Below are 47,026 nucleotides of genomic sequence, written 5' to 3' on the forward strand. Positions count from 1 at the left end.
GGGCCTCATTTTAAGGCTTGGAGGTGTCTACGAAACTAGGGGCGATTCACACCTCTAACTTCACTGCTGCCTTTCGCAGAGAAATAAATGCCAGAGACCGCTCTGGGCTAACTGCCAGAGTCCAAGTTCTTAACCCTAAGTCAGAGCGGCAATTTGGCGCTGATGCCTGCATCATTTTTGAGAACCGAACAGAATTCAAAATAGCTTTCTTCGAAGCGAAATGGCCAAGACTCAAAACGCAGGTTAATGCATGGGACTCGGTTCAAAAATCTACTGGAGGGTCACACTTTCATTCGCAGTTGGTCAGGCAGCATCCCCATGCCGGCTATGCAGCTATATGGGAGATGTTTTATTGTGAGTACCAGTTTCATGAACAACCCCGCAGTTTTCCGGTTTTTGGGTCAGCTTGCGTTTGGCACCAAGACGCTTACGCAGCGTCTTTAAGTCGGGGAATAGTCACTCAACCATGGGAGGACAGCGACCTTTTGAGCTTACTGTGCTCCTCCGGCACTGATATTCGCAATATCATCTCTCAGATATGCGAATGCCACGCAGGCCGCCCACTGCCTAAAGATAAGTTCGGCTATAAATTCCCTGATGGTGCTGCTCCACATGAAGCGCTTGTGATTACCTATGACGGAGATTCTATCCACAAAAATCGCTTGTTCGATTGAGGAGTCAAGAGGGGGCTCATCTCCGTGTGGCAGGGTCCTCTCCTCCTGGACATTACATAAAGCCAGCATTGCCTAGTTTCAATCGACGCCATGTGGGCCTAACCATCTACTCCGCCTATACGTTAGCTAAACATTACAATGGTCCATAGCCTTGAGTCATGTAGCCCTCCGAACTCTAAAAAACCCTATAATACGTATAAAATTAGAGGCATAATACATATAACACCAGCGTGAAACACTATCCCCACAACCTGTAGTAGCCTCATCGCAACGACAACTTACTACAAATTTCATTCACTTTTTAACCACTACCTGGTGGACCACAGCGCTCATTTGCAATGCTATATTTTGAGAAACAATAGTAGAGATGACGTCGAGTAGTGGCTTGAATCCTGAAAAATCGATAGAGCCTTGCTTTTTCTTAATCACATATTCCGCGAAGTAATGCTTACCATACTCGTCAGCCTTTAAATCCTCATTTTCAGCTTTGAATTTTTTACCATCTAGGGTTTCACTCAATGTTGCCACCGGAAAAAAATCTTCAATTTTGCTTTCTAAAGCGCCATTCAGTTTTGGAGTCGGAACCACATAAAGACCTTGAGCAATATGGTAGTACGGCATACTTCCATCAATTTTCTCAGTGGTCCTCGTCGTTGCTTTAATGGTCGAAAATATCTCTCTCGCGCCCTTGTCATTATCAATTAAAACAATAACGGGAAACGGAGACCTTCTACTTTTGTATTTAGCAGCAGCTTTAGAAAAATCCGTAATAAATGTTCGGAGATGGGGAGATCCACCATTAATTCCAAGTAGCTGCGAGTTAAGCTTAGAATATTTAAACAATGAAATATTTAGTCTGACTTTATCTGGAGCCTCAACAGTTACAAGTGAAGGATACTGCTTGGCCAGACTGCGTATTGCGCACCTTAAATATACGTTATCCGTCTTACCTTCGCATATTATCATCGGCATTGGATTGGCATAAAAGCTTTTGTAAAAAATCAGATCCCGATGCACTTTTTCAATAGATGTTAGCTCCCCCCTTAAGTCTTTTATGCCCGCCCGAATAGCGACGTCATTGTTATACTGAGAAACCATTGCGATGTGGCTGAACATCCCAGAAAGCTCCTCCACACTTCCTGCTCTTGTTTCGGAAACAGCCCTGCCGTCATCTTTAATAGAGAGTTTCTCTACCTGAAAGCTTCCAGACTCAAACAGTCGGTGCGCCATTGCTCTGGCCCGTCGCCTGTATTGCGCGGGTACGTTTACTTTTTCATTTACTACCAAGCCGGTCACGTCCTGACGAGAATCTCGATACTGCAAGCGAGTTTTTCGACTATTAACTTGGAAGCCACATTTCTGAATGACTCTTTCCAGCCTCTCTCCAACTACCCAGTCATGGGGAGAATTCCCTGGAGAAACCAGTTCCAACGGAAACTGCTGCTTGTTCGTTGAAAACGTCAGATCATCAGCATACCTTGAATAAGTACACTTCATCTCTGATGCTATCTTAGCAAGCTTAATGTCGAGCAAATGACCAATAAGGTTAGAGACTACCGGAGAGCAAGGGCTGCCCTGTGGAATGCTATTCTCGTAGCAGATTATCTGCGCCAACACAGTTGCAACGCTTGGTTGCAATGAAAAATTTTTATTGGTGATAAAAAAGCCACGTACACGACCAAAATTAATGGCTCCAAAAAAATCCTCCAAGTCAACATTCAATACTAGACGTCGCTTTTTGTGCACGCTCGCATTTGTGACTATTGAATAGCCTCGCTTGAACCCATGCGATAGCGTATGAGTAATTTTTTTAGACTCATTAATTTCGTCAATGCAGTCTTGAAGATATTTCGAAACACAGCTTTGGAGGTTCTTTAACTCCGGGCACGGTGCACGAATTGTTCTAATCGAACCGGATTTTTTTGGAATTGTAAAACTTGTATAAAGCCGATCTTTAGAATATTTGTATACTATAAAAGAAACAGCTTTCGGTTGAAAACCAAGAATAATGGAAAGATCACGGAGCGACTTAGCGCTTTGAAGCAGCTTTAGCTTTATCATATAAATTAAGTAGGCTTATAGATACTCTTATGCGAAACTCCAAGTAACCCTGAAGTGCCAAACAGCTTGCTAAATTGTAGGAGCAATGTACTCCGACATTAGGTATCACAGATCGCGAAACACGACCAAAAATCTATCTATAAGCCTTGCTTGATGGTAGCACACCTCCAGTGAGGCATTGCAACCAAAGAATCATTCAAGCCACATTGCACATTCCAGAATCTTTTGCGCTGAGCGCTGACGCGATGGCAGGCCATCGAATTTCAATTGTCAGAACGGTATGTCGCTGTCGAAGGGGTCTTTTATATTCCGGAGAGGCAGCGCATTCTTTGGCAAAGGTAGATTCGTGACGATGAACAGATTGAGAATGTCATGCCTATCCATAAACATGATCTGAGAACGCTTCGTGGCATCCAGCTTGTTTCCTAGCCAGTTCCGAGCCTGCTTAGTTATCTCACCACCTGCGACGATAAACGCGTGGTCAACCAGCACTCGTCTATTCAATTCCGAATCAAAAATCTCGTGCCCGAGCATCATGTTAACCTGATTGTGAATCTCGGCGACGTTTGCTGAACCAGGCTTGCCGACACCAGCTGAATCCAGCTTGCCTTTTTTAGCTTGTATACCGAAGTAGAGAACATGGAGGGTCGGCAGGGTGTATTTCATCCACACGTCCTTGCCATACTCCAACGCTTTGTCTTTATGACCCGCCGCCGTGATGCGATGGAAGCCAAGCTGACGGAACAGCGGCAGCAGTACCTCCTCGATAAGCTCATCTTCGGAGCAGTTGTCGAGGTACTTGTTGAGTTGCCCTCGGCGCTCCACCTCCGCTGGACTTAGCGGGCGATGTGGGTTCGCCATCTGCGCAATTGTGTTTGTGGCATTGTGGCGCAACTGGCCGACGCCGTGCTCGTCGTAGAAAGCTTCCCAACCTTCCCGCACCAACACAGCATTAAGCGCAGCAATTGCTTTGTTCCTGTCGGGATCACCTTCCTGTGCGTCGCCCTTGTCGAGAGTTGCGCGGATGATCCGGATGAAAGCATCAGGCGGAACCGAAGGACTTGGGTGCGGTAGAGCCAATACCTCTTCCAGCCTGCTAGAAACCCACGACCATCGGGTCGAACCGTCGTGGGTGTAATCTAGGTCACAGTCTTGAAAGAACTCAGTAATGTAACTGCTTGAACGATACCGAAAGTGCTCTGGATCGCCACAAACAATGTGGGCGAGTTCTCTAAGATTCCTGCTCTTCCATTTCATTTTCGTTTCTAGACCAAGCTGAGTGAGGCTGAAGCGGCAGTAGCCGATATACCACATTTAGCCGACAACCACCGAACGCTTTAGATCGATTTAGGCCTTCGTAATACGCTGGATCATGCTCAGTCCTCAAAAAAGGAAGCGATGAGCGCTGGAGGGGTTTCGAATTGCCTTCCCTTAGCGGCAAGTTGATCGGTGAATCCCTAGTCAATTTGACGGCGCAGCTCATGCCATTCTGATATCGTTTGAGAATATGGCGTAGATCGTCGCTACCGAAAACGCAAAGGAATGTGCCTATGCATCTCTCAAAAGTTACCTTGGTAAACTATCGAAATTTCGAGAGGGAAAGTTTTTTATTTGAAAAAGGAATAAACACTATAATTGGTGAAAATGGCGCTGGGAAAAGTAATCTCTTTCGCGCCATTAGGCTCTTGCTGGACTCAAATATATATCGATCTGCATATGCACTAGACGAAAATGATTTCTTCAGAATGAAAGGGTCTTGGAAGGGCCACTGGATAATAATAAGCCTAGAGTTCGATGAGATAGATCATAATGAAGCAGTGCAATCGCTATTCCTACATCGGGGTGCAACGATTGATGGGAGTAGAGTTGGAAGGGCGACATATAATCTAATATTTCGTCCAAATCAGTCCACGCGTGCCCCTCTCTCACAATTAGAGTTTGGAGACGTTGAAGGTTTAAAGAATCTACAGGAACAAATCACTATAAGTGACTACGAACCGTATTTCACGGGGCGAAGCGTTGCTGACTTCAAAGATCCGGAGATTTACCGGACCGTAGTTGGTGACTTTAAGGCAGTAAAATTTCCAGCAGTAACGTCTCACCTCGTGGGGTCGCCTATACCAAATCAACTTTCAGTGGCAAGGGAAGTTTCTTTTACGTTCATTAAGGCACTAAGAGATGTAGTTTCAGATTTTTCTGGGAATAGGCAGAATCCACTGCTGAATCTTTTAAAACGTAAAAGCGAAGAAATTGATCATGAAAGGTATCGACCAATTACGGACAAGGTAAAGGCGCTTAATAATGATATCGAGGTGCTTTCAGACGTTCAGGAGGTCCGCTTCGATATACTTGATACGATAGCCGAAACTGCTGGCGAGGCTTATTCACCGGCGGGCCTACATATAAAATCAGATTTACCTAGCGAGGCGGACAAACTTTTCCAATCACTAAAGCTTTTTGTTGGGGAAAATGACGAGAATTATGCGGGGGATATTTCAGAGTTAAGCCTTGGTGGCGCAAATTTAATTTACTTGACACTGAAGCTTCTCGAATTTAAGTATCAGAAGCAACGAGAGACAGTCGCCAACTTTCTCATAATAGAAGAGCCGGAAGCTCATATCCACACACATATCCAAAAAACACTTTTTGGAAACATCAAATTCGACAATACCCAGATCATTTATTCTACGCATTCGACCCATATTTCAGAAGCTAGTAACGTAGAGAAAGTGAACGTCCTAGCTCGGAAAGGTTTACGCTGCGAATCTTATCAACCAGCTACGGGTTTGAGCGTATCAGAAATTCGTCATTTACAGCGATATCTAGATGCGACAAGGAGTAGTCTCCTGTTTGCCAAGGGTGTGATGTTAATCGAGGGAGATGCTGAAGAAATAATGATCCCCGCGCTTGTGAAAGAAGTACTTGGCATTAGCCTTGACGAATTGGGAGTTAGCCTTATCAATATTCGAAGTACTGGGTTTGAAAATGTTGCCTGCGTATTTCATAAAACCCGAATTAAACGATATTGCAGCATTATAACTGATTTGGATGCGGCAATCGCAGAAACGGAACCACTAGTAGGTGATAAACCTGCGATGATTAAGTATAAACGTAAAATGGCCGCTTCTGAAAAAGCAGGGTTGTCGCGCAAAGTCCGATTGGACAATTTTTGTCGCGGTAATAGATACATGAGCGTTCACTACGCAGATCACACCTTTGAAGTAGATTTCGTCAAGTGTGGAAACGAGGAAGAGGTAGCGGATGTAGTTGATACTGTGTACGAAGATGAATCAACAAAGATTTTAGCTAAAAAAGAGATTAATTCAGGTGAAATAGCGGCCTATGGAAAGCGAGTGCTAACTATGGCCACAAATGCTGGAAAGGGCTGGTTTGCCATTCAACTTGCGGAAAAAGTAGGGCCTTGCTCAACAATTCCAAACTACATTCTAAACGCAGTATTTAATGCTCAGCCGGAAATATCAGACAGTTTGCGTCTTCGAATTATCAAATACAGAATCAAAACCTTGAAACATTTTGCATATTTTGAAGATTATGCGATGGCGGTTTCTGAGGCAGAGGAACAGATACGAGCTTTAGAAGATAATATCATAGACTATGAGAACGTCATGAATGCCCTTGAATTGATCTTTCCCGAGGATCATGTCATACAAAAAATAGTAGGAGTATAAAATGGATATGTTAGAACTGGCTGGGCTGAATGACGAGCAGATAAATGCAATAGATTATCCCGGTAGTGTATTTCTGACGGCATGTCCAGGCAGTGGCAAAACGAGAACTCTCACATACAAAATTGCGAGTGAACTGAAAAAGCTGACAACGCATAGGGAATTTATCGTCGCTATAACGTATACACACAGAGCGGCAGATGAAATTCTGGAACGTGTCGAAAGTTTTGGATTAAACACAGAACAACTATGGATAGGAACTATTCACTCTTTTTGCATGGAGTGGATTCTTAGGCCGTACGCAATATATGTGCCTCGATTGCAATCCGGCTTCAGTATAATCAACCAGCCTGATGCCGACGCAATGCTTGACGAAATTTGCGGAGATCTTGGCGGGCCGACTATCAATTCTTTCGACTGTGGTTATTTTTTTAAAGATGACAAGCCGACTCCACTTAGCGGCGAAAAAAACAAGCATGAAAATATACTTGCGGCACTGAAAATTTATTTTCGAGCTTTAAAAGAAGCACGTAAAATAGATTTTGAACTAATATTATACTTCGCGAGCAAATTACTGAAGCAACATCCAGCGATAGCTACTAACCTTGCAAACTTATTCAAATACATACTTATAGATGAGTATCAGGACACTAAAGAAATACAATATCAAATAGTATGTGCAATTTTCAAGGCGAGCGAAGGTCGAACCAAGGCTTTTATTGTGGGGGATCCTAATCAAGCGATTTTTAAAACTTTGGGCGGCTACCCGATAGAGCTGCAACAATTTCGCGAACTGTCTAGACTCAATGTTGCAGAGCTTTCGCTATCACGGAACTATCGTTCATCTACCAAAATTGTTAATTATTTTGCTAATTTCAGTCTAAGTGAAGCGGAAGTTATTCCTTCGTCTAGCTCAAGGGATTACCCAAGCATTATTACTTACAATATGACAGTTCATGCAAGAAGCGTAGAGGATGAGATTGTAAGGCTTATTAACTATAGTATGAACGATCTGAAGATTGACCAGAGTCAGATATGTGTTATAGGTCCCCAGTGGCAATCGCTTGCTCCGTTGACGCGTCGGTTAATGAGTCGTCTTCCTGGATGCGATTTTGATGGCCCAGGAATGGTTCCATTTGGTCGAGAATTAGATAATTTTTGGTACAAGCTGAGTAAAATCTGTTTATCGGAGCCTGCACCTGAAATGTACATAAGGCGTCTCCGCTGGTCTGCGGAAATTTTAAGTGCACTGAGTAACGAAGGAATCAAGTGCATCCTATCTAAAGGCCAACTGTTAAAAGAGATGAATCAAATTCAAGTGGGAGAAACTAAAGGTATGACATTTCTGAAAGTTTTTTTCGACGAGTTCTTGCGAATGTTAAATGTGAAGATAGAACACTTCCCCGGTCTGAAAAGTCACTACGATTCGTTTTTTGATCATGCCAATCGAAAAATAGAAAGAGCCAAGAAAGAAGGAAATGAATTGCTAGAGGGAATAGAAAGTTTTAGGCGAGTATTCCGGCCGCGTACCGGTATAACGATCTCTACAATACATGGGGTTAAAGGAGCTGAGTTCGATAACGTCATCGCATATTCTCTATTACAGGGGACAGTTCCTCATTATAAAGACCCGGAGCAACTACAAAGTGCTAAAAAATTGCTCTATGTTGTATTGTCTAGGGCGCGGAAGAATATTTTCCTTATTTCGGAAGCGGGGAGAAGAAACCCTCCGACGACTATACTGAAGAACTACAAATACGACTACTCTAAGCCATTTTAGCATTGGGGAAGCCGACTTAATAATTATAAAGTTTGGATAACTCATCCATCCTGAATGGTACAGCGTTAAACTGAACGCTTGAGCCGGCGCATTCTAATCAATAAGCAGTCGTAGTTTTAATTTTACCACCAAGTAAGTCATCAAAAAAATTGTCCGCTTTCCTACTCGAATTAATGCTCCGTCCAGCTTCCCAATGCTACTGCCTACGCCTATTTTAAAAAACCGACCCCGTCATTGAAACTACTAAGTGGGCAGTTGCTGGGTGCTCTGAGTGCAATTCTACTCACTTTCAACGCGTAGATTGCCGATTGCATCGGAGAGTTCGAGCGAGGATTGGTAATTTCGTAATGAAATTTTACTATTCGGTAAGCCCGTTTAAATAGGTTTTGGCTATCAAAAATGTTTAAGTGATTGACATATAATGTCAATGTTATTGTCATTCCCCGTAAATCAATGAGTTAGAACTGCCCTCGTATATATAATTAAAAATTAATGATCGAGGCGTTTTTCAACGCGCTACATTGCCATCATAACTTCGGTATTGCGCTCCCTGGTTCCGGCATATAGGTTTTGCGCTGAACTTTTACGGGGGTCGAGATGATTGTACCTAAGGTGGCCGGCTATTTTCCTCTTTTGCCTGATGCAAGTATTATCCTAGATTCGTGCCAGAACGACGGTAATGACGAGCGTAAAAAATATGGCACAGCAATTAATGTCTTTAACTGCTACCTGGATATAACTGATCAACGATGTCTCGAACTGCCTGATGATAAATTGAATTTACTTCTGCAACGGTACTATGGATTTTTAGTTGTAGAGACAAGTGCTATCGATCAAAATCGCTACACGTTATTCAATAGAGTGGAGCGTCTTTTAAAGACCAGATTTAATCGAGTTTTGAGTACAGACGTCAGTACGTTGTGCGAAACGCAATATATGCAAGAAGGTGTAAGGCAGTACAGAGGGCTTAGAAAAAGCGTAAGGAAACTAAAAGCTTATCATGGAGACTTTGTCAGTGTTCGCAACGGGAAACCAATATTTATAAACCTAATTAATTTTAGACAGAAATTCCCTGAAATTACTGATGATGTGTTCGAATCGATATCTGTATATCTAGGTAGGTTTCCTAGAAATTCCGCTATCACAGAGCTTAGTCGTGTGAATCGCGTCTTAGAACTCTTCTGTCGAACTCTGAAGGGAGATCAAGATTTCAGGCTTTTAAAGAACTCTGAACACGTAAGTAGGTTTTTTGAACACTACCATGTATTAGAGCGGAAGCAAGTGGAGCACGAGGGAGGAAATGTAAAAGTCTTTTCCGTAACTTGGAACTGCTGTATGAGAATAGTAGAGCAGATCTTCATACACGATGGGATTATTGCACAGTCAAGTTCTCCCCTGCCGAGAAGTTTTTATAAGGCCCGCGCAGATGAACCTAGGGCGGATGGCCATCCGGACAAGCTTTTTGCAGGCCTAACCGAAATCTCTATTGCTATTAAGGATGAAGAAGCGGCCGAGCTTGTATTGGATAGAATTGAAACTGATATAGATTGGGTCGTGCGTTGGTCCGAACAGGCGCGCGCTCTAACAATGCAAAGGCTGAAGCGTAGAAGATTTCTCGCTAGATCTTATAAAAGCGGGCAGCCTATTGTGTCTGAAGACGTAGAGCGGCGTTTTCCTGAATTAGCAGGAGTTGCTGACTACAATTTGTTCTCTTCCAGATGTGCGGCTTGGGACGAAAACGCTTTCATGTTGACAGAGGGGCAACTCAAAGTTTTGTTTGGTAATCAAAGGCGTTGGTGGGTTGAGGAATTAGGGTTGTTGACAACTACAACTCTAATGCCTTTTCTTCTTTTACTAGTTCACGAGCATCCCGCTATAACTCCCTCGTGGTTCGAAGGGTTCACGTTGTACAACAAGCACGGTATTCGAAGCGGGATCCGTAGAGTAAAAAAACTTTGGGTAGCTGTAGGGAAAAAACCACGAAAAGGTAGCGGAAGAGCAATCCAGGCTATAACGCTCAATAAGCGATCACGAAAATTGTTTGTCGAAATACTGATGTTAACCCGTGAAGCTAGGTTACATCTGAAGGCCGCGGACAACCAAGATTACCGCTATCTTCTTATCGGAGGGCAGAGTGGTTTTAAAAAACCAAAGCGACATACGCTGAGTAAACCTTCCACAACTAGATATGATAATTCGTCAATAACCACAACGATTATGAATTCTGTTGAGTCCGCTAATGATTCGGAACATTTAATCGAGCTATTTGAAAGGCTAAGCCTTCGCGAATTAAGAACTAGTCGTGCTATTCAAATTTTTCTCAAGACTCGGAGCTTAAGGAAAGCATCTCAAGCACTTGGTCATGAGGAATTTACTCAATCGCAGATGGATCGATATGTCCCAAAAAGATTTAGCGAGTTCATGGTTGATAGGTGGGTAAGAATATTTATTGAAGGGATGATATTTGAGGCGATGAAAGACAGTGATTATTTGCACGAGGCAGTATCCTTTACGGATGTTGCAGATATTGATCGCTTCTTAACCAATCATCAATGGAAGCCTTTGCCGTCGGTAATTATTAAGGGGTATGGAGTTGGTTACAGCGACGCGATTAAAACGCTAAGTTCGGAAAAGATCTACCTCCCGTTCTCAGCCGAAGTATGCACTGTTTTACTGTCTATTGGAGTGGCTTTAGACAGTGTCGTTAGAGCACATCAGCCTGTCCCAAAACATCTCAAACTATGGCATGGGACAGCTAACTTCATTGCTGCCGTAAAAAATGAAGCTAATGAGCATCCTGAGCTGCCTATTACGCCCGCAGCTCTAGCTGTCATACGCAACAGCGAAGCGGACCCAGATTTGATACACCGTCTAAAAAAGGAGCTGCCGTATGCGTAGAGCACCTAATATTAGCCCGACCCCATTATTTATCGATGAGCTACCTCATTTACTCGCTCGGCGGTTTTGCACATCGGCTATTGATCATCTCTTTATCGATGGAACATCTTATGAGGGCCTTATTTGGAAGCTTAGGTTCTCTGAAAATTCGGCTGTGCCTAACAAAGTAATTGACTTTAGGGTTCTCATTTATAACGGCAGCTTATTAACAAGCGATGAGAATATTGACTTGCTTCAAATATTTAAAGGCCTAATCGCCTGTCAGTTGTTGCCAAGATTCAATGGCGGCCAGCCGTTAGTTGGAGCCACGCTATATTATAAAGTGCTGCGTACTTTAAGTTTTATAGATTGGCTGCTTATTAACGGACTGAATTTCGAAATAGCGACTAGCCACTTTGCATTAATTTCAAAACGCCACATACAAAAATTTCTAGCAGCAGTTTCAACCATGAAAATTTGGGATGGGGCGTATGAATATACCGGAAAGTTAAAAGAGTGGTTGTTGCTCAACGTCTCATGTTTGAGTGATGTTGACTACGCAAATGTTCTAAGTGCTCAACCACTGTTAGGTACTTTAATCCCAGAAGAGGATTGGGCGCTTGGTCTAAAGAAAGAGGAACTTCTCCGTGCGCGGGCTTGGCTATACAGCGCGGGATATTACAAGCGTAAAGAGGGTAGATTGTTTTTTCATGCTTCCAGTTTTATTTCAAAAACCTATGCTGGTACGTTACATGGTCATTCAATCTCACCATTTGTAATTCCTGAGTTGGTACTTGAAGATAGTTATTCTAGAGAGTGTTTGGGTGTCTCTGTTCGGAGATCTTTCGAGGAGGGGTTTAGTAGGGTTGCTGAATCGAAATACTCCGATGTTATTTCAATGATTGGAGTCATAAACGCTGAAATATGCGATTCCGGTATGTCGTTAGATGTTGCGTTATCGAAAATACCGGATATTGAATTCTTGGATTTTACGGAAAAAAGCCGAGATGGAAGATACCGGTCTGTTCCAGCGCCCGTTCTTCTCGGAACATTAAGGAAAGCAATTGAGTTTTATTTGAAGTCCTCAAATGAGATTTTTACCGCCATTAGATCGTGCGCTTCAAATGCACCTAAACAGTTTGATCGAGTGATCATGGATAACCGGGTCAGCTTACATACATTCGCGAAGTCACTGCGATTGTCAGGGTGGACACAAAAAAACACCCTCGGTCTTCCTTTTGATTACAATCAATTTAGAGAGTCACCGTGCCTTTGTGAACTGTACAACGTCCTAGTAGGGGTCTCGTCATACGTTGTAGGCATGATAATGGCGCGTCGCCAGGGCGAACTTATTAGCCTTAGAGATGATAATTGTCTAGAACCTAATATCAACCCATATTTGCCTAGCAGTGTAGGAACTCACTACTATATGGTTTTCGATTTGATGAAGTCGGGGGCCGGAGATAAGCGCGAAAGAGTTAGAAGAGCGATACCTCTAATTGTAGCTAAAATTTTATGGGATCATAAAGAATTCAAGCGCAGCCTCAAAGACGCAAAGCTATTACGTATTGAAACTGACAGGCAGCTTTTTCAAGTCGCAAACGCTTTTTCCGTTAGCTTTACTGCTTTATCCTCCACTAGGCATAACGAAAGTCTAGATCAAATGCACGATTTCCTTGAAGTTGACACTGTCACTGATGAGTGCGGCATTCAACGGCGTTATTATATTCGGCAGCATCAGCTAAGGAGATTCTGGGCCCAAGTGTTTTTCTGGATAAATGGGCGGGATGGACTTGATACTCTTTCTATGTTTCTAGGGCATACGGATCCGGAGATGCTATACCGATATATATTGGAAGAGATTCCTGGATCCATGCTCCTAGATGCTAAACATGAGAGGGTAATGGATGCCATTCGGGAGGATGACAGAAGCGTCCGTGGCTTGGACCAGCTATTAAGCATATTGCATGAAAAATTTGAGACCATGCACCTTCATTTTAAAACCGTCTCAGATATTGAGCGAGATATTGGTTATTCCGTCAACCATGGATTAGTAAATACAGTCCCAACCTTTGAAGACTTTTGTTCAAGTGCAAAAGCTTCGAATATCATTGGTAATCTCCTAGCGGCAAAAACTGTGGACATCTATCCCGAATTTATAAGCTTCGATGCTGGGGATGGCATGGCGAGAACTCGGGTTGAACTTTGTCTGAGGGTTAATAAATAATGGCTAGGCCAGCGCGACTCCATATTTCCGTAGAGGCCTTGTATTCGTACCTTCTACTGTTTATTAGCGGTGAATTGGATGAAAAGTCTGATGAATTTATAAATAGTCTTTCTACCCAATCTAGCGTAGCTAAATTTTCTCATTCGGACAGGGGAATATTTGGATGTTCCCTCAACGCTCAAAAATTAGTGGCTGATCAGTGCATCGATGGCGGATATAAACGGCTCAATGAACTGCGCATGCGAGCAGTTGAGGTTTCAAGAGCGCGAAAGGCGCCAGGTAGAAACTCTAAATCGGAGCTAATTGAGCGCGTTCAAGATTTGAAGGTGCAGTTACATTTAGCCCATCAGGAGAACAGCAGGTTGGTTATCGCATTAGATGAGCTGATAGATCTTGCTGTTCGAATGGCGGGGTCGGAGGGTGTCAAGCAAAAAATTGTTGAGCGCGAAATAGGAGAAGTCACGTTGAGATTTGGAATATGAATTGCCGACAACTTATTTTGATAAATGACAATGTTAAGATTCCTGTATTAACTATCGACGATAAAGTTAAATACATTACAGTTCCCTGCTTTCCTTTTGCTCGGTGGCCTGACCTCGCACCATGCCTACCAGTAAACAGCTTCTTGCTTAATTTATTCGTCAACAAGTCGGGTCGACTTTCCCTATTAAATAAAGGTGGCACGTTTACAACCTATGCTAAGGAATTGACACACATCATTCGATATTGCCACTCTAATAAATTAAGAATGGCTGGTTTGAGTGATCGGCGCTTTGTGGCTTTTAAAAATTATTTAGAGGCTGAAGTTGACCCTATGACTGGGCGTTCAAAGCGTAGTTCTAATCATGTGGCGAGAATTCTTCGAAGAACGTTGGATTTATTAGAATACTTGCATGCTAAACACGCTCGCAACATACCCTGGTGCATAAAAGCTTCTAAGAAAGAAATATCCGCAAGAGATGGAAGCAAATACATGATCTGGACACACCCTTGTATTCCAGTTGAGGAGTCCGGAGATCCGCGTTTGCCTATAGGAGATGCTGTAATAAAACGACTTAAAGTAGGCATACGAGAGCTTTGGCCGGATACGCAGGGGGATAAAAGTTACCTTCTTCAAAGGAGGAAATTGACATTGATTTCTGTTTTGGAAAAGTTGGGTTGCAGAAGAGCCGAAGCTGCTCGAATTTTAACAACAGATATATATGATGCCTTCAACTCCCCGTTCAAAAGGCCGTTGCTTAAGATACCTAGTGTTAAAGGTGTTAGGAAGTATAGATATGTGCCGGTTAGTAAAGTAGTGTTAAGTTCATGGATTGATTATATTGAGACCTGTCGACTCACCATCATGCATAGTTATAAAATGATTGATCAGCATGATTTTCTTTTTGTAAGTGTGAATAGCGGAGAGCCTCTTGCTATTGACTATATCACCACCGAGATCAACGAACTTAGACGTAGCCTTAATATTAGCGATCCTTGTCATGCTCATCTCTTTCGGCACCATTTTGTAACAGAGGTTGTGAAGATGCTAGCGGTGCAGTATAGAGCTGCCAGCGCCGATTCTTTTACCCAGATGCTAATTAATGACGCTAGCCTTTTAAAAGAACTGCGAGAGTGGGTTGGACATAGATCTGTCAAGTCGCTGACGACATATATCGATCTTGCTTACAGAGAGCTTGCCGATGTGCCCAAGGCCTACGAAGAGGTGAGAGTACGGATGGCCATAGATGATTGCGCAGCAGCGCTGGATGACTTGGAGGCACGCCTCACGGCAGGCGAGCTAAACGACGTCGAATATGCCTATCTTGCAAGACAGGTCCTGGAGGTCAGTCGTTCGGAGATTGGTCCTACGCCAATCTAACGCCCAATTAGCGTGTTGTCAGTAACTTCACTCCATATTTGTATCTCAAGCTATTGATTATCATGGACTTGTATTTATGACATTCCGTAGCAAATAGGGAAAGTTGCAGTTCGTCGAGAAACAGCACGCCATGATGGGCGAGGGTGATTTCGCCGGGTTGCGGCTTCGATCCGCCACCCACCAATGCAGGACCGGAAGCCGAGTGATGGGGCTGGCGGAATGGTCGTTGCGGCCAGTGACTCAAGGGCACGCAACTGGTGACGGATTGAATGGCGGCGACTTCCAGCGCCTCGTTTTCGGCGAGCGGTGGAAGCAAACCCGGCAAACGGCTCGCCAACAGCGTTTTACCAGTCCCGGGCGGTCCGCTAAACAGCAGGTTATGCAAAGTTACAAAACACCGAGGTGTTCACGCCGGACGAATTGGAACCATTCAAGGAACGGCGTCGGCGCAGCCTGTATCGCTCGTGCCGCCCAAGCCGGAAGGATAACTGGAAGCCGTCTGTCGCTCAGTTCAAAATATATCTTGCATTTGCTACGCGTCTATGCTTGACAAATCAATACTTCCATGGTAAGATAGTATACGAATTAAAGAATTTTCCTACGCGCTTCACCCAACCGGACAGCCGCCAAGCTGAATTCCGGTAAAGTCGTTTCCAGAATCACCCGCGCCGAACCAAGCATGAACTTGAGTCTGGTGTAGTTGTAGGCCAAGGGTTTAACAGGATCCTCAGAAGTCGTTAGCAAGGCGATGGCCGTAACTTGCTAGACCAGACTGAAATGTCACGGAACTGCCTGACAGGGGCGGTGGTTGAACTCTGTCACTACTTCAAATTGCCGGTGAACTTGCTCAGCTCCTGACCTTTGGGAGTCCATCGCCATAGACAGACCTGATTACTCTGTCGATGTTGCCGCCTACAACATCAACCGGGAAACCGGATAGGCACTAATACTTAATGGTGTTGCATGTTCTGGCCAGAGCCTAAAAATTCTGGCCATTTTTTCGTGCCCCATTATCTGCGTCACAACATGAATTCAGCAACTAAGTTCGAGGAGCCACTATGGCATCAAGAGTCATCTATCAGCCTTGTGCTGTGTGTAGTACCAAGTTTCCCGTAAGACCCCAAGCACCACATGCGAAGTTCTGTTCCGGTAAGTGCCGGATGCAGTTTCATCGCCAAGAAAAGCAAAACGCAACACAGCCCACCATAAAAACAGAGGTAAACACCATGCAAGACATACAACCACAAACACCAATGCAATTTGCATTCAGCGAATCGGAATACCGCTCACGCTGTCAGAACGCCAAAGGCTTCTACGAATCACGAATCGAAAATCCAAGCACAGGTATCGTTGGTGCAATTGTCGAGTTCAACCCCGGCACACTTGTAGAAGCTCTTGAGCTGTATCACCAATACCGTGCAGCCGGATGGCTTCCACTTGAACCAGCGGGAGGTCTACCAACTGCAATGCTACTGGAAAGCCCGCTTGTTTCGTTCATTACGCTGTATTTGAAAAAGCCAGCGCGAGATCAGGAGCGCGACCTTGTTAAAGTTTGCAAGCAAGTGCGAGCAGACTACGAAGCAGAGCTTGAAGCAGCGTTGAATGCTGAGATTGACCGTCAAGTGGCACTCGCTCTACTCAAGGATGAACGTGATCGCCTACATACCGAAGAACAACAACGCTTAAACCGTGAGCAAGAAGTGCGTGATGACCTCGATGCGTCACGTGCCAAGCTTCGCGATGAACTTATTAAATCTGGCCGACTGACTGCCGAAGGTAACGCACAATGACCGATAAAATCGATCCAAGCACACTAACTGGTACAGAGTTGATTCTACGTCAGCGTCACCTTCCAGACACACTTGCAAGCCCCTCAGAGGCCGTTACAGCAACGGTATTTAAAGAGGCCTCGCCGGTAGACGAAGTGGCGTCCGAAGAGGATGTAATAGCCTTCAAGAGAGCCTTGGAGCTACTTGAATTAAAGGCTCGTGCTGCCGAGATTATTAAGATGGCTAAACAAGCAAAATTGAACAAAGGAAAACAATGACAGAAAGTGCTACACCGAAGGGACTGAAAAAAATCCCACAACACCACTCGCTAACAAAAATGACCGGCCACTCAAAGATCAGAATGTTTACCTGTGCAATGGGTCAATGGCTTCGTAAGTGCCACGGCTTCGATGTCGATTACTCCTACCGTTGGGTTGAGACCCAAGATGGATCTATTTACTTCGCCCTGTCAGGTTCCCGTAGTGTGCAAACTGTATTCGCCGATTACTTGGTTAACAACAATGGCGATTACTTCACTGATGCAACCGTAACCCGTTACGGACGCAACACAGCAGCATTCAATCGTGCATTCGCCACCATCTTGAAACTGAAACACGGTCGCGGCGCTTATGGTGAAAGAGCATGAGTAAACACAGCGAGATCATTGCTCAGTTAGTTGGTGTTCTTAAGTTCCAAGTTGATGCATCCGGCTTGCAACGTTTCACCGCAATGATGAAGACGGCTGAAACACAAATGACTCAGCTTGGCAGACAGGCTGAGGCGCTACAGAAGAAGTTGAGCATGAAGCTCGGTATCACTTCCACAAGTGCGGATAGAGCCAAGCTTGAGGGTGCCGTGGAAAAGGCTTTGCAGAAAGAGTTGGTTACCAAGCAAAAGTTAGCCCGTTTACAACACGCCCAAAACACCGCTGCAATCAGCGAAAGAAAAATTGTAGCGACTGGGCAGCGTGAAGATGCACTCCTACAAAGTGCATCCCTCAAACAGCAAGTGACACAAGCCGTACTCGCTGCCAAACAACAGAAAGCGCAGCAAGAACTACTTAAAACAAAGTTGGGTGAGTCAAGACTTCGAGCCGCATCGGAACAATCAAAGATCCGTGAAGCTCGTCTCCAAGACATCTTGCTAAAACGTCAGGCTGCAAGAGTTCGATTACAGGAGCAGTCCGCACTTCACCAAACTAAATACGCGCGTGCTGAGGCTGCGTTAGTGGCAGCCAGAGCCTCAGGCATTCGACAGGCAGAGCGCTACAGGGATTCGAAGCTGGCAGCCGCTGCTCGTGAAGCTCGTGCTCAAGTGCGACAGGACCAACAACGGTCCCGCTTTGATTTTGCGAGCGAGCGACACGAGGCGTGGAAGCGCAAACAGGCCGAGCCGCAAAGCTCTGGTTTGGGTGGGTTGAGTGTGGGGCTGGGCGCCGCTGGCGCAGCGCTATACGGCTTGGTATCTGCCGTTAGCTACTTGAACGAACGTATTCAGCAGCGTCAGGAAACAGCTTCTGACACGCAACAATTCGACAATACGTTACTTGCGGCTGGCAACAATGATGTAGAGCGAGCACGAATCAGAGAGGCTTACATTTCTAACTCGCAAGAGTTTGGCATGAAGATCGATAAAGAATCCGCTGTTGCATATTCCAATATGGTTCAAGGTTTCCGGGCTCAAGGTAAGACTTTGGAAGAAGCAATCCAGTTGCAGAAAGACCAAGCCGCCGTGTTCCGTATCGGTAACTTGAATGCAATGCAACAGTATTCTGCTCGCACTCAGTTGAATCAGGGGTATTCAAAAGATCGCTTCATGGGGGCTGATTTACGGCCACTTACCGATGCCCTCGGAACTCGTTTAACAACAATTCTATACCAGGCCATCGGCAAAGCTCTCGGGTATAAAGGCGATAAGAAAAAGTTGGCTGGCTTTGTATTGGAAGCTCAACACGATGGCAAAGTTAACGGTGCGATGATTCAGCAGGGCATGAGGGACATTGTTGCTCAGTCTCCTGAACTTCTTGAGCGTCATAAGCACTCGTTGGATGCTCAAATTGCAAGAGTTGAAAATGACCGGTATTTGCGAAGTGATGAAATCAACAAAGATCCTGAGTTGATTGAAGCATTGGGTCAGCGATTGGATGCCGAAAGACAATTGATCGCCAGCGCAACAACATTGCAAGAGAGCTTGAAGAATCTCGATATGGGACTGGTCAAAATGCAAACTGGTATGCTTCGCTTGCTCGCTGGTAAGAACGCCGATGATTCGGTAATGACTTCAGGCGAAAAAGCTGAACAAGTTGCAGCGGCTGGATTCCCTGAGGGTTTGGCTATCGATCCAACTGTAATTCTCGGTGGGCCTAAACCATCTACTGGCGAGAAAGTGAAAGACCCAATCAGCATGTTGTATCGCTGGCTCACTAACACACCGAATTATGAAGAAGGACCTGCAAAGGATGCTCTTTCTTATGACGCGGTGAGTGTAGCCGGTCTTAAGTTTCCGCCTCTGGATATGTCCAAATTTGGTGTGGATCCTGAGAACGTCGCAGATGGTCGTTACAGACAGTTTAGATTGCCATCTGAATATACAGCCGCTGATATCATGGAAGGCGCAAAGGAACAACAGCGTGCTAAAGAACCAGTGCAGCCTTCTTGGCTCGCTCCCGGTGACCTCAACACGGCCACTATTAACAAACCAGCGGGCAATGTTGACAGTTCAATGCACAATGATGTGCGAGTGGAAATTCAGATCGATGCGCGGGGGCTAACTCAAGACCAAGTGCAACAAAGCTCGGCGGAAGGATTCCGAGCTGCGTTTGATGCTGAGCTGTTGAAACTCCGTGCGTCTCAGCAGGAGGTGGAATAATGAAGTCTGTAATTCAGGCAATCATGTTCGCCTGTGTATTGCAAATCTTGGCAGGCGGTGTGTTCACCACATATATGTTGGATCGTGCAAACGTTGTTTCGCAGAACTACACCGACAATGCATTACGACTGCAATATAACCAGCTGCAAGTCCAGTTCTCGGACGAGCGCAGTTCGATGAAGGACTACGTAAAGAAAATTGTTGCTCTACGAATCAACCAATCAAGAGGCACCAAACAATGAATCAACTTTACACAAGTGCAACGGGGGCGGCGAAAGCCGCTCACTACTTCTCTCATCTTCTACGACGCCCCGTAATGCGCTACATGGCCTTTAGTAAGTATGGAGCGCCACTCTGGGTTGTCTCTTTAGATAGCGCCTCCCAAAACGCACTACAGGAGCTTACAGTATGAGTCGCGGACTACGTAACCAAAGAACTTGTCATTGTCGTAATTGCGGTGTTGGTTTTCTAACTTTCAAAGCCACAGCATTCTGTGGTTCTGATTGCCGACATTCATACATTGCCATTCATGGCACCAACAAACCAGAAACAGGAGCGTACCTAGATGGCGCTAGCACTACCGGCAACAAAACCCAATAAGAAAGACCTACGCAAAACCTGCACCGTCTGCAAAACCAAGTTTCTACCATCGCACCACAGTACATTGACGTGTAGTGATGAATGCAAGCGTATTAGACGCAACAAATCCACTAAAGTTGTACACCGCAAGAGGCGCAAGCCCAAGGCGTTCCCCATCAGTAACATCTTCGTTCAATTGCTGATCCGTCACGCCAAGCAAGCAGGCACGGTGCAGATTGTTCAATACATCACTGTTGAAGAGTTGCTAGAGCTTCGTGAAATGCAAAAGGTGCAATTAGCCACCAATAACTTGTCCGGGAGAGCATTTGCAGACTACCACTTCTGCCATATCTACCCAGCTAATGGGATGAGTCACATTGGCAAGTTCAACCCACAGAACCTTGTCCTTGGTAACGGGATGTTGAACAGAACACATGGAAGTCGTTACTTCGGTGGCGGTGACTTCATCAGTCCAGCGCACCAGACTAATCGCTTTGATGTTGAACGCCGGATGTCTGACAGGGATGTCATGGAGCTGATGATTAAGTGCATCGGTCGGGATGTGTGGGATGCCTTCGACAAGGTGGCCAAGCTTCAACCGAGTACGAAGCAATCTTACATTGATTTGCTGGCTACGCTGCTGGATCGCCACAACCCGGCTCACCGTCAATACCTGAAAGTGGTTGATGATCCGCGCTCAACAGCTAAAGAGCTGCGTCTAGTGCTGGAGTCACTGACCGACAAGAAGGTGTACATGTTCGGTAGCAGTCGTTACATGTCGCCTATGGGCTTGATGATTGCTGAATTCGCTCGTGTGGCGAAGTATCGCCCGGACCTGACCCCTGTGCTGAAAGCACTGGAACAGATTGAGCAGACATCGCGGTATTTCACCTACGACAGTTTTGACTTGAGTGAGGTGGAAGGCTTCTTCTTCAATCTCTTGCACGGTGTTGAGGTGAGCGACACGGTGCTAGCAGAGCTTGCGGATATCGTTGTGAGTGCGCTCACTACGTCAACCGCCAAGATGAAACCCTTCGATAGGGCTGCTGGGTATGATTGCTTTGAACCTGAACAAGTGGAAGCTCGACGTGCACGGATGGCCGCGTAACCTAAGCCCTGCCAGTGATGGTAGGGCTTTCCTTTGCGCGGGAAAAGTCCACACACCACGCCTATTGCTCATGTTTTGTATGTCGTCAAAAGTTGATCCCATTCACCCAGAACCGTTGAGTTAGACGCTCGCAAGAGGTCAGAAATCTGGGTAGTAATCACCGCCCCCAAGCTAACACCATGAGCACTGTTTTGCGCCATAGCGTAGCTATAGTGTCTGGTCTGCTACAGTGGTGAAGCCAACGAGCTACCCACGCTGAGGTGCTACGGATGTCCAAGAAGAAAGACGGCCCTAAAGTTCCACGAGACCACTACGTAGTTGGTCACGGTGTGGAGGGAGTGCTGGTCGAGACGCTGACATTCACCGTAGACCCCCTCACAGGCATTCCCAGCGTCCTAGAGCTAGACCCAACATCCTTACGCAGCCAGATATCCTACGCCCGTGGGAAATCAGACAAGGTGCTCACTTCATCGCCCGTTGATAGCTTTGCCGCTCTGGATAAAAGCTTCATTGATCGTATGCGTGAGCAGTTTGATTACCTGATTGCCGTAGACACGAACACCGAGCTTGAACGCATCGATGGTTACAAAGTGAGTGCGTGTTGCATCTGCTGCATCGTTGACCCATTGGCAGTAGTTACCGAGCCAATAAAATACGAACACCTTGCCGCCTACCTAATCCTTGATTCTGGCGACGAAGGAAACGCTGAGCTACTAGGATGGCACTTGGTAGCAACGGTGCACATCAACACTCCATTCCTCCGTACACAGCGTGTTGGCGTAATCGTTGATAGTGAGCTGGGTGATCATGTTGCAATCAACGCCAGAACGAAGCCCTACTACAAAAATCACATGTTGCCCGCCAACATGACATTGGTTTACGCGTCCGATGCTGCTACAGAGACATTCATCAACGCCATGATCAAACTGAATGACAAGAACGCTAACGGACTGATCAAAGCAGTGAAGCGACGACCGTTGTCCACATTGCAGCTAAACGATGGTGTGAAGCTTGGCACTGCTACATGCCATTGCATCGTGCCCAAGGCTCCCAGCAGCCCGAGTAAATAACCTCTGGAAACTACCCGGAAACCATGTGGAAACCCTCACCCGGTGCGCCCGGTTAGAACGTGAGTTCTAGAGTCGCTGCCTTGAGAGCCAGTGTTTACGCGGGGTCTGGTATGAAGTGGCTAACATCGATTCGGTGAGAACGCTTCAAATCGTGATTTCTGCACCAAAATCGCCATTTGGTCCCCGAATCGCCGATTTGTGCAAAAGAACGCTTCATCTACCTCCCCCTTGCGGAAAGGCCTTCCTCGACTAGCTTTGATGGTGTCGCTAGCGTGGCGACGTGCCATTAAGGAGCTGACATGGCAACGAGATACCGTGACGCGGTCACCGGTGAATACGTGACGAAGGAAGAGGCAGAGAAAAGACCTAGGGAGACGGTGAAAGAGAAGGACAAGCCTCCACCAAAGAAGCCGCCTAGCGGCCCGAAGAAGAAGTAGCGTTTCTGTGAGGGAAGTCGCTAGTCTCCCTCACACCTCAAGGAAGACACCTATGCCAAACAACTCAGACGCCAATATCGCCACAGCAGACGTGCTGACCCTCCTGTTGCACAACCAACATGCCTTGGCCGCTGCTATAGAAGAGGTGGCCCTTTGGGCTAAGGCTGGAGGATCGCCCTACACGCATGACGACGCCGTCACGGCGCTGCAAACCCTCGATACGAATGCATCCGCCATCACCGAAGCGATCAACAGATTGCGACAGATCTAGGGTAGGTAACCGTTCAATTGCAGGTATTTACAAATCTAGGATCACCGACCAAGAAATGTAGACTTGCTTGTCCAAGAAATGTAAACTGGCCCTACACACAAATGGAGGGCTGGACGATGAAGACCGTAAACATAGTTTCCTACCTGCGAGTTTCGACGTCGGGCCAAGGTGATAGTGGTCTGGGTCTTGAAGCTCAGCGCCAATACATCGAACAAGCTGCCCTCCAGAATGGCTGGACAATCATCGGAGAGTTCATCGATACAGTGTCGGGTAGTATCGCCATTGAAGACCGCCCAGAAGGCGCTAAAGCCATTCAGATGTGCAAGGCTTCATCAGCTCAACTGTGTGCTGCCAAGCTCGACCGTATCAGCCGTTCGGTTGCTCACATCTGCGCCTTGATGGAACGGGTAGAGTTCAAGGTAGCCACCATGCCCAGTGCTGACGCCTTCCAATTGCACATCTACGCAGCTTTAGCAGAGCAGGAAAGAAAGTTCATCGGCCAACGTACAAGGGAGGCCCTAGCATCGCTCAAGGCTCGCGCTGAGTCTGGTGATGTAGTGTCGATTCAGAAGATAGCCAACCGCACACAGGCCCTCACACATGGCCGCACACAGGCCAACCGTGACAAAGCTGCAAAGGCTGTTGCTGATCGTGTATCCGCATTCGACACGGCTATCAGTGCCGAGATTGAAGCGTGTCTGTACAGAGGCTTACGCACCTTGGTAAAGGTCGCTGATTGCTTGAACAAGAAAGGTGTAACCACTGCCAAGGGTGGCTCGTGGTCTGCTACTCAAGTAAGCCGTGTCATGAGTCGTCTTAGCCTGACGTTCGAAGCTGCAAACGCCTGAGGGCCATAGCTTTATTTCTAAATTTCCAGCGATTAGGCATGCCCTCATCGCACACTGTTAAGCAGCGCGGCGGTTTCTCTGGGATTCTCGCCATGGGTTACTTTTCCGCAGTGATTCTCAGGTGCCCTTAAAGGTGCTCAGCTTTTTCGGCGGGAAAAAATGGGATTGGCCAATATCGCCTCATTTAACTTTTTGAAGGGATGTAGATTGGACTCTTTGAGCTGTTCGCATCGGTGCATGTAGACTCGAATATGACATTAAGTCTCGCTTTGCCTGCTTCGTATTCAGTGATGCGTCCTGCCATGGCGTCGTCATAAATCTGAATCAACCTGTCCTTGGTTATCCACATACTGCCAATTGAAGTCTCGGCCGCATTGCCTTTCAACTCTGCCCGGAAAGAGTTGTAGCCGGTATATCCGCCGAACCCATTCTTGGCATTCAGCTCTCCACAGATGTGCTGCTGTTGCCAGTCGAGCACCAAGCCTTTGAATTGCACCGCGTCTGGGTCTTTGTACCGTGCGGCAATGCTTTTCTTTGCTGCATCGGCGAGAGTGATCAGGCGTTTTTCTTCTGAGTCTTGGCATCCTGTGATTGCCAGTAGGCAGGCTGCGAGCGTGACAACCGTTTTCATAGACGCGTTCCTGTGCGAATTGGTGACGGCATACTACTCAGTCAAATAGCTCGGTGCCATTACGTCACAAGATGTACCTAGCCCTCACGCTTTATCATTCGGATGCGGGTTTTTCTCACTCACCGGAACACCCGGTTGAAGCGCTTCCGCGACTGCTGTCACCAGACCCTCAAGCGTCCACGGTTTGGGAAGGAAGTTGCTGTTCTCGGGGAGTCCGATAAAAGAGTCAGTCCAGCCACTTGTGATAACTATCGGTATCTTGGGCCATTTGCCCCGGACAAGCTCTGCTAACTCCGCACCCTGTACCTGTCCCGGTAGCCCGTGGTCGGCAATGATCAGGGCGCATTGAGTGCCGGATTGAAGCATGTAAATCAACGCATCATCGCCAGTGCCAAATGCAATACAGTGCCCTCCCACTTCAGTAAGGATTTCTTGCATTAAGTGACGTAGAAGAGGGTCGTCCTCCACCACGATGATTGCGCCGTCTATAGGCTGTAGCCGAAAGTTCACATCCATGGCGATGTTGTGCGCCTTCCTGTAGGGGATTCTAAGTCTTTCACCTTCGGGGAGGCGGGTCTACGTTTACGGCTGGCGTGACGAAGCGTGATGCTAATGCACGAATCGTCTATAAATTCAGGTTTTAATGCATTGGTGTAATAGCGCAGCAATATAAAGGGCGAAGCTCAGCTCTTGATTTTGCCTGTCACGTTGTCAGCGGAGCTGACGGGTAGTTCCTTCGACCTACGGTCGTGAGTGTCTGCACCTCACCTCAAGGGCAAGGGCAAGGGCAAGGGCAAGAGCTTGATTTGTGCTGAGGTGTATTTGTTCGGGGAACACCTCGACGGTGCGGGTGTTCCCCTTGCTGGGTTAGTCGTGACCTTCGTCTGCAGGCGTATGCACGGGTAAGGCCGTGGCGCTCACTTGGTGGGAATATCGATATCCAGCTTCGCCATCACATCCGCCACAAGCCCATCCAGTAGCGCGGGATCAAGTACAAATCCCTTGCGGGCTTTCTCGGTAATCTCGCCCTGTGCCACCTGTAAATCGAGGATGCGTGAATCGAAAGATCCCACTTTGATTTCATCCCCATGATGGAAGACCATGAATGTCGCCAGACTCTCACTGTTGACTACATACCACTGCTCCGAGGTGCTGAGACAGGCGACATCGATGGTCACATGTAGCCTCTTTAACAGGCTATTGACCGCGTGCCGTCCCTCGAATGAATCCAAGTCCAGCCGCTCGAAAAAGTCCTCCTTGGACACTACCTGACTCGTTGCCAAGGTCTCTTTCAGTCGCTCCCGTTCCAGCTTCAAAGCCTCCTGTTCTCCTTCGAGCCGAGCAATCATTTGAGCCACGCCCGTCGATGGCGAGACGAAATAATCTTCGGACATTTGGGCATGTCTCTGTGTCACCGTTTCCAGTTTGCCCGCCACCGTGGTTAGTTGTTTGCGCGTCTCGCCGTCGCTGGATTGCACAAGACTCAGGCTGTCCACTTTGGTTAGAATTTCCCGTAAGACTGCCTCGGCGCGTTCGATTCGAACATACCCGCTATCGCATACACCTTTGCGTGCGCTGTGGCACTGAATGTAGGTCGCTCCCTTGGGCGGGCGTCCCTTGTTCACAAGATGCATGGCGTCACCGCATGTACTGCATTTGACAAGCCCTTGCAGCACATTGAAGCGCTTCGTCTGTCCCCCTGTCCTATGAATCCGGCGCTCTGCCCGTACCGCCTGTGCCTGATAAAACACATCCTCAGTCACGACCACCGGGAAGAATCCAGTAATGGGCTCGCCATCGTTTGTGCGAACGCCTCCGATGGTGGCAGTAGGTTGATACTCGCCGAGCAACGCCCGGTTTCCCAAAATCTTACTAACGCTGCTGGTCCCCCATTTGCCAGAGTGGTTTCGATTGCGAGAGCCAAACACAGGCACGCCTCTCTCGTTGAGCATTCGCGGGATAACGCCTTGCCCGTATCCATCAATCGCCAATTGGAAAATGAGTTGAATCGTCGCCACCCGATCAGGGATCGGCTGATACTTCCCGCCCACCACTTCAAGCCACGCCGGACAAGCCTTCCCCAGTGGTTTCAGTTCGGTACGTGCTTGGTGTTTTTTGTTGTCCCATGACGCCGAAAGGCGTTGAGCTTTTATCTCGCTTTCGTTGTGAGCGCGGGACATTTGCACAATGCTGATGATCAAATCCAACTCGTTAAAATCTTCGGTGTAGAGCCGGTTGTCTGACAGCGTAACGACTCGCACCCCGGAATTGAGCAGGTCCATGAACCTTGGCAACGCGGTGCTAACCTTCTCCCGTGAAAGCCTGTCCAGCGACTCCACAAGTAGATAGGAGCCACGCTCAATAGCGCCGCTCTGTACAAGGTCGAGGAATCGCCGTAGTTGTCCTTCGTCATCGAGGTGCCGCCCTGAATAGGCACTCCGTCCTTTATCAAGAAAGGTGTATTCCCGCGACGTCGCCAGCTCTAAATCATGTAGGAGGCAATAGTCTTCAGCGGCTTTCTTCTGGCGCCGATAGCTGTCCCCCTTGGCTTGGTCGGGTGATGAAAACCTGATGTATGAGTATGCTTTGCTGGCCATGGAAGCTGCACCGTAGCGGGGAGTGGCTGTTTTGCAACCTAACACAACGTTAGCAGGTTATGAGCCCCGGCCGCCGCAATCAGCAATGCGCGCTTGGCCGAGATTTGCCCCTGCACCTCATTCAAGTCCGGATAGGGTTTGCTGGCGTAGAGCAAGCCATTGGAAACGTAGGGTTCAACCGGTGTATGTCCATTGAAGTGCGCAACGGCTTCCAGCAAGTGATCCACGGCAAACACCTTCAACCCGGACGCCAGGCACGCTTCCTCGGCGTTCGCCCGCGGCACCATCAGCGAGCGCCCGGCCTTGCGTGCGGCCAGCGCAGCCGGCAACACGCCCCTCACGGCACGTACCGCGCCTGACAGCGCCAATTCTCCCAGGCATTCAATGTCATCCAGCGTCAATGTCGGCACCTGCACGCTGGCGGACAGAATCCCCAGGGCGATCGCCAGATCGAATCGTCCGCCGTCCTTCGGCAAATCAGCTGGAGCGAGATTCAGGGTGATACGCCGTGCAGGAAATTGAAGCCCCGAGTTGATGATCGCGCTACGCACCCGGTCCTTGCTTTCCTTCACTGCCGCTTCGGGCAAACCGACCATCGTCAATGACGGCAGACCGTTGGCCAGATGGACTTCTACGGTAACGGCGGGCGCATCCACGCCAATCTGGGCGCGGCTGTGAACGATGGAGAGGGACATGGTCGTTCCTTGAGCTTTTACGGGAACCGCTTCCTGCGGTTTTTTAAGGGTAGTTGGGGCGTTGGGTTTCGGCGTGGCGAATGAGGCGACAAACTTTCACTGGATGTTGCGAGTGTCTATCTGGGGATGAAGCGTAAGCGAGTGTGGAATGCCGACGTAATCAGCCGCGGGATGAGGTTGTTGTAGGACGTTGCCTGGATCTATGAAGGACGGCGGCGAAAGCTGAATCGAAGGCGAAAAAAAACCGCCTTGAGGAAGCGGATTTTTATGTGCAGGCTTCGGTGAGGCCAAGGCCTGCACATCCTCAACGGATACACTCACGGTGCTGAGATTATTCGCATCGGGTTATCGATGCCAAGCAGGTGACTCTGTTGGGCGCAATTGAGTTCAGATTCTTACTCCGGCTAGCAGGCCAGCAGGCTCAAGCTCTTTGCCTCGAGCTGCACCGACTTCAAGAAAGCGTCGTTGATTCGCAGACACGTTTCCGGCTAAACGGAGCGCCTCGGCATGAAACTCATAAACTAATAACAGCTTGGCCTTTCGTTTTTTTTGGTTCATAGACACCTCGTGTGTCTGGATCATCAGTTGATGTTGTTGGGCATCCACGTAAATGACAAGGCGGTTGGTCTCGTCAAAATTGAATCCGAGCTCCTGATAGTAGGAGACAACGTTAGGGTCAGGATCTTGTATCTCGATCTCTTTGCACCCCAGCGTCCGCGCGTAAAATTCTGCTGCCAATAGCGCCATTTGAGCGATCCACCCGCGAAGTGGATGGGTTTTGTCCGGGTGCCCCTGTAAAAGGATGACTTTTATGCAGACTGTGCTTCTTCTCGGGGTCGCATAGCACAGGCCACATAGCTTCTGCGCATACCAGATCGCCAAATCGAAACCCTTGGCATCCTTACATTTCCAGTCCGGGATGCTATCCCATGGATACAGGACTACTTCTGTCCACAGGTGAGAGGCATCTATCGCAGCAGTGGTAATAGGATCAAAACTGATCACCGACGTATCTATCTCTAGACCTTGAGCTGCACAGTCCTTGATGAAGGTTTTGTGCGCCAGCTTTCGTGCATTCGATTTAAGAGTCTGGTCGCGAAGTTCCGTACCTTTTCCTTTTCTTCTCATCGCTCGTGTTCTGTTGGGATCAGGGCGATGAAAGATAAAGGTCTGGAGGGTGTTCACGTAATCAGGCGCGGGAGCCGCATTCTGTAGGACCGAACTGGGATTATTGAAGGGCGTTAGATTAAAAGTTTTCAAATGTAGGAAATGACAGCGTTAGCTGTGGGCTAATGCTGCCAGAAGACATGCATATGCAGTTTGTGTAGTGCTATTGGTTGTTAAAGCGATTGCAACATCCGCGAAGCTCGCTTCCACCACGGTGCATTGACCAAACGTTGCGGCCGTTCACCATCCGCCAGCATGTGCGGAACATCCTGCAACCGAATCCACGGCTGGTTATTCCAGTGCAGCAAACTCAGCGACATCTCTGGCCAGTTCAGCAGGCTCAGGATCGGCCGTTCGCTTGTTGCCGGTTGTTGGGCATCTCTGAGGGCTGGCACTACGTCGTGGGTCAGCCATTCGCGCAGGCCTCGGTATTCGGGGCAGTAGTGGTAGACCAGTAATGCGTAGACGCCGGACTCGCTGATCAGCAGGGTGTTTTCGATGGTGCCGTAGATGACGACTCGCGCGAATTGGTGTTGATCGGGATCGAGCTTTCTGACGGCGCGTTCGTCGAGGAAAAGGCGAAGGAGACGGCCCAGGTCTCGGGCGCTGAACCAAGGCTGGTTTTCGATCAACAGCGCGTGGAGGTGGAGTTTGTGGCGGGTGAAGACGTGAGGGATTAGATAAGCGTTATCGCAACTCATTAATACAGCTCCTTTTGCTAAAGAGGCTGCCGTCAATCGTCGCCAAACAATTGGGTGGCAGCTGTACGCGGGTTGGCGAACCGGAGCAAAAGGAACCCGGCAGACCCGAAGGTCTCCCACGCACAGCCGCCATGACTCGATGTGGCGGAGGGGAACCCGCCGTCGATGGTTGTTGTACGCCTTAAGCTTCCAGGTCGCCAAACCCAGTGCTGAATATTCAGCTGGGGATGAGCTTAGGAACCTGGGCTTCGCGGCGCTATCGGACGGCGGTGGTGATCTTTGTAGGACGTTGCCGAGATGGTGGCGGGGCGACAGATCAGGAGATTGCAGCCTTCGGCAGTTCCTACAGAAGTGGTCGATCCAGTGTGGGATGGCTGGAGACCGAGGTGACGCTATCGCGGGCAAGCCCGCTCCCACAGGGAATTGCGGTGTTATTCGGTTGGGGGATTGAGCTTCGCTTCCAGCTCGGCAACCTTCGCTTCGAGGCTTTCCAGCCGCGCCCGGGTCCGCGCCAGCACAACCATCTGGCTATCAAACTCTTCACGACTCACCAGATCCAGCTTGCTGAAGCCGCTCTGCAGCAGCGCCTTGAACTGGCTTTCGATTTCGCTTTTCGGCAACGGGGTTTCGCCGCTGAAGAGGCGCGAAGCGGTGCCGGTCAGGGCGTCGAGGAAGTCTTTGGGTGCGAGCATGGGAAATGTCCTGTCAACAATGGCGGGCAGTGTATCACGCAGTGTCTATAGTCAATTCCGACAGCAGGGATGCACGCTTTTCGCGCATGTGGACGGACGGCCGCGCACTGTTGTTGTGCGTATCCGTCGGGCCATTTGAGGGAAGTGGCTGTTGGCAGCGGCCAAAGGATTGAATTCAGTGGGTTTTGGCGAGATGGCAAGCTTTCTGCTTAGTCAGTAGTAACCCATGCACTGATGCAGTCGCTGTGACGAATGCAGTGCGCCAAGCGGAACGGGGGAGTTGTTTCGTGAGGAGCGGTTAGCTGGCGTCGGACGGGCAATCAAAGGCCGACGATGCGTTACAAAGCCAGGCACTGCGCTTAGACTTGAGTCGGGTTTGTTTTCCTGGGGCAAGTCCACCAATTCGGGAGAGAGTTTTCATGAAGCTAGTCACTGCCATCATCAAGCCGTTCAAGTTGGACGACGTGCGCGAGTCGCTGTCCGAGATCGGCGTGCAGGGCATTACCGTTACTGAAGTCAAAGGCTTCGGTCGGCAGAAGGGTCACACCGAGCTGTATCGCGGCGCGGAGTACGTGGTCGATTTTCTGCCCAAGGTGAAGATCGATGTCGCCATTGACGACAAGGATCTGGACCGGGTTATCGAGGCGATAACCAAGGCCGCCAACACCGGCAAGATCGGTGACGGCAAGATCTTCGTGGTCAATCTGGAACAGGCGATTCGCATCCGTACCGGCGAAACCGATACCGACGCGATTTAAACGCCGCCACAAACCCAACGCCCCAGGAGAAAACAATATGACTCTGCGTAAATTCGCAGGGCTAGGAGCCCTGTTGTCCCTCGTAATGCCCAGCCTGGCTATGGCGGCAGACGAAGTGGCGGCCCCAGTCCTCAACTCCGGCGATACCGCCTGGATGATGACCTCGACAGCCCTCGTGCTGTTTATGACCATTCCCGGCCTCGCCCTGTTCTACGGCGGCATGGTTCGCTCCAAAAACATTCTTTCCGTGATGATGCAGTGCTTCGCCATTACCGGTCTGATCAGCATTCTGTGGGTCATTTATGGCTACAGCATCGCGTTCGACACCACCGGCATGGAGCAGGGCGTCGTCAACTTCAACTCGTTCTTCGGTGGCATGGGCAAGGCATTCCTCGCCGGTGTCACGCCGTCGAGCCTGACTGGTCCTGCGGCGCTGTTCCCTGAGGCGGTGTTCATCACCTTCCAGATGACCTTCGCCATCATCACCCCTGCGCTGATCGTCGGTGCCTTCGCCGAGCGGATGAAGTTCTCCGCCATGCTGATCTTCATGGGCGTGTGGTTCACCCTGGTTTACGCACCGATTGCGCACATGGTCTGGTCCGGCAACGGCGGCCTGATGTGGGACTGGGGCGTGCTCGACTTCGCGGGCGGCACCGTGGTGCACATCAACGCCGGTGTGGCCGGTCTGGTCGCGTGCATCGTGCTCGGCAAGCGTAAAGGCTTCCCGACCACCCCGATGGCCCCGCACAACCTCGGTTACACCCTGATGGGGGCCGCGATGCTGTGGGTCGGCTGGTTCGGTTTCAACGCCGGTTCCGCCGCTGCGGCCAACGGCACCGCCGGTATGGCGATGCTGGTGACCCAGATCGCAACCGCCGCCGCTGCACTGGGCTGGATGTTCGCCGAGTGGATCACTCACGGCAAACCAAGTGCACTGGGTATTGCTTCGGGTGTTGTGGCCGGTCTGGTCGCCATCACCCCGGCCGCTGGCACCGTGGGCCCGATGGGCGCTTTGGTCATCGGCCTGGCAGCAGGCGTGGTGTGCTTCTTCTGCGCCACCACCCTGAAACGCAAACTCGGTTATGACGATTCCCTGGACGCCTTCGGTGTGCACGGCATCGGCGGTATCCTCGGCGCGATCCTGACCGGTGTGTTCGCTGCACCGTCCCTGGGTGGCTTCGGCACAGTCACCGACATCGCCGCTCAAGTCTGGATTCAGTGCAAAGGCGTGGGCTTCACGGTGATCTACACCGCGATCGTCACCTACGTCATTCTCAAGGTCCTGGACGCTGTCATGGGTCTGCGTATCACGGAAGAAGAAGAGGCTGTCGGCATCGATCTGGCGCTCCACAACGAACGCGGCTACAACTTGTAAGCACGCGCATAAAAAACTTGCCCGGCTTGCCGGGCATTTTTTTGTCTGGCGTTTGTCAGTGAAGGGACTGCTGAAAGGTTTTTTCGTACACGTTTAGTGGCGTTTACGACGGGCGTTTTTCTGCGGCCAATGGCTTACATGATTGAAGGAATATTAGGGCCTTTGTTTTTTCCCTGAGCGCGCTAGAATGCGCCCCGAACGTGCGGAGAACTGTATGTGGCAACAGACTCTGATTACCCTGCGGGCACGGCCCCGGGGCTTTCATCTGGTAACGGACGAGTTACTCGCCGGCCTGCCTGAACTCAAGGCGTGCCGGGTCGGTCTGTTGCATTTGTGGCTGCAGCATACCTCGGCGTCGTTGACCATCAACGAGAACGCCGATCCGGCGGTACGTCGCGACTTCGAACGATTTTTCAATCGTCTGATCCCACAAGGAACAGACGGCTATGAGCATAACGACGAAGGCCTGGACGACCTCCCGGCGCACTTCAAGGCCAGCGTGCTTGGCTGTCAGCTCAGTTTGCCGATTTCGGCAGGCCGACTGGCGCTGGGGACCTGGCAAGGTGTTTATCTGGGCGAGCACCGTGATTTTGGCGGTGCCCGTAAAGTCCTCGCCACCGTGCACGGTGAAGAGGCATGAACCGCTGGTCACTAGCGGTTATTGAATTTTTCCGGCGACTGTCGACAGACGGTGAAGCTGGGCTATAACTAATCTGCTTTTCGCAAGTCATGAGGTAGAACATGAGCGACGATGATCTGGAAAACGACGACCTCGAAGTAGGCGACGACGACGAAACCGAAGAAGGTCTGGAAGCAGCGGCCGAAGACGTCGCTGAAGACGACGGCGGTGAAACGCCCGTTCCGACCGCCAAGGGTAAAGCCAAGGCTGCGGTATCGGTCGATGAGCTGCCGAGCGTCGAAGCCAAGAACAAGGAACGCGATGCTCTCGCGCGGGCCATGGAAGAGTTTTTGGCCAAGGGCGGCAAGGTGCAGGAAGTAGAGGCCAATGTGGTCGCCGATCCTCCCAAGAAGCCTGACAACAAGTACGGCAGCCGGCCTATCTAAGCGCCTGCCCTTGCTTGCTGAAAAAGCCCGCCGTCGCTGCGGGCTTTTTCATGTCTGAAACAACAATCATGGGCCTGCGGCGCTCCCACAGGGTTTTGTGTGTTCTCAGGATCAGTGTCGGGAATTCCAGAGGGCCAACAACGCTGGCAACTCAGTCAAGCTGCGAATCTCCGCATCTGGAGCCTTCTCGGCTTCCCAGGCCTTGCCTGCCGGGTTAAACCAGATCGCCCGCAATCCCGCCTGCTGCGCCCCGGCAATGTCATCCCCCGGATGATCGCCGATATGCACCGCCGTTTCCGCCGTCGCCCCGCCACGCTGCAACGCCTCATGAAACAGTCGCGCATCGGGCTTGGCGATGCCGATGTCTTCGGCGCACAACGCAAACTTGAAGTAATCCGCCAGCCCCAGCCGGCGTACATCGGCGTTGCCGTTAGTGACCACCCCCAAGGCGTAATGCTTGGCCAGGGTTTCCAGCGTCGGCTCGACTTCGGGAAACACCTCGATCTGGTGCCGGGCATGCAGAAAGACTTCAAAACCCTTGTCGGCCAGCTCCGAAGCCTGTCCGTGGTCGTATCCGGACTCTTCCAGTGCATGGAAAAGCACCCGGCGGCGCAACGCACTGATGCGGTGTTTGAGGCTCGGCTCGCTGGTCAGGATCCGCTCACGAATAGCCCACAAATGCTCCACCGGCACCGCACCCAGGTTCGGTGCGTGCTCGGTCAGCCATTCACGCAGTATGGCTTCGGCGCTGACGATCACCGGGGCGGTGTCCCACAGGGTGTCGTCGAGGTCGAAGGTGATCAATTGGAGGGTCATGAATCATCGCCTTTAATGCGTTTGGCCCGTGGATGGGCGCTGTCGTAGACCGTAGCCAGATGCTGGAAGTCCAGGTGGGTGTAGATCTGGGTGGTCTTGATGTCCGAGTGGCCGAGCAATTCCTGTACGGCGCGCAGGTCCTGCGAGGATTCCAGCAAATGGCTGGCAAAGGAATGCCGCAGCATGTGCGGGTGCAGGTTTTGCCCCAGTTCACGCTCACCAGCGGCTTTGACCCGCACCTGAATCGCCCGGGGGCCAAGGCGCCGGCCTTGCTGGCTGACAAACACCGCGTCGTCCGCCGGATTGGTCATGGCCCGTAGTGGCAGCCACAGTTCTAGCGCCTCGCGAGCTTTTTTGCCGACCGGCAGCAGTCGGGTCTTGCTGCCCTTGCCGAGCACTTGAACCATGCCGTCGGCCAGGTCCAACTGATCCAGATTAAGCCCGGTCAGCTCCGAAAGGCGCAAACCTGAGGAATAGAACAGTTCCAGAATCGCCTGATCCCGACGCGCCAGGAAGTCATCCTCCACCGCACCTTCAAGCAGTTGCAACGCGCGGTCGGTATCGAGGGTTTTCGGCAGCCGGCGTTCGCCCTTGGGCGGCGCCAGGCCATTGGCCGGGTCGTGATCGCAAAGACCTTCGCGGTTCAAATAATGATAGAGCCCACGGACGGCCGACAGCAGCCGCGCCAGGCTGCGCGAAGATTGACCCTGGGAATGCAGGCGCGCGATCAGGCTGCGCAGACGCTGAATGTCTAGCGCGGCCCAGCTGCTGATGTTCTGTTTGACGCACCAGCCCAGCACTTTGTCGAGGTCGCGGCGGTAGGCGTACAGCGTGTGGGGCGACACCTGCCGCTCACTGCGCAGGTGTTCGCAGTAAGCGTCCAGTTGCCGTTCCACGATCAGCGTACCGAGCGCAGGGAACTGTTGACCCGAGGCAGCACGCGGCCCATGACTTCGGCGATGTAGCTCAGGAACAGCGTACCGACCGAGCTTTTGTAGTGCTGCGGGTCGCGACTGGCGATGGCCAGGACGCCGTGGATGCCTTGATAGCTGATGGCGACGACGGCGGTGGAGCCGATCTGTTTGCGCTGTTCTTCACCGAACAGGAAGTCCAGTTCGTGATCGCGCAGGCTGCCGCTGACGCTTTTGTCTTCCGAGAGCAAGCCGCCAATGGCCGTTTGCGCGTCGGCATGGGTGACCCAGCGGCCCACCGGCATCGGGTTGTCGCCCAGCAGGATCAGGCTGACAAAAGGCACCTGGAAGTCCTGGCGCAGACTGTCTTCGACACTGATCACCACGTCTTCCAGGCTATTGGCGTCCATCAGCGCCAGAATCAGGCGGCGGGTCTTGTCGAACAGGCGGTCGTTGTCACGGGCCACGTCCATCAAATGCGAGAGGCGATGGCGCAACTCGATGTTGCGGTCGCGCAGGATGGTCATCTGGCGCTCGACCAGCGAAATGGTGTCGCCACGCTGGTGCGGAATGCGCAAGGTTGCGAGCAGTTCTTCGTGCTCGACGAAGAAATCCGGATGAGCCTCCAGGTACGCGGCAATCGCCGCCGCCTCAAGGCTTTCGGAAGGGGATTCGTCGGGCTGTGGGGCGGGAACCTGAGGCTTGTCTTTCATGGATTCAACTCTCTCAAAGACGCACTTGTCCTTCATAAACGCGGACTGCCGGGCCGGTCATCATGACCGGTTGGCCAGGGCCTGCCCATTCAATGGACAAACGCCCGCCGGGCAGGTCGATCAATAGCGGCGAATCCATCCACCCCTGGCTGATCGCGGCCACTGCGGCAGCGCACGCGCCGGTGCCGCAGGCCTGGGTTTCCCCGGCGCCACGTTCCCAGACGCGCAACTGCGCACGGTTCCGGTCGATGACCTGGAGAAAACCGACGTTGACCCGCGCCGGGAAGCGCGGGTGGTGTTCGATTTTCGGCCCCAGTTCATGCACCGGTGCGTTGTTGATGTCGCTGACCCGCAGCACGGCATGGGGGTTGCCCATGGAGACGGCGGCCAGTTCGACGGTCGTACCCTCGACATCGAGCTTATAACTCAAGGCCTGTTCTGGTGCGTCGAACGGAATCTCGGCCGGCACCAGGCGCGGTGCACCCATGTTGACACCGATCTGGCCGTCGCTGCGGATATCCAGCTCGATGATGCCGCTTTTGGTCTCGACGCGAATCTGCCGCTTGGCGGTCAGGCGTTTGTCGAGCACGAAGCGGGCGAAGCAGCGCGCACCGTTGCCGCACTGTTCCACCTCGGAACCGTCGGAATTGAAAATCCGGTAGCGGAAGTCCACGTCCGGGTTGCTCGGCGCTTCGACGATCAGCAACTGGTCGAAACCGATGCCGGTGTGCCGATCGCCCCATTGTTTGGCGTGCTTGGGCAGGATGTGCGCGTGCTGGCTGACCAGGTCGAGGACCATGAAGTCGTTGCCCAGGCCGTGCATCTTGGTAAAACGCAGCAGCATGGGATTACTCCGGCAGCAGGCTTTCGCCAGCAAACAACTCGGCTACCGTCTCACGGCGACGCACTTCAAATGCCTGATCACCGTCCACCAACACTTCAGCGGCGCGGCCGCGGGTGTTGTAGTTGGAACTCATGACAAACCCATAGGCGCCGGCCGAATGCACGGCCAACAGGTCGCCTTCTTCCAGGGCCAGTTCACGATCCTTGGCCAGGAAGTCGCCGGTTTCGCAGATCGGGCCGACGATGTCGTAGGCGCGCGCTGCGGCAGTGCGCGGGCGCACGGCGGTGACATCCATCCAGGCCTGATACAGCGCCGGGCGGATCAGGTCGTTCATGGCCGCGTCGACGATGGCGAAGTCTTTGTGTTCGGTGTGCTTGAGGTACTCGACCTGGGTCAGTAGCACGCCGGCGTTGGCGACGATGAAGCGGCCCGGCTCGAACACCAGCGCCAAGTCACGACCGTCGAGACGCTCGCGCACAGCTTTGATGTAGTCGGCAGCCAATGGCGGCTCTTCATCGCGATAGCGCACGCCCAAACCACCACCGAGATCGATGTGGCGCAGGTAGATGCCGCAGTCGCCGAGACGGTCGACCAGACCCAGCAAACGGTCAAGGGCGTCGATGAACGGCGGCAGGGTGGTCAGTTGCGAACCGATATGGCAATCGACACCGACCACTTCCAGGTTAGGCAGTTGGGCGGCGCGGATGTACACGTCTTCGGCGTCGGCGATGGCGATGCCGAACTTGTTCTCTTTGAGGCCGGTGGAAATGTACGGGTGCGTGCCGGCATCGACGTCCGGGTTCACACGCAGCGAGATCGGTGCGCGAACACCCAGCTCGGCGGCGACTACTTGCAGACGCTCCAGCTCATCGGTGGATTCGACGTTGAAGCAATGGACGCCAACTTCCAGGGCGCGACGCATGTCGTCGCGGGTCTTGCCGACACCGGAGAACACGATCTTGTCGGCGCTGCCGCCTGCGGCCAGTACACGTTCCAGCTCGCCACGGGAGACGATGTCAAAACCGGCGCCAAGACGGGCCAGGACATTCAGTACACCCAGGTTGGAGTTGGCCTTGACCGCGAAGCAGACCAGATGCGGCATGCCGGCCAAAGCATCGGCGAACGCCAGGTACTGGGCTTCGATGTGCGCGCGGGAGTAGACGTAAGTCGGTGTGCCAAAGCGCTCGGCGATGGCGGACAGGGCAACCCCTTCCGCGAACAGCTCACCGTCACGGTAGTTAAAAGCGTCCATGGCGTTCCCTTATTGGTAGACGTCGTGCTTGTGTGCTTTGGACGGCTGCTTTTGCGAGGACTGAGCCTGCTCGGCAGGGTCCTGGGAATCGTCAGGCAGGTACAGCGGGCCTTTTTGACCACAAGCCGACACAAGACAGGCAACCGCGAGGAGCGCGGCAAGGGAAGAGATCAGGCGCTTCATGGCGAAATCCTTGAAAATGCGTTAATTGCGCCGGAGTATACCGGCCACCCGGCAGCTTGCCTATGTAACGCGGCTCCCGTCCGGCGGGCCTTCGCATGATGCCGGCCAGTATCGTGCAATCCTTGTGGGCGTGGGCTTGCTCGCGAAGACGGTGTGTCAGCCAATAAAGATGTTGGATGTGCTGGCCTCTTCGCGAGCAGGCTCGCTCCCACAAAGTGGTGCTTAGTCGTTATTCTTTGCAATCACCGGGGCTCGCCCGTATCTTGCGGCGCTTGAGCGTGAGTAGATACTTTTTGAGGTTGCCGTAATGAGTTTGACCGAAGCCCGTTTCCACGACCTGGTCGATGCCACCCAGCAGACGCTGGAAGATATTTTCGATGAGAGCGACCTGGATATTGATCTGGAGAGCTCGGCCGGTGTGCTCACCGTCAAGTTCGAAAACGGCAGCCAGTTGATCTTCAGCCGTCAGGAACCGCTGCGTCAGCTGTGGCTCGCGGCCGTGTCCGGTGGTTTCCACTTCGATTACGACGCCGAAAGCGAGCGCTGGATGTGCGACAAGAGCGAAGAGCAGTTGGGCGAGATGCTTGAGCGCATCGTCAAGCAGCAGGCTGGCGTCGAGCTCGATTTCGAAGGCCTGTGAGATCGTGACCCAGCCTGCGTCCGCTCGCCCGCCCAAGCCGCTCTACAGCAATGTCAGCCCGGCGGTGCCTTCGCCGTGCAGCGGTGTGTGTCGGCTGGACGAACAGAAGGTCTGCCTTGGCTGTTTTCGTCATGTCGAAGACATCCGCGAATGGCGCTCGGCCGACGATGATCGCCGCCGGGTTATCTGCGCCCAGGCAGTCCAGCGCAAAGTCTTGGCATAAGAGCTTTTGTGGCGAGGGAGCTTGTCGGATCGCCGCACCGTCCCGCCGGGCTGCGAAGCGGCCCCAAAAAGCTCACGACTGCAGCGCAGCCGAGCGGGACGGTGCGGCGATCCGACAGGCTCCCTCGCCACAGGCAAGCCCCTCTCCAAAATGTCAGCGCAGGGGCTTGGTCGCCCCTCACTTGTATAATTATTGAGCTGTGATAGTGTCCAGAAACGCCTCAACCCATCGAGGCCCGTGAAAACCCCGCCTTTTTCTGGCGGGGTTTTGCTTTTTTTGTGCAGAAGAAAGGAGTCTGCCTCAATCATGACCGCACCTTCCATCACTCTTACTCGTCTGGACGTGCAACGTCTGGAGCGCCTGATCGACAGCCTGGATGACACGCTGCCGGGCGTTATCGCGCTGCAAACCGAACTGGATCGCGCCGATACCCTGGTCGGTCACGAAGATGTGCCTGCCGATGTCGTGACCATGAACTCCCGGGTGCATTGCCGCGAAGAAATCAGTGGCAAGGACTACCACCTGACCTTGGTCTACCCCAAGGATGCCAACGCTGACGAAGGCAAAATTTCGATTCTGGCGCCAGTCGGCAGCGCGCTGCTCGGCCTTAAAGTTGGTCAACACATCGACTGGCCAGCACCGGGTGGCAAAACCCTGAAACTGACCCTGCTGGAAGTCGAATCACAGCCAGCCGAGGGCGGTCACTTTCCGGAATAAACCGCTTAGACCTGCTCGAGCGCCTCATTCAACGCGCGCTCCAGGTCAGCCTTGTAGCGCAAGTACAAATTACTTGAACTCTGAGCATCACCGAGCAGGCCCGACAGGTCCAAGTCGGTGATGTAGCAACGATAGCGCTCGGTTTCCCGGCGCTGATCGACGATTTCCTGGGCGACCACACTGAACAGTTGGTCGCCATATTCCAGCTCTGAAAACTCCCGCTGATTGCAATACAACGTGACCTGCACCTGTCCCGGCGCGGCTTTGCCGATGATCGCCTGCACGTCGTAGAACGGTTTGTTGGTCGGGGTTTGCGGCGCCGGCCGGGCTTCGACGCGACGGGCCCGGCCGGGACCTGACGGCAATAGCTGGTAATACAACGTGTCGAGGTTCAGGGGTTGGGCGGTGTTCATCGGCAGCAACGCGTCGCGCCGGTACTGGATCGATTGCAGGAACCGTTGCAGCGGCACCAGCAGGCTTTGCTCGTCGTGATAGGGCAATCGTTGTTGCCACAGGGCATTGAACTCATCCAGTACGTACAGATCCGCCTGCTGTTCGTTGATTCGGTAGAACACCTGAATGCATTCGGGCTGGCCCATGGGCAGGATCAGCGCCAGGTCGTGGTCTTCCAGTGCCATCGGGTCCAGGTGCAGCGGGCTGTAGCTCGCGAGTTCTTCACCCAGGTAATCGAACAGCGCTGGCAACGTGGCGAGGGCGACGTGATTGACCTGGCCGGGCACCAGTTCCAGCACGTGATAATGCTGCTGGACCTGCAGCAGGTAACGATGATTGAGCTGGCTAAGCAGCAGGTTCTGCGCGGTGTCGAGTACCTCCTCGACCCGCCGGGCGATGAATTGCGCCCGGTTGTGGCAGAAACAACGCACCCTCAAGCGGGGTTGTTGTGGGCCTTTCGGCAAGTTGTTGAGGTAATCGCGCAGGCAGTCGAGCAGGGCGTGAGGGCCGTCGTAGCGGTTGACCAACACTTCGTTCCAGCTGTTGAGCGTGACCTGGTCCAGGGTCAGCACCAGGTTTTCCCGGACACCGGCGTAGCTCAGGGAATCGGTGCGCTCGGTGGTCATCAGGATATTCAGGTCGCGGTGATGCTTGAGCGGGTCGACGCCAACGTTCACCAGAATCAGCACTTCACTCGGCACACTGGCGCGCAGCAACGGCTCTTCGGCGACCGTCGCCAACGGCAGGGCGATGCTTTGTTGCAGGCTGCCGAGCAGGTTGAACAGTTCGAACTCGCTCAAATCGCTGGTGCCGGGGTGCAAGGCGAGGCGGGTGCTGCTGTCGATCACGCCATTGCGGTGGCACCAGGTCAGCAGCTCCAGCAATTGGCGACTGCGCTTGATCGGCGCGAAATGTTCCCACTCGTGGGCTGCCAGACTGCCGTTGTACAAACCCCACTGGGTTTGCCCGGTTTCTTTCTTGTTGGGCGCCTGCACCAGGGTCAGGGTGTCTTCGGCCAGGTCCGGGGCGATGCCAGGGTTGATGAACTCGACTTTGTCCGCTTTGCGCTCAAAGGCTGCATACAGCCGCCGACCCAGCACGTTGAGGTCGCGTTTGTTGATCAGACTGACGGTTTGCTCGTTGCGGGCGAACTGGGTCAGGAAGCGGTAGCTGTAGTTCAGCTCGTTGACCAGGGCTCGGCGTTCGGTGCTGACCTGGCGGACTTTCCATTGGCTGCGGCTGTCGAGCAGCGCCAGCTGCCGCTGATCCCAGTGCCATTCGTGAGCCAGGCGCTCAAGCAGCGAACGTTGCCAGCTCTGGGTGCGACTGCTGCCGGTGAGCTTGCGGTTGACCTTCAGGTACAACGCTCGGCGTACCAGTTCCAGGCGCTCCGGCTCGCCACGGGCGGTGAGGTATTCCTCGATGCGCCGGTAAACGACGATGTAGGGGTCGAGTTCGTCGAGGTCCAGTTGATTGGCGAATACCGCCTGCTTGAAGCGCAGGCTCAGGCAGTGGACCTTCGGGTGTTCGCTGGCGTAAACCTCGGTCAGCAGCAGTTTGAGCACGGACTTGTAGGGCGACTCGATGCCCTTGAACAGCTGCCAGAGCCCGGCGCCGATGAATTCCCCCGGCGGGATATAGGCCAGATGCCCCAAATCCAGCGACTCGTCTGCGCGGATGAAACGCTTGGACAGCAGCGTGTGGGTGTAACGGTCGTAGGCGGCTTCTTCGTAGACCGGCACCAGCCACCAGATCGGCGTGCGGCCGGCCAGCCAGATCGCGGTACGGTAGAACTCATCCAGCAGCAGGTAGTGCTGGGTCGTGCCGCAGTCTTCCGAACTCAATTGTGTATCGCGCTCGCCGAGCACGAAGCGGGTCGGGTCGATCAGAAAGAAATGCGCCTCGGCGCCCTGGCTGGCAGCCCAGGCCTCAAGCAACTGGCACTTTTTGCGCAGCTCGGCGAGTTCGTTCTCGCTCAAGTCCGGCCCATGACAGACCCACACGTCCATGTCGCTTTGATCGGCTTGGGCCAGGGTGCCGAGGCTGCCCATCAGGAACAGCCCGTGGATCGGTCGCGGTGGATTGCTGCCGTGGCGTGGCTTATAGGAAAACGATCGGGTCAGGCGCTGGGCTTCGGCGAGGGCGTTGGCGTCAGGCTCGAAATTCGACAGCCCGGCCGGCGTGCTGCCCGACACATAACCGGGCAACAGCGGGTGATTCACGTGGAAAAACAGCGGCAGCAGCGTCAGCACCGTTTGCTGGCGGGGTGACAACCCTTCCATGGCACGGGCCATGCGGCCTTCGTTGAGCTTCAGAAAACGCGCGCGCAGCTGGCTGAGAACCTTGCGGTCGATTCCCTGGTCCAGATCGGGGCGGATTTCATGGGTGCGGGTCATGTCAGCTCAAACCGGCTCGCGAGGCTCGGACGTGGGGTCTACGGATGAGGGGCAGTTTAGCGCCTCGGGCCCGGGACTTTTAAGCTGATTTTGTTTTTTGACGTCAGATTTCTACCGTGCGGCGACCGCAGGTCAAAAAGTGTGCCCGCGGAAATCCCGTAGCAGGGGTTTCCGTGGGCGATGCAGTAATACTCAGGCTGTTTCCTGGACGCTCAGAATCGTCAGAACTGTTTGTACATTTTGCGCGGCGTCACGACCCAGACTGGTCAGATAACCGCCATCGGGCTGATCGATCAGTTCTTTTTCGTACAGGCGTTGAGCGGCAGCAATGGCTTTCGGGGCAGCGGTCTGATGAATTTTCAAACCTTCCTGGGAACTGTCCAGGTTGAAGAGGGCGAGGATTTCCAGTTCGGCAACCAACTCAGGGGTAAGCGACATAAGGACTCCAGACTTTCTAGGAATTGGACGACAGCGCCCCTAAGGTGAGCCCACTCGTGCGGCATGTCCAGTGCTCGCGACAGGGTTTTTTCGCCTCGGGATGCATTCCCCGAAGGGTGGTGCGGCAGCGGGGTGGATTCAGTGTAGTCAGGGGCTGGGGGAAGGCGGAGGAGATTGGTGACAATCTGTGTTGAGAGAAGGTTGTGAGGCGATGGTGCTTCTGTGGCAAAGGGGTTTTTGTGGCGAGGGAGCTTGCTTCCGCTGGGTTGCGAAGCAGCCCCAACATCTCGGCAACTGTCGAAGATATTGCGTGCGCTTCGCACTCGAGCGGGAGCAAGCTCCCTCGCCACAGAGGCCTGCGCCCTGGAGACCGGGGTTACTTCTTTTCCGGCGGCAACTCTGGCAATGCACGCAGGGCTGCTTCGTACCATTCGGTGTTGAACGCGCGGTCTTCTTCGAGGATCGCGTCGATTTCTACCGCCAACACGTGGGCCATCAGGTTGAGGATTTCCTCACGCTCGTAACCCACCAGGGTCAGCTTGTTGAACGTGGCCTTGGCCGCAGGAGGGTTGTCGCTTTCGATCTGGTTTTCGATGGCTTCGATCAGGGTGTTTTCGGCGAATTCTTCTTCGTCGATCTCGATATCGGTTGGCTCGCTCATGGCAGGCTCCTCAAGTTTAAGGCGGCCAGTTTACCTGCATTCAGCGCTGTGATGCTGCTGGCAAGAATCGCTTCGGCGTTCTATAAACAGGCACTGCCAACCCCGCACGGCCTGGAGGCTTTGTGATGCTCAAGCTTTATGGATTTTCCGTCAGTAACTACTACAACATGGTCAAGCTGGCGCTGCTGGAGAAGGGCGTTCCGTTTGAAGAAGTACCGTTTTATGCCGGCACAAGCCCGGAAGCGCTGGCCATCAGTCCGCGCGGCAAGGTGCCAGTCTTGCGCTCCGAGCAGGGTTTCATCAACGAAACGGCGGTAATTCTCGAGTTCATCGAGCAAAGTCAGAAAGGTACCCCGCTCCTGCCGAGCGATCCGTTTGAGCGGGCGCAGGTGCTGGCAGTGGCCAAGGAAATCGAGCTGTACATCGAGTTGCCGGCTCGGGCGTGCTACGCCGAGGCGTTTTTCGGCATGCCGGTGCCAGAGGCGATCAAGAACAAGACCAAGGCCGAGCTGTTGGCGGGCTTTGCCGCATTGGGCAGGCACGGCAAATTCGCCCCTTATGTGGCGGGGGACAGTCTGAGCATTGCGGATCTGTATTTCTTGTACAGCGTACCGTTGGCCTGTGCGGTGGCGCATAAGCTGTTCGAAATCGATCTGCTGGCCGAGATGCCGGCGGCCAGGGCGCTGTTGGAGCGACTGGAGCAGAACCCGAACGTGCAGCGGATTGCGGCGGACAAGGAAGCGGCGATGCCGGCGTTTATGGCGATGGTCGCTTCCAAGAAGTAGGGTTTGTAGCGTTCTGAAGTCAGTCATCGCGAGCAAGCTCGCTCCCACAGGTTTCTGTGTCGGCTATAGATTTGTGGCTGATCAGAGATCCTTGTGGGAGCGAGCTTGCTCCGGGCGGCGTTCCGACGATTCTTTTGGCGGTTTAGCGGCTGGCGAGCAATGCCTGACCGCGCGCCACAGCTTTCTTGACCTGCGCCGGCGCAGTCCCGCCGATATGGTCGCGGGCGTTCACCGAGCCTTCCAGGGTCAGCACGGCGAACACGTCCTGATCGATCTGGTCGCTGAACTTGCGCAGCTCTTCCAGGCTCATTTCCGCCAGGTCTTTGCCGCTTTCCACACCGTACTTCACGGCATGGCCAACGATTTCGTGGCAATCACGGAACGGCAGGCCACGGCGTACCAGGTAGTCAGCCAGGTCGGTGGCGGTGGAGAAACCACGCAGCGCCGCCTCGCGCATCATCGCGTGCTTGGGCTTGATCGCCGGGATCATGTCGGCGAAGGCCCGCAGCGAGTCGCGCAGGGTGTCGGCGGCATCGAACAGCGGTTCCTTGTCTTCCTGATTGTCCTTGTTGTAGGCCAGTGGCTGGCCCTTCATCAAAGTCAGCAGGCCCATCAGCGCGCCGAAGACGCGGCCGGTCTTGCCGCGCACCAGCTCTGGCACATCCGGGTTTTTCTTTTGCGGCATGATCGAGCTGCCGGTGCAGAATCGGTCAGGCAGATCGATGAACTGGAACTGCGCGCTGGTCCACAGCACCAGCTCTTCGGAGAAGCGCGACAAGTGCATCATCGCGATGCTCGCGGCCGAGCAGAACTCAATGGCGAAGTCACGATCGGACACGTTGTCCAGCGAGTTACCGCCCACAGCGTCGAAGCCCAGCAGTTGAGCGGTGTATTCGCGGTCGATCGGGTAGGTGGTACCGGCCAGTGCGGCACTGCCCAGCGGCATGCGGTTGGTACGCTTGCGGCAGTCGACCAGGCGCTCGTAGTCGCGGCTGAGCATTTCGAACCAGGCCAGCATGTGGTGCCCGAAGGTCACCGGCTGCGCGGTTTGCAGGTGGGTGAAGCCCGGCATGATGCTGCCGGCTTCGCGCTCGGCCTGCTCCAGCAAACCTTTTTGCAGGCGGGTGATTTCGCTGAGGATCAGGTCGATCTCGTCACGCAGCCACAGGCGGATGTCGGTGGCGACCTGGTCGTTGCGGCTGCGCCCGGTGTGCAGTTTTTTACCAGTGACGCCGATGCGGTCGGTCAGACGCGCCTCGATGTTCATGTGCACGTCTTCGAGGTCGATGCGCCAGTCGAACTGACCGGCCTCGATTTCACCCTGGATGGTCTTCAAGCCATCGGTGATGCTGTCGCGCTCGGCGTCGGTCAGCACGCCGACCTTGGCCAGCATCGTGGCGTGGGCGATCGAGCCCATGATGTCGTGGCGATACAGGCGCTGGTCGAAAGTGACGGAGGCGGTGAAGCGGGCGACGAAGGCGTCGACGGGTTCACTGAAGCGGCCGCCCCAGGACTGATTGGTCTTGTCAGTGCTCATGAATTCGCTCGTGTCGGCTGAAGAAAAAAATGACGTTGGAAGCTGCCGCGGATAATAACAGGGTTGCCAATCCTGTCGCTGACGCTGGTCGACAGGTTTTTTTCACAAGGCGGGGTCCATACTCAGGACAGGCCTTGTGGGAAATTGCGCAACGATATTTTCCGATTGAGCAATATCGTCCCTGCAACCGTCTACAGTTGGACAATAGGATCAGCGCACTTCTGGGGCGCTGCGGCTGACTATAAGAAGAGGGGGTGTTCATATTGTGTATCGGCAAACCCTACGGCGATACCTCGCTAATGCGGGCCAGAGCCTCCAATCACTCGGCAGATGAAAATTTAGCCGCCGGTCTCGCGGCACTTTTTGGCCCTCGCGCTAGTCTTAGCGTGGATCGCGGTGACGGACGTCACTTCACCTGTCTACGCTATCCTTGTGCGAGACTCACGCAGGAATCCAGCGCAATATGAATGTCCTGATCGTTGATGACGAACCCCTAGCCCGCGAGCGCCTGAGCCGAATGGTTGGCGAACTCGAGGGATACAATGTCCTGGAGCCCAGCGCCACGAACGGCGAAGAGGCGTTAGCGCTGATTGACAGTCACAAGCCGGATATCGTGTTGCTCGATATCGGCATGCCAGGCCTTGATGGCCTGCAAGTGGC

The 47,026-nt window shown here is 52.1% G+C and carries 44 protein-coding genes and 2 pseudogenes; 26 read left to right on the forward strand and 20 right to left on the reverse strand.

Annotated elements, in window-relative coordinates:
- Positions 1–23 precede the first annotated feature (23 nt).
- On the forward strand, positions 24–674 hold the full coding sequence (locus tag K0F88_RS09775; protein ID WP_219094927.1) for a hypothetical protein: 651 nt from the start codon (positions 24–26) through the stop codon (positions 672–674).
- Positions 675–968: 294 nt separating this feature from the next.
- On the opposite strand, the gene K0F88_RS09780 is transcribed toward K0F88_RS09775, so the two are convergent.
- Positions 969–2,735, reverse strand: a complete 1,767-nt coding sequence (locus K0F88_RS09780) for a retron Ec67 family RNA-directed DNA polymerase/endonuclease (protein ID WP_219094928.1) — start codon at positions 2,733–2,735, stop codon at positions 969–971.
- Between the two features lie 270 nt (positions 2,736–3,005).
- Positions 3,006–4,049, reverse strand: coding sequence for a restriction endonuclease (locus K0F88_RS09785; RefSeq protein ID WP_257605215.1), 1,044 nt, complete (start codon positions 4,047–4,049; stop codon positions 3,006–3,008).
- A 236-nt stretch (positions 4,050–4,285) separates the two neighbouring features.
- Here K0F88_RS09785 and K0F88_RS09790 point away from each other — a divergent pair, with 236 nt between their 5' ends.
- The 6 genes from K0F88_RS09790 (at position 4,286) to K0F88_RS09815 (ending at position 15,166) form a co-directional block, all read left to right on the forward strand.
- A complete protein-coding gene (locus tag K0F88_RS09790; protein WP_219094929.1) occupies positions 4,286–6,424 on the forward strand; it encodes an ATP-dependent endonuclease in 2,139 nt (712 codons plus the stop codon).
- A 1-nt stretch (position 6,425) separates the two neighbouring features.
- On the forward strand, positions 6,426–8,201 hold the full coding sequence (locus K0F88_RS09795) for a UvrD-helicase domain-containing protein (protein ID WP_219094930.1): 1,776 nt from the start codon (positions 6,426–6,428) through the stop codon (positions 8,199–8,201).
- Between the two features lie 597 nt (positions 8,202–8,798).
- Positions 8,799–11,099: a hypothetical protein gene (locus K0F88_RS09800; protein ID WP_219094931.1), complete on the forward strand. Its 2,301-nt coding sequence runs from the start codon at positions 8,799–8,801 to the stop codon at positions 11,097–11,099.
- Positions 11,092–13,305: a hypothetical protein gene (locus K0F88_RS09805; RefSeq protein WP_219094932.1), complete on the forward strand. Its 2,214-nt coding sequence runs from the start codon at positions 11,092–11,094 to the stop codon at positions 13,303–13,305. Before K0F88_RS09800 ends, K0F88_RS09805 begins: the two co-directional genes overlap by 8 nt.
- A 74-nt stretch (positions 13,306–13,379) precedes the next feature.
- Positions 13,380–13,787: a hypothetical protein gene (locus tag K0F88_RS09810; RefSeq protein ID WP_219094933.1), complete on the forward strand. Its 408-nt coding sequence runs from the start codon at positions 13,380–13,382 to the stop codon at positions 13,785–13,787.
- On the forward strand, positions 13,784–15,166 hold the full coding sequence (locus K0F88_RS09815) for a site-specific integrase (RefSeq protein ID WP_219094934.1): 1,383 nt from the start codon (positions 13,784–13,786) through the stop codon (positions 15,164–15,166). The genes K0F88_RS09810 and K0F88_RS09815 overlap by 4 nt, the downstream gene beginning before the upstream one ends.
- Before the next feature lie 106 nt (positions 15,167–15,272).
- On the opposite strand, the pseudogene K0F88_RS09820 reads toward K0F88_RS09815, so the two are convergent.
- Positions 15,273–15,548 (reverse strand): annotated as a pseudogene (locus K0F88_RS09820) (ATP-binding protein); the annotation flags it as partial.
- Between the two features lie 778 nt (positions 15,549–16,326).
- Here K0F88_RS09820 and K0F88_RS09825 point away from each other — a divergent pair.
- The 10 genes from K0F88_RS09825 to K0F88_RS09870 all read left to right on the forward strand — a co-directional run bounded on the left by K0F88_RS09825 (position 16,327) and on the right by K0F88_RS09870 (position 24,116).
- Positions 16,327–16,956: a hypothetical protein gene (locus K0F88_RS09825; protein WP_219094935.1), complete on the forward strand. Its 630-nt coding sequence runs from the start codon at positions 16,327–16,329 to the stop codon at positions 16,954–16,956.
- Positions 16,953–17,213, forward strand: a complete 261-nt coding sequence (locus K0F88_RS09830; RefSeq protein WP_219094936.1) for a hypothetical protein — start codon at positions 16,953–16,955, stop codon at positions 17,211–17,213. Before K0F88_RS09825 ends, K0F88_RS09830 begins: the two co-directional genes overlap by 4 nt.
- Positions 17,210–17,581 (forward strand): hypothetical protein, encoded by a 372-nt coding sequence (locus K0F88_RS09835; RefSeq protein ID WP_219094937.1) that lies wholly within the window; start codon positions 17,210–17,212, stop codon positions 17,579–17,581. Before K0F88_RS09830 ends, K0F88_RS09835 begins: the two co-directional genes overlap by 4 nt.
- On the forward strand, positions 17,578–19,803 hold the full coding sequence (locus K0F88_RS09840; RefSeq protein ID WP_219094938.1) for a hypothetical protein: 2,226 nt from the start codon (positions 17,578–17,580) through the stop codon (positions 19,801–19,803). Before K0F88_RS09835 ends, K0F88_RS09840 begins: the two co-directional genes overlap by 4 nt.
- The gene (locus K0F88_RS09845) at positions 19,803–20,045 is read left to right on the forward strand and encodes a hypothetical protein (RefSeq protein WP_219094939.1); all 243 of its coding nucleotides are present in this window, start codon (positions 19,803–19,805) and stop codon (positions 20,043–20,045) included. Before K0F88_RS09840 ends, K0F88_RS09845 begins: the two co-directional genes overlap by 1 nt.
- Positions 20,046–20,368: 323 nt before the next feature.
- Positions 20,369–21,490, forward strand: a complete 1,122-nt coding sequence (locus K0F88_RS09850; protein WP_219094940.1) for a hypothetical protein — start codon at positions 20,369–20,371, stop codon at positions 21,488–21,490.
- Between the two features lie 269 nt (positions 21,491–21,759).
- A complete protein-coding gene (locus tag K0F88_RS09855; protein ID WP_219094941.1) occupies positions 21,760–22,560 on the forward strand; it encodes a hypothetical protein in 801 nt (266 codons plus the stop codon).
- 299 nt (positions 22,561–22,859) lie between these two features.
- Positions 22,860–22,997, forward strand: a complete 138-nt coding sequence (locus K0F88_RS09860; protein WP_219094942.1) for a multidrug transporter — start codon at positions 22,860–22,862, stop codon at positions 22,995–22,997.
- Between the two features lie 52 nt (positions 22,998–23,049).
- On the forward strand, positions 23,050–23,268 hold the full coding sequence (locus K0F88_RS09865; protein ID WP_219094943.1) for a hypothetical protein: 219 nt from the start codon (positions 23,050–23,052) through the stop codon (positions 23,266–23,268).
- 116 nt (positions 23,269–23,384) lie between these two features.
- Positions 23,385–24,116, forward strand: coding sequence for a recombinase family protein (locus tag K0F88_RS09870; protein ID WP_219094944.1), 732 nt, complete (start codon positions 23,385–23,387; stop codon positions 24,114–24,116).
- Between the two features lie 184 nt (positions 24,117–24,300).
- On the opposite strand, the gene K0F88_RS09875 is transcribed toward K0F88_RS09870, so the two are convergent.
- The 7 genes and pseudogenes from K0F88_RS09875 to K0F88_RS09905 all read right to left on the reverse strand — a co-directional run bounded on the left by K0F88_RS09875 (position 24,301) and on the right by K0F88_RS09905 (position 30,599).
- The gene (locus K0F88_RS09875) at positions 24,301–24,747 is read right to left on the reverse strand and encodes a hypothetical protein (protein ID WP_219094945.1); all 447 of its coding nucleotides are present in this window, start codon (positions 24,745–24,747) and stop codon (positions 24,301–24,303) included.
- Between the two features lie 84 nt (positions 24,748–24,831).
- Entirely contained in the window at positions 24,832–25,263 is a 432-nt protein-coding gene (locus tag K0F88_RS09880; RefSeq protein ID WP_219094946.1) for a response regulator, read from the reverse strand.
- A gap of 401 nt (positions 25,264–25,664) precedes the next feature.
- Positions 25,665–27,344: a recombinase family protein gene (locus K0F88_RS09885; protein WP_219094947.1), complete on the reverse strand. Its 1,680-nt coding sequence runs from the start codon at positions 27,342–27,344 to the stop codon at positions 25,665–25,667.
- A 50-nt stretch (positions 27,345–27,394) separates the two neighbouring features.
- Positions 27,395–28,039 (reverse strand): annotated as a pseudogene (locus K0F88_RS09890) (magnesium chelatase domain-containing protein); the annotation flags it as partial.
- Between the two features lie 387 nt (positions 28,040–28,426).
- A complete protein-coding gene (locus tag K0F88_RS09895; RefSeq protein ID WP_306823114.1) occupies positions 28,427–29,224 on the reverse strand; it encodes a hypothetical protein in 798 nt (265 codons plus the stop codon).
- A gap of 155 nt (positions 29,225–29,379) precedes the next feature.
- Positions 29,380–29,907 (reverse strand): Bro-N domain-containing protein, encoded by a 528-nt coding sequence (locus tag K0F88_RS09900; RefSeq protein ID WP_094470020.1) that lies wholly within the window; start codon positions 29,905–29,907, stop codon positions 29,380–29,382.
- Between the two features lie 431 nt (positions 29,908–30,338).
- The gene (locus K0F88_RS09905; protein WP_033060695.1) at positions 30,339–30,599 is read right to left on the reverse strand and encodes an accessory factor UbiK family protein; all 261 of its coding nucleotides are present in this window, start codon (positions 30,597–30,599) and stop codon (positions 30,339–30,341) included.
- Between the two features lie 419 nt (positions 30,600–31,018).
- Here K0F88_RS09905 and glnK point away from each other — a divergent pair, with 419 nt between their 5' ends.
- The 4 genes from glnK to sutA all read left to right on the forward strand — a co-directional run bounded on the left by glnK (position 31,019) and on the right by sutA (position 33,797).
- A complete protein-coding gene (gene glnK / locus K0F88_RS09910) occupies positions 31,019–31,357 on the forward strand; it encodes a P-II family nitrogen regulator (protein ID WP_002555808.1) in 339 nt (112 codons plus the stop codon).
- A 37-nt stretch (positions 31,358–31,394) separates the two neighbouring features.
- On the forward strand, positions 31,395–32,732 hold the full coding sequence (locus K0F88_RS09915) for an ammonium transporter (RefSeq protein ID WP_109635833.1): 1,338 nt from the start codon (positions 31,395–31,397) through the stop codon (positions 32,730–32,732).
- A gap of 214 nt (positions 32,733–32,946) precedes the next feature.
- Complete coding sequence (locus K0F88_RS09920; RefSeq protein WP_008030499.1) at positions 32,947–33,372, forward strand: secondary thiamine-phosphate synthase enzyme YjbQ; 426 nt, start codon at positions 32,947–32,949, stop codon at positions 33,370–33,372.
- Positions 33,373–33,473: 101 nt separating this feature from the next.
- A complete protein-coding gene (sutA, locus tag K0F88_RS09925; RefSeq protein WP_094470027.1) occupies positions 33,474–33,797 on the forward strand; it encodes a transcriptional regulator SutA in 324 nt (107 codons plus the stop codon).
- Between the two features lie 111 nt (positions 33,798–33,908).
- Here sutA and K0F88_RS09930 read toward each other — a convergent pair whose 3' ends face one another.
- The 6 genes from K0F88_RS09930 to K0F88_RS09955 are packed head-to-tail and all read right to left on the reverse strand — an operon-like array spanning position 33,909 to position 38,516.
- The gene (locus tag K0F88_RS09930) at positions 33,909–34,613 is read right to left on the reverse strand and encodes an HAD family hydrolase (RefSeq protein WP_094470028.1); all 705 of its coding nucleotides are present in this window, start codon (positions 34,611–34,613) and stop codon (positions 33,909–33,911) included.
- On the reverse strand, positions 34,610–35,509 hold the full coding sequence (xerC, locus tag K0F88_RS09935) for a tyrosine recombinase XerC (protein WP_090178141.1): 900 nt from the start codon (positions 35,507–35,509) through the stop codon (positions 34,610–34,612). The genes K0F88_RS09930 and xerC overlap by 4 nt, the downstream gene beginning before the upstream one ends.
- A 2-nt stretch (positions 35,510–35,511) precedes the next feature.
- Complete coding sequence (locus K0F88_RS09940) at positions 35,512–36,237, reverse strand: DUF484 family protein (RefSeq protein WP_219094948.1); 726 nt, start codon at positions 36,235–36,237, stop codon at positions 35,512–35,514.
- A gap of 13 nt (positions 36,238–36,250) precedes the next feature.
- The gene (gene dapF / locus K0F88_RS09945) at positions 36,251–37,081 is read right to left on the reverse strand and encodes a diaminopimelate epimerase (RefSeq protein WP_219094949.1); all 831 of its coding nucleotides are present in this window, start codon (positions 37,079–37,081) and stop codon (positions 36,251–36,253) included.
- Positions 37,082–37,085: 4 nt separating this feature from the next.
- Entirely contained in the window at positions 37,086–38,333 is a 1,248-nt protein-coding gene (lysA, locus tag K0F88_RS09950) for a diaminopimelate decarboxylase (protein WP_219094950.1), read from the reverse strand.
- 9 nt (positions 38,334–38,342) lie between these two features.
- A complete protein-coding gene (locus K0F88_RS09955; protein ID WP_075946461.1) occupies positions 38,343–38,516 on the reverse strand; it encodes a lipoprotein in 174 nt (57 codons plus the stop codon).
- Positions 38,517–38,823: 307 nt separating this feature from the next.
- On the opposite strand from K0F88_RS09955, the gene cyaY reads away from it, so the two are divergent.
- The 3 genes from cyaY to rnk all read left to right on the forward strand — a co-directional run bounded on the left by cyaY (position 38,824) and on the right by rnk (position 40,096).
- Positions 38,824–39,156, forward strand: coding sequence for an iron donor protein CyaY (gene cyaY / locus K0F88_RS09960; protein WP_219094951.1), 333 nt, complete (start codon positions 38,824–38,826; stop codon positions 39,154–39,156).
- A gap of 4 nt (positions 39,157–39,160) precedes the next feature.
- Positions 39,161–39,379 (forward strand): DUF1289 domain-containing protein, encoded by a 219-nt coding sequence (locus K0F88_RS09965; protein WP_094470034.1) that lies wholly within the window; start codon positions 39,161–39,163, stop codon positions 39,377–39,379.
- Positions 39,380–39,685: 306 nt separating this feature from the next.
- Positions 39,686–40,096: a nucleoside diphosphate kinase regulator gene (rnk, locus tag K0F88_RS09970; RefSeq protein ID WP_219094952.1), complete on the forward strand. Its 411-nt coding sequence runs from the start codon at positions 39,686–39,688 to the stop codon at positions 40,094–40,096.
- A 5-nt stretch (positions 40,097–40,101) separates the two neighbouring features.
- Here rnk and K0F88_RS09975 read toward each other — a convergent pair whose 3' ends face one another.
- From K0F88_RS09975 to K0F88_RS09985, 3 genes are all read right to left on the reverse strand, one after another.
- On the reverse strand, positions 40,102–42,945 hold the full coding sequence (locus K0F88_RS09975) for a class I adenylate cyclase (RefSeq protein ID WP_219094953.1): 2,844 nt from the start codon (positions 42,943–42,945) through the stop codon (positions 40,102–40,104).
- A gap of 192 nt (positions 42,946–43,137) precedes the next feature.
- Positions 43,138–43,383 carry a TIGR02647 family protein gene (locus K0F88_RS09980; protein WP_094470036.1) on the reverse strand — a complete coding sequence of 82 codons (246 nt, stop codon included), beginning with the start codon at positions 43,381–43,383 and terminating at the stop codon, positions 43,138–43,140.
- Positions 43,384–43,759: 376 nt separating this feature from the next.
- On the reverse strand, positions 43,760–44,044 hold the full coding sequence (locus K0F88_RS09985; RefSeq protein ID WP_123500468.1) for a hypothetical protein: 285 nt from the start codon (positions 44,042–44,044) through the stop codon (positions 43,760–43,762).
- A 125-nt stretch (positions 44,045–44,169) separates the two neighbouring features.
- Between K0F88_RS09985 and K0F88_RS09990 the strand changes: the two genes are divergently transcribed.
- Positions 44,170–44,829, forward strand: coding sequence for a glutathione S-transferase family protein (locus tag K0F88_RS09990; protein WP_219094954.1), 660 nt, complete (start codon positions 44,170–44,172; stop codon positions 44,827–44,829).
- A gap of 142 nt (positions 44,830–44,971) precedes the next feature.
- Here K0F88_RS09990 and argH read toward each other — a convergent pair whose 3' ends face one another.
- On the reverse strand, positions 44,972–46,366 hold the full coding sequence (gene argH, locus K0F88_RS09995; protein WP_033060676.1) for an argininosuccinate lyase: 1,395 nt from the start codon (positions 46,364–46,366) through the stop codon (positions 44,972–44,974).
- 463 nt (positions 46,367–46,829) lie between these two features.
- Here argH and K0F88_RS32320 point away from each other — a divergent pair.
- Positions 46,830–47,026: LytTR family DNA-binding domain-containing protein (locus K0F88_RS32320; protein WP_257605234.1), on the forward strand; the 197-nt coding region annotated here is incomplete at its 3' end.

The organism is Pseudomonas sp. UMAB-40, assembly GCF_900095275.1.
GTDB classification, from domain to species: domain Bacteria; phylum Pseudomonadota; class Gammaproteobacteria; order Pseudomonadales; family Pseudomonadaceae; genus Aquipseudomonas; species Aquipseudomonas mandelii_B.

What these genes read in the sequence shown, in the direction of transcription:
- K0F88_RS09990 (WP_219094954.1), top strand. Translation starts at nt 44,170, where the DNA reads ATGCTCAAGCTTTATGGATTTTCCGTCAGTAACTACTACAACATGGTC.
- rnk (WP_219094952.1), top strand. Translation starts at nt 39,686, where the DNA reads ATGACCGCACCTTCCATCACTCTTACTCGTCTGGACGTGCAACGTCTG.
- K0F88_RS09850 (WP_219094940.1), top strand. Translation starts at nt 20,369, where the DNA reads ATGGCGCTAGCACTACCGGCAACAAAACCCAATAAGAAAGACCTACGC.
- argH (WP_033060676.1), bottom strand. Translation starts at nt 46,366, where the DNA reads ATGAGCACTGACAAGACCAATCAGTCCTGGGGCGGCCGCTTCAGTGAA.
- K0F88_RS09915 (WP_109635833.1), top strand. Translation starts at nt 31,395, where the DNA reads ATGACTCTGCGTAAATTCGCAGGGCTAGGAGCCCTGTTGTCCCTCGTA.
- K0F88_RS09955 (WP_075946461.1), bottom strand. Translation starts at nt 38,516, where the DNA reads ATGAAGCGCCTGATCTCTTCCCTTGCCGCGCTCCTCGCGGTTGCCTGT.
- K0F88_RS09860 (WP_219094942.1), top strand. Translation starts at nt 22,860, where the DNA reads ATGGCAACGAGATACCGTGACGCGGTCACCGGTGAATACGTGACGAAG.
- K0F88_RS09980 (WP_094470036.1), bottom strand. Translation starts at nt 43,383, where the DNA reads ATGTCGCTTACCCCTGAGTTGGTTGCCGAACTGGAAATCCTCGCCCTC.
- K0F88_RS09815 (WP_219094934.1), top strand. Translation starts at nt 13,784, where the DNA reads ATGAATTGCCGACAACTTATTTTGATAAATGACAATGTTAAGATTCCT.
- K0F88_RS09885 (WP_219094947.1), bottom strand. Translation starts at nt 27,344, where the DNA reads ATGGCCAGCAAAGCATACTCATACATCAGGTTTTCATCACCCGACCAA.
- K0F88_RS09875 (WP_219094945.1), bottom strand. Translation starts at nt 24,747, where the DNA reads ATGAAAACGGTTGTCACGCTCGCAGCCTGCCTACTGGCAATCACAGGA.
- K0F88_RS09795 (WP_219094930.1), top strand. Translation starts at nt 6,426, where the DNA reads ATGGATATGTTAGAACTGGCTGGGCTGAATGACGAGCAGATAAATGCA.
- K0F88_RS09975 (WP_219094953.1), bottom strand. Translation starts at nt 42,945, where the DNA reads ATGACCCGCACCCATGAAATCCGCCCCGATCTGGACCAGGGAATCGAC.
- lysA (WP_219094950.1), bottom strand. Translation starts at nt 38,333, where the DNA reads ATGGACGCTTTTAACTACCGTGACGGTGAGCTGTTCGCGGAAGGGGTT.
- K0F88_RS09930 (WP_094470028.1), bottom strand. Translation starts at nt 34,613, where the DNA reads ATGACCCTCCAATTGATCACCTTCGACCTCGACGACACCCTGTGGGAC.
- K0F88_RS09840 (WP_219094938.1), top strand. Translation starts at nt 17,578, where the DNA reads ATGAGTAAACACAGCGAGATCATTGCTCAGTTAGTTGGTGTTCTTAAG.
- K0F88_RS09835 (WP_219094937.1), top strand. Translation starts at nt 17,210, where the DNA reads ATGACAGAAAGTGCTACACCGAAGGGACTGAAAAAAATCCCACAACAC.
- K0F88_RS09800 (WP_219094931.1), top strand. Translation starts at nt 8,799, where the DNA reads ATGATTGTACCTAAGGTGGCCGGCTATTTTCCTCTTTTGCCTGATGCA.
- dapF (WP_219094949.1), bottom strand. Translation starts at nt 37,081, where the DNA reads ATGCTGCTGCGTTTTACCAAGATGCACGGCCTGGGCAACGACTTCATG.
- K0F88_RS09920 (WP_008030499.1), top strand. Translation starts at nt 32,947, where the DNA reads ATGTGGCAACAGACTCTGATTACCCTGCGGGCACGGCCCCGGGGCTTT.
- K0F88_RS09880 (WP_219094946.1), bottom strand. Translation starts at nt 25,263, where the DNA reads ATGGATGTGAACTTTCGGCTACAGCCTATAGACGGCGCAATCATCGTG.
- K0F88_RS09940 (WP_219094948.1), bottom strand. Translation starts at nt 36,237, where the DNA reads ATGAAAGACAAGCCTCAGGTTCCCGCCCCACAGCCCGACGAATCCCCT.
- K0F88_RS09845 (WP_219094939.1), top strand. Translation starts at nt 19,803, where the DNA reads ATGAAGTCTGTAATTCAGGCAATCATGTTCGCCTGTGTATTGCAAATC.
- K0F88_RS09830 (WP_219094936.1), top strand. Translation starts at nt 16,953, where the DNA reads ATGACCGATAAAATCGATCCAAGCACACTAACTGGTACAGAGTTGATT.
- K0F88_RS09825 (WP_219094935.1), top strand. Translation starts at nt 16,327, where the DNA reads ATGCAGTTTCATCGCCAAGAAAAGCAAAACGCAACACAGCCCACCATA.
- glnK (WP_002555808.1), top strand. Translation starts at nt 31,019, where the DNA reads ATGAAGCTAGTCACTGCCATCATCAAGCCGTTCAAGTTGGACGACGTG.
- sutA (WP_094470027.1), top strand. Translation starts at nt 33,474, where the DNA reads ATGAGCGACGATGATCTGGAAAACGACGACCTCGAAGTAGGCGACGAC.
- K0F88_RS09900 (WP_094470020.1), bottom strand. Translation starts at nt 29,907, where the DNA reads ATGAGTTGCGATAACGCTTATCTAATCCCTCACGTCTTCACCCGCCAC.
- K0F88_RS09805 (WP_219094932.1), top strand. Translation starts at nt 11,092, where the DNA reads ATGCGTAGAGCACCTAATATTAGCCCGACCCCATTATTTATCGATGAG.
- K0F88_RS09905 (WP_033060695.1), bottom strand. Translation starts at nt 30,599, where the DNA reads ATGCTCGCACCCAAAGACTTCCTCGACGCCCTGACCGGCACCGCTTCG.
- cyaY (WP_219094951.1), top strand. Translation starts at nt 38,824, where the DNA reads ATGAGTTTGACCGAAGCCCGTTTCCACGACCTGGTCGATGCCACCCAG.
- K0F88_RS09790 (WP_219094929.1), top strand. Translation starts at nt 4,286, where the DNA reads ATGCATCTCTCAAAAGTTACCTTGGTAAACTATCGAAATTTCGAGAGG.
- K0F88_RS09785 (WP_257605215.1), bottom strand. Translation starts at nt 4,049, where the DNA reads ATGTGGTATATCGGCTACTGCCGCTTCAGCCTCACTCAGCTTGGTCTA.
- K0F88_RS09780 (WP_219094928.1), bottom strand. Translation starts at nt 2,735, where the DNA reads ATGATAAAGCTAAAGCTGCTTCAAAGCGCTAAGTCGCTCCGTGATCTT.
- K0F88_RS09985 (WP_123500468.1), bottom strand. Translation starts at nt 44,044, where the DNA reads ATGAGCGAGCCAACCGATATCGAGATCGACGAAGAAGAATTCGCCGAA.
- K0F88_RS09865 (WP_219094943.1), top strand. Translation starts at nt 23,050, where the DNA reads ATGCCAAACAACTCAGACGCCAATATCGCCACAGCAGACGTGCTGACC.
- K0F88_RS09855 (WP_219094941.1), top strand. Translation starts at nt 21,760, where the DNA reads ATGTCCAAGAAGAAAGACGGCCCTAAAGTTCCACGAGACCACTACGTA.
- K0F88_RS09870 (WP_219094944.1), top strand. Translation starts at nt 23,385, where the DNA reads ATGAAGACCGTAAACATAGTTTCCTACCTGCGAGTTTCGACGTCGGGC.